This is a genomic window from Stenotrophomonas rhizophila (assembly GCF_020857975.1).
GTDB classification, from domain to species: domain Bacteria; phylum Pseudomonadota; class Gammaproteobacteria; order Xanthomonadales; family Xanthomonadaceae; genus Stenotrophomonas; species Stenotrophomonas rhizophila_C.
The window spans coordinates 169,505-227,175 of sequence record NZ_JACWUO010000006.1 but is presented as its reverse complement, the minus strand read 5'-3'; the positions used below and the strand labels follow the sequence as shown (position 1 = coordinate 227,175).

At 68.9% G+C, this 57,671-nt stretch carries 42 protein-coding genes and 1 riboswitch (2 of these 43 running past the window's edge); of the genes, 17 read left to right on the top strand and 25 right to left on the bottom strand.

Features of this window, described 5'->3' with window-relative positions; genetic code table 11:
* The 5 genes from IC535_RS08445 to hflK all read right to left on the bottom strand — a co-directional run.
* Nucleotides 1-582: the beginning of a methyl-accepting chemotaxis protein gene (locus IC535_RS08445; protein WP_228884214.1), read on the bottom strand. Its footprint begins 1,551 nt before the window's first position; 582 of the gene's 2,133 nt are visible here — the first part of the coding sequence; it begins with the start codon at nucleotides 580-582; its stop codon lies off the left edge, out of view.
* 245 nt (nucleotides 583-827) lie between these two features.
* Nucleotides 828-2,120, bottom strand: a complete 1,293-nt coding sequence (locus tag IC535_RS08440; RefSeq protein ID WP_228884213.1) for an adenylosuccinate synthase — start codon at nucleotides 2,118-2,120, stop codon at nucleotides 828-830.
* Nucleotides 2,121-2,402: 282 nt separating this feature from the next.
* Nucleotides 2,403-2,588, bottom strand: a complete 186-nt coding sequence (locus tag IC535_RS08435) for a DUF2065 domain-containing protein (RefSeq protein WP_228884212.1) — start codon at nucleotides 2,586-2,588, stop codon at nucleotides 2,403-2,405.
* A gap of 89 nt (nucleotides 2,589-2,677) precedes the next feature.
* Complete coding sequence (gene hflC, locus IC535_RS08430) at nucleotides 2,678-3,541, bottom strand: protease modulator HflC (protein ID WP_228884211.1); 864 nt, start codon at nucleotides 3,539-3,541, stop codon at nucleotides 2,678-2,680.
* Nucleotides 3,538-4,665 (bottom strand): FtsH protease activity modulator HflK, encoded by a 1,128-nt coding sequence (gene hflK, locus IC535_RS08425; protein WP_228884210.1) that lies wholly within the window; start codon nucleotides 4,663-4,665, stop codon nucleotides 3,538-3,540. Before hflK ends, hflC begins: the two co-directional genes overlap by 4 nt.
* A 150-nt stretch (nucleotides 4,666-4,815) precedes the next feature.
* Here hflK and IC535_RS08420 point away from each other — a divergent pair, with 150 nt between their 5' ends.
* Complete coding sequence (locus IC535_RS08420) at nucleotides 4,816-5,811, top strand: YhdH/YhfP family quinone oxidoreductase (protein ID WP_228884209.1); 996 nt, start codon at nucleotides 4,816-4,818, stop codon at nucleotides 5,809-5,811.
* A gap of 89 nt (nucleotides 5,812-5,900) precedes the next feature.
* Entirely contained in the window at nucleotides 5,901-6,284 is a 384-nt protein-coding gene (pilH, locus tag IC535_RS08415) for a twitching motility response regulator PilH (RefSeq protein ID WP_228884208.1), read from the top strand.
* A gap of 106 nt (nucleotides 6,285-6,390) precedes the next feature.
* On the opposite strand, the gene IC535_RS08410 is transcribed toward pilH, so the two are convergent.
* Entirely contained in the window at nucleotides 6,391-7,284 is an 894-nt protein-coding gene (locus tag IC535_RS08410) for a DnaJ C-terminal domain-containing protein (protein ID WP_228884207.1), read from the bottom strand.
* A 247-nt stretch (nucleotides 7,285-7,531) separates the two neighbouring features.
* On the opposite strand from IC535_RS08410, the gene IC535_RS08405 reads away from it, so the two are divergent.
* Both IC535_RS08405 and IC535_RS08400 read left to right on the top strand, forming a co-directional pair.
* Complete coding sequence (locus IC535_RS08405) at nucleotides 7,532-8,014, top strand: peroxiredoxin (protein ID WP_228884206.1); 483 nt, start codon at nucleotides 7,532-7,534, stop codon at nucleotides 8,012-8,014.
* A 45-nt stretch (nucleotides 8,015-8,059) separates the two neighbouring features.
* Nucleotides 8,060-8,656 (top strand): ferritin-like domain-containing protein, encoded by a 597-nt coding sequence (locus IC535_RS08400; protein ID WP_228884205.1) that lies wholly within the window; start codon nucleotides 8,060-8,062, stop codon nucleotides 8,654-8,656.
* A gap of 12 nt (nucleotides 8,657-8,668) precedes the next feature.
* Here IC535_RS08400 and pbpC read toward each other — a convergent pair whose 3' ends face one another.
* The 7 genes from pbpC to prpB all read right to left on the bottom strand — a co-directional run bounded on the left by pbpC (nucleotide 8,669) and on the right by prpB (nucleotide 23,667).
* Entirely contained in the window at nucleotides 8,669-11,044 is a 2,376-nt protein-coding gene (pbpC, locus tag IC535_RS08395; protein ID WP_228884204.1) for a penicillin-binding protein 1C, read from the bottom strand.
* Nucleotides 11,045-11,094: 50 nt separating this feature from the next.
* The gene (locus IC535_RS08390; RefSeq protein ID WP_228884203.1) at nucleotides 11,095-16,014 is read right to left on the bottom strand and encodes an alpha-2-macroglobulin family protein; all 4,920 of its coding nucleotides are present in this window, start codon (nucleotides 16,012-16,014) and stop codon (nucleotides 11,095-11,097) included.
* A 106-nt stretch (nucleotides 16,015-16,120) separates the two neighbouring features.
* A complete protein-coding gene (locus tag IC535_RS08385; protein ID WP_228884202.1) occupies nucleotides 16,121-17,575 on the bottom strand; it encodes a bifunctional 2-methylcitrate dehydratase/aconitate hydratase in 1,455 nt (484 codons plus the stop codon).
* 18 nt (nucleotides 17,576-17,593) lie between these two features.
* Nucleotides 17,594-18,778, bottom strand: a complete 1,185-nt coding sequence (gene prpF / locus IC535_RS08380) for a 2-methylaconitate cis-trans isomerase PrpF (RefSeq protein ID WP_228884201.1) — start codon at nucleotides 18,776-18,778, stop codon at nucleotides 17,594-17,596.
* A 58-nt stretch (nucleotides 18,779-18,836) separates the two neighbouring features.
* On the bottom strand, nucleotides 18,837-21,452 hold the full coding sequence (gene acnD / locus IC535_RS08375; protein WP_228884200.1) for a Fe/S-dependent 2-methylisocitrate dehydratase AcnD: 2,616 nt from the start codon (nucleotides 21,450-21,452) through the stop codon (nucleotides 18,837-18,839).
* A gap of 138 nt (nucleotides 21,453-21,590) precedes the next feature.
* Complete coding sequence (gene prpC, locus IC535_RS08370; protein ID WP_228884199.1) at nucleotides 21,591-22,748, bottom strand: bifunctional 2-methylcitrate synthase/citrate synthase; 1,158 nt, start codon at nucleotides 22,746-22,748, stop codon at nucleotides 21,591-21,593.
* Nucleotides 22,749-22,776: 28 nt separating this feature from the next.
* On the bottom strand, nucleotides 22,777-23,667 hold the full coding sequence (prpB, locus tag IC535_RS08365) for a methylisocitrate lyase (RefSeq protein ID WP_228884198.1): 891 nt from the start codon (nucleotides 23,665-23,667) through the stop codon (nucleotides 22,777-22,779).
* Between the two features lie 157 nt (nucleotides 23,668-23,824).
* On the opposite strand from prpB, the gene prpR reads away from it, so the two are divergent.
* On the top strand, nucleotides 23,825-25,435 hold the full coding sequence (gene prpR / locus IC535_RS08360) for a propionate catabolism operon regulatory protein PrpR (RefSeq protein ID WP_228884197.1): 1,611 nt from the start codon (nucleotides 23,825-23,827) through the stop codon (nucleotides 25,433-25,435).
* A gap of 193 nt (nucleotides 25,436-25,628) precedes the next feature.
* Here prpR and pdxH read toward each other — a convergent pair whose 3' ends face one another.
* Nucleotides 25,629-26,228 (bottom strand): pyridoxamine 5'-phosphate oxidase, encoded by a 600-nt coding sequence (gene pdxH / locus IC535_RS08355; protein ID WP_228884196.1) that lies wholly within the window; start codon nucleotides 26,226-26,228, stop codon nucleotides 25,629-25,631.
* Nucleotides 26,229-26,269: 41 nt separating this feature from the next.
* On the opposite strand from pdxH, the gene IC535_RS08350 reads away from it, so the two are divergent.
* A complete protein-coding gene (locus tag IC535_RS08350) occupies nucleotides 26,270-27,097 on the top strand; it encodes a kinase (protein ID WP_228884195.1) in 828 nt (275 codons plus the stop codon).
* Between the two features lie 20 nt (nucleotides 27,098-27,117).
* On the opposite strand, the gene IC535_RS08345 is transcribed toward IC535_RS08350, so the two are convergent.
* The gene (locus tag IC535_RS08345) at nucleotides 27,118-27,321 is read right to left on the bottom strand and encodes a dodecin family protein (protein ID WP_228884194.1); all 204 of its coding nucleotides are present in this window, start codon (nucleotides 27,319-27,321) and stop codon (nucleotides 27,118-27,120) included.
* Nucleotides 27,322-27,416: 95 nt separating this feature from the next.
* Here IC535_RS08345 and IC535_RS08340 point away from each other — a divergent pair, with 95 nt between their 5' ends.
* The 5 genes from IC535_RS08340 to mdtD all read left to right on the top strand — a co-directional run bounded on the left by IC535_RS08340 (nucleotide 27,417) and on the right by mdtD (nucleotide 32,090).
* Nucleotides 27,417-27,959, top strand: a complete 543-nt coding sequence (locus tag IC535_RS08340; RefSeq protein ID WP_228884193.1) for a shikimate kinase — start codon at nucleotides 27,417-27,419, stop codon at nucleotides 27,957-27,959.
* Nucleotides 27,956-29,065 (top strand): 3-dehydroquinate synthase, encoded by a 1,110-nt coding sequence (gene aroB / locus IC535_RS08335; protein WP_228884192.1) that lies wholly within the window; start codon nucleotides 27,956-27,958, stop codon nucleotides 29,063-29,065. Before IC535_RS08340 ends, aroB begins: the two co-directional genes overlap by 4 nt.
* 70 nt (nucleotides 29,066-29,135) lie before the next feature.
* Nucleotides 29,136-29,387: a WGR domain-containing protein gene (locus IC535_RS08330; RefSeq protein ID WP_228884191.1), complete on the top strand. Its 252-nt coding sequence runs from the start codon at nucleotides 29,136-29,138 to the stop codon at nucleotides 29,385-29,387.
* Nucleotides 29,388-29,450: 63 nt separating this feature from the next.
* Nucleotides 29,451-30,524 (top strand): uroporphyrinogen decarboxylase, encoded by a 1,074-nt coding sequence (hemE, locus tag IC535_RS08325; RefSeq protein ID WP_228884190.1) that lies wholly within the window; start codon nucleotides 29,451-29,453, stop codon nucleotides 30,522-30,524.
* Nucleotides 30,525-30,686: 162 nt separating this feature from the next.
* The gene (gene mdtD / locus IC535_RS08320) at nucleotides 30,687-32,090 is read left to right on the top strand and encodes a multidrug transporter subunit MdtD (protein ID WP_228884189.1); all 1,404 of its coding nucleotides are present in this window, start codon (nucleotides 30,687-30,689) and stop codon (nucleotides 32,088-32,090) included.
* A 63-nt stretch (nucleotides 32,091-32,153) separates the two neighbouring features.
* On the opposite strand, the gene IC535_RS08315 is transcribed toward mdtD, so the two are convergent.
* Together IC535_RS08315 and IC535_RS08310 are read right to left on the bottom strand one after the other, a co-directional pair.
* Nucleotides 32,154-35,672 carry a hybrid sensor histidine kinase/response regulator gene (locus tag IC535_RS08315; RefSeq protein WP_228884502.1) on the bottom strand — a complete coding sequence of 1,173 codons (3,519 nt, stop codon included), beginning with the start codon at nucleotides 35,670-35,672 and terminating at the stop codon, nucleotides 32,154-32,156.
* 293 nt (nucleotides 35,673-35,965) lie between these two features.
* A complete protein-coding gene (locus IC535_RS08310) occupies nucleotides 35,966-39,511 on the bottom strand; it encodes a hybrid sensor histidine kinase/response regulator (RefSeq protein ID WP_228884501.1) in 3,546 nt (1,181 codons plus the stop codon).
* 207 nt (nucleotides 39,512-39,718) lie between these two features.
* On the opposite strand from IC535_RS08310, the gene IC535_RS08305 reads away from it, so the two are divergent.
* The 3 genes from IC535_RS08305 to IC535_RS08295 are packed head-to-tail and all read left to right on the top strand — an operon-like array spanning nucleotide 39,719 to nucleotide 41,544.
* Nucleotides 39,719-40,405, top strand: coding sequence for a YceI family protein (locus tag IC535_RS08305; RefSeq protein ID WP_228884188.1), 687 nt, complete (start codon nucleotides 39,719-39,721; stop codon nucleotides 40,403-40,405).
* Nucleotides 40,402-40,974: a cytochrome b gene (locus IC535_RS08300; RefSeq protein ID WP_228884187.1), complete on the top strand. Its 573-nt coding sequence runs from the start codon at nucleotides 40,402-40,404 to the stop codon at nucleotides 40,972-40,974. Before IC535_RS08305 ends, IC535_RS08300 begins: the two co-directional genes overlap by 4 nt.
* Before the next feature lie 3 nt (nucleotides 40,975-40,977).
* Nucleotides 40,978-41,544 carry a YceI family protein gene (locus IC535_RS08295; protein WP_228884186.1) on the top strand — a complete coding sequence of 189 codons (567 nt, stop codon included), beginning with the start codon at nucleotides 40,978-40,980 and terminating at the stop codon, nucleotides 41,542-41,544.
* Between the two features lie 110 nt (nucleotides 41,545-41,654).
* On the opposite strand, the gene IC535_RS08290 is transcribed toward IC535_RS08295, so the two are convergent.
* The gene (locus IC535_RS08290) at nucleotides 41,655-41,873 is read right to left on the bottom strand and encodes a glutaredoxin family protein (RefSeq protein WP_228884500.1); all 219 of its coding nucleotides are present in this window, start codon (nucleotides 41,871-41,873) and stop codon (nucleotides 41,655-41,657) included.
* Between the two features lie 97 nt (nucleotides 41,874-41,970).
* On the opposite strand from IC535_RS08290, the gene IC535_RS08285 reads away from it, so the two are divergent.
* On the top strand, nucleotides 41,971-43,353 hold the full coding sequence (locus tag IC535_RS08285) for an L-serine ammonia-lyase (RefSeq protein WP_228884185.1): 1,383 nt from the start codon (nucleotides 41,971-41,973) through the stop codon (nucleotides 43,351-43,353).
* Nucleotides 43,354-43,392: 39 nt separating this feature from the next.
* Here the strand turns inward: IC535_RS08285 and IC535_RS08280 are convergent, their stop codons facing one another.
* The 7 genes from IC535_RS08280 to metX all read right to left on the bottom strand — a co-directional run bounded on the left by IC535_RS08280 (nucleotide 43,393) and on the right by metX (nucleotide 55,814).
* Nucleotides 43,393-45,219 (bottom strand): S8 family peptidase, encoded by a 1,827-nt coding sequence (locus tag IC535_RS08280; RefSeq protein WP_228884184.1) that lies wholly within the window; start codon nucleotides 45,217-45,219, stop codon nucleotides 43,393-43,395.
* Nucleotides 45,220-45,338: 119 nt separating this feature from the next.
* Nucleotides 45,339-51,215, bottom strand: coding sequence for an ESPR-type extended signal peptide-containing protein (locus tag IC535_RS08275; protein WP_228884183.1), 5,877 nt, complete (start codon nucleotides 51,213-51,215; stop codon nucleotides 45,339-45,341).
* A gap of 167 nt (nucleotides 51,216-51,382) precedes the next feature.
* Nucleotides 51,383-51,544, bottom strand: coding sequence for a hypothetical protein (locus IC535_RS08270; RefSeq protein WP_228884182.1), 162 nt, complete (start codon nucleotides 51,542-51,544; stop codon nucleotides 51,383-51,385).
* Between the two features lie 58 nt (nucleotides 51,545-51,602).
* The gene (locus IC535_RS08265) at nucleotides 51,603-52,289 is read right to left on the bottom strand and encodes a response regulator transcription factor (RefSeq protein WP_228884181.1); all 687 of its coding nucleotides are present in this window, start codon (nucleotides 52,287-52,289) and stop codon (nucleotides 51,603-51,605) included.
* A gap of 170 nt (nucleotides 52,290-52,459) precedes the next feature.
* On the bottom strand, nucleotides 52,460-53,545 hold the full coding sequence (locus IC535_RS08260) for a homoserine dehydrogenase (RefSeq protein WP_228884180.1): 1,086 nt from the start codon (nucleotides 53,543-53,545) through the stop codon (nucleotides 52,460-52,462).
* Nucleotides 53,542-54,786, bottom strand: coding sequence for an O-succinylhomoserine (thiol)-lyase (locus tag IC535_RS08255; protein WP_228884179.1), 1,245 nt, complete (start codon nucleotides 54,784-54,786; stop codon nucleotides 53,542-53,544). The genes IC535_RS08260 and IC535_RS08255 overlap by 4 nt, the downstream gene beginning before the upstream one ends.
* On the bottom strand, nucleotides 54,783-55,814 hold the full coding sequence (metX, locus tag IC535_RS08250) for a homoserine O-succinyltransferase MetX (protein WP_228884178.1): 1,032 nt from the start codon (nucleotides 55,812-55,814) through the stop codon (nucleotides 54,783-54,785). The genes IC535_RS08255 and metX overlap by 4 nt, the downstream gene beginning before the upstream one ends.
* Before the next feature lie 77 nt (nucleotides 55,815-55,891).
* A riboswitch (SAM riboswitch) is annotated at nucleotides 55,892-56,012 on the bottom strand.
* A gap of 269 nt (nucleotides 56,013-56,281) precedes the next feature.
* Between metX and IC535_RS08245 the strand changes: the two genes are divergently transcribed.
* Together IC535_RS08245 and IC535_RS08240 are read left to right on the top strand one after the other, a co-directional pair.
* Nucleotides 56,282-57,199 (top strand): M23 family metallopeptidase, encoded by a 918-nt coding sequence (locus tag IC535_RS08245; RefSeq protein WP_228884177.1) that lies wholly within the window; start codon nucleotides 56,282-56,284, stop codon nucleotides 57,197-57,199.
* A gap of 48 nt (nucleotides 57,200-57,247) precedes the next feature.
* A protein-coding gene (locus IC535_RS08240) for a peptide chain release factor 3 (RefSeq protein ID WP_228884176.1) crosses the window boundary here: on the top strand, nucleotides 57,248-57,671 show its 5' end (the start). Its footprint extends 1,181 nt past the window's final position; only the first 424 of its 1,605 coding nucleotides appear in the window; its start codon is at nucleotides 57,248-57,250; its stop codon lies beyond the right edge, outside the window.

Genomic DNA, 57,671 nt, shown 5'->3' with positions numbered 1-57,671 from the left:
CACCAGCAACTGCAGCAGGGTGCGCTCGCCCAGCACGATCGCCTCGGCGGCCGCCTCGCGGCTTTCCTTCTCTTCATAGGCCACGCCGTCGGCGAGCGCCTTGTTCCAGCCATTGGCCGCTTCCTGCACCGGGCCCAGGGTCAGGGCGACCGCCGCGGGGAAATCGCCCTGCTGCATCAGGTCGCTGGTCTGCTTGTTCAACGGCCGCGCGGCGGCGCGCCGGGCGGCGATCGCCGCACCGATCTGCTTGCCTTCGGCATCGCCGGGCAGCGCCTGGTAGGCGTTCCAGCTGGCCTCGTAACGCTTGACCAGGGCGGCGATGCGGGCCTCGTCGGCCTCACGTTCCTGGCCCTGGCGGATCAGCATTTCGCGACGCACCACCATCATCTGGTTGTTGGCATCGAGCATCTCCGAGAGCAGCCGCACCTTGGCCACGCCCACCTCGACCACCTCCTGCATCGCCCGCTTCTGCACCGCGCTGCCGGTGGCGCCGGTGGCGACCACGGCGGCGACCAGCAGCAACAACAGGCCAAAGCCCATACCTAGACGCCAGACGACTCTGACATTCCTCAAAAAATCCATAACTACATCCAAAACGTGGGGTGACGTTGTTATCGGCCATCCCCCGCGCCGCTTGATCGCCACGGCGGCACGTACCCCGCTCCGTTCAGCAATGTGCAAAGTGGCGGCAACGGATACCCACTTTGGATAGGTTTGTACCCGGAGTGGGTATCTGGCCGCGCGCAACGAAAAAGCCCCGCTTTGGCGGGGCTCCTTCATGCATCAGCGTATCGCCGTTGCGGCTGCCGGGCGGCGCCCGGCACCGCTCAGGCGAACGGATCCTGCAGCACCATGGTGTGGTCGCGGTCCGGGCCGGTGGAGACGATGCTGACCGGGCAGCCGGCCAGTTCTTCCAGCGCGCGCAGGTAGGCGCGGGCGGCCGGCGGCAGGTCGTCCCAGTTGGTGATGCCGTGGGTGTTCTCGGTCCAGCCCGGGAACTCCAGGTACACCGGGGTGCACTCTTCCCAGCCCTGCGCGTCCAGCGGCGCGTACTCGGTGCGCTTGCCGCGGTATTCGTAGGCGATGCAGACCTTCAGCTTTTCCATGCCGTCGAGCACGTCCAGCTTGGTGATGCACAGGCCGCTGATGCCGTTGATGGCCACCGCGCGCTTGAGCGCGACGATGTCCATCCAGCCGCAGCGACGCGGGCGGCCGGTGGAGGCGCCGTACTCGGCACCGCGGTCGCGGATGCCCTGGCCGATTTCGTCGTCCAGCTCGGTCGGGAACGGGCCGCCGCCGACGCGGGTGGCGTAGGCCTTGGCGATGCCCAGCACGTAGTCGATCGCATCGGCGCCGACGCCGGCACCGGCCAGCGCGCCGCCGACGGTGGTGTTGGAGCTGGTGACGTACGGGTAGGTGCCGTGGTCGATATCCAGCAGCGCGCCCTGGGCGCCTTCGAACAGCACCCGCTTACCCTGCTTGCGCAGGTCGTGCAGGATGCCGGCCACGTCGGACTTCATCGGCTCGACGTATTCGCCGAAGGCCAGTGCTTCGTCGTAGGTCTTCTGGAAGTCGACCGCGTCGGTCTTCAGATAGTTGGTCAGCACGAAGTTGTGGTAGTCCAGCGCGGTACGCAGCAGTTCTTCCAGCTGCGCCGGGTAATGCAGGTCGGCGATGCGGATGCCGCGGCGCGCCACCTTGTCTTCATATGCCGGGCCGATGCCACGGCCGGTGGTGCCGATCGCCTTGCCACCGGCAGCGCGTTCGCGCGCCTGGTCCAGGGCGATGTGGTAGGGCATGATCAGCGGCGCGGCCGGGGAGATCTTCAGGCGCGAACGCACTTCCACGCCGGAGGTTTCCAGCTCGGCGATTTCCTTCTGCAGCGCAGCCGGGGAGATCACCACGCCATTGCCGATCAGGCACAGCGCGTCGGCGCGCAGGATGCCCGACGGGATCAGGTGCAGCACGGTCTTCTTGCCATTGATGACAAGGGTGTGGCCGGCATTGTGGCCGCCCTGGAAACGCACGACGGCACCGATTTCCTCGGTGAGCAGATCGACGATCTTGCCCTTGCCTTCATCGCCCCACTGGGCACCAAGCACTACGACAGACTGACCCATGACGGGCTCCTCAAGATGTTGCGGCCATCGGGGCCGCGGACGGGTAGACCGTGGCGGGGCTGGCCAGCGCGGTGATGGCGGCTCCAAACGGGGAGCGGCCGGCGATGGAAGGCCCAGACACGGAAAAAGCCGAACGGGGAGGCCCGTCCGGCTTTTGTGCATTATCCGGGTTTCCGGGGTCCGGTGCCACCCTCCCGGCCAGTGGCTTCATGGACCGGTCAGGGCCGGCCGATGATGGGCGGTAGTGCCGGCCGCTGGCCGGCTCCCCGGATTGTCTGGAGCCTAGTGCTTGAGCCACCACAGGGTGGTCAGCCCGGCCAGCAGGATCACCCCGCCCCAGGTACGCAGGGTGACGCTGCGCAGCATCAGCAGTTGTTCGGCCATACGCTTCCAGGCCAGCGGCGCGGCGAACAGGAACAGGCCTTCGAGCACGGCAACCAGGCACAGCGCCGAGAACAGATCTTTCATGGACAGGCTTCCGGAAAAGCACGGGGCCCGGCTGTTGGCCGGGCCCCGTGGTGTCAGGATCGAGCAGGCTCGACCCCGGCGGTGACGACTCAGCGATCGTTCTTGAGGTACTGCAGGAACGGGTCGTTCTTGTCGAGCACGATCACGCCGTTGCCGTCGGTCATGGAGCTGCGGTAGGCCTCCAGGCTGCGGTAGAAGGCGTAGAACGACGGGTCGGCCGAGCCGGCCTTGCCGTAGATGCGGGCCGCTTCGGCATCGCCGGCGCCACGCAGCTGCTGGGCGTCGCGCTCGGCCTGGGCCACCAGCACGGTGCTGTCGCGGTCGGCCTGGGCACGGATGGTCAGCGACTGCTCCTCACCCTCGGCGCGCAGCTTGGCGGCCTCCTGCTTGCGCTGGGCGCGCATGCGCTCGTACACATCGTTGATCACCTGGCTGTCGGTGGGCAGGTCGATCTGCTTGATGCGCAGGTCGACGATCTCCATGCCCAGTTCCTTGACCGCCTTGTTGATGCCGGTCAACTGGTTGGCGATCAGTTCGCTGCGGTCGCCCGACACCAGCTGCTGCAGGGTGCGCGAGTTGATCTGGTTGCGCAGCGAGTCGGTGATGATCGGCGCCAGGCGGGCGTTGGCCAGGGTCGCATCGCCGCCGGTGGCGCGGTAGTAGCTGCGCACGTCGGAGATCCGGCCGATGGCGAAGAAGTCCACGCTGACGTCCTTCTGCTCGGCGGTGAAGTAGCGCGCCGGCGCGGTGTCCAGCACCTGGAAACGGCGGTCGAACACGCGCACCGATTCCACCAGCGGCACCTTGAAGTGCAGGCCCGGCTTGATGTCGGCACGGACCACCTTGCCCAGGTTCAACACCATCGCGGTCTGGTCCTCACGGACCACGTACACCGAACCCAACAGGGCCAGCAGGGCGGCCACCGCCAACCCGATCCACAGTGAATTCTTCATCGGCTGGCTCCTTCACGACCGGTCGGTCGGGTGGTCGGGCGCTCGACGTTGCGCACGCCGTCGACCGGGGTGCTGGCCGGCAGCGAGGGCAGCATCACTTCAGGGGTGACCGCCGGGGCGGCAGTGCCGGCGGCGCCGGCGCGGGCATCGCCGGGCATCGGCACATAGATCAGCTGGCGGCCATCGCCGCCGATGATCTTGCGGTTCTGCGACAGCACCTGTTCCACCGTTTCCAGCCACAGCCGCTTGCGGGTGACTTCCGGGGCATCCTTGTACTGCACCTGCAGCAGGCTGAAGCGTTCGGCATCACCCTGCGCCTTGGACACCACCGCCTGCTTGTAGCCTTCGGCGGTGGTGCGCGCACGCGAGGCCTGGCCGCGCGCTTCGGGCACGACCTTGGCCGCGTAGGCCTGGGCTTCGTTGATCAGGCGTTCCTTGACCTGCTGGGCACCGTTGACCTCGTCGAAGGCCGGCTTCACCTCTTCCGGCGGGCGCGCGTCGGGCAGGGTCAAGCCGGTCACGACCAGGCCGGTCTGATAGGCCTTCAGCGAGGCCTGCAGGCGCTCTTCGGCGACCACGGCCAGCGGGCCGCGGTTGTTCAGCACGGCATTGAGATCGGCACGGCCGACCTGCTCGCGCACCGCGCTCTGTGCCGACTGCTCCAGCACCTGGTCGGCCGAGACCGAGCCGAACAGGTACTTCTGCGGATCGGCGATGCGGTACTGCACGTTGACCGAGACGTTGACGATGTTCTCGTCGCGGGTCAGCACCGGTACCTGGCTGCTGAACGTCTTGATCTGGGTGGCGTTGACCTTGGTCACCGACTCGATCGGCCAGGGCAGCTTGAAGTTCGGGCCGGGGCCCAGGATCCGCGAGAACTGGCCGAAGCGCAGCACCACGCCGCGCTGCTGTTCGCCGATCAGCTGGAAGCTGGAGAACAGCACCAGCAAGACCACCGCGACCGCCACCCAACGCAGGATGCCGCCATCGAACAAATCCTTCAGAGGGCCGGGCAAACCGCCCCAGCCGCCGCCACTGCCGCCACCGCGGGGACCAAACGGCCCTCGTCGATTCTCGTCGGGGCCTTGTCCGCCCTTGTTGCCGCCGGGTGTATTCCAGGCCATGCACGCTCCATCAGAGGTAGGGTTGCCTGCGGGTCATTCCGCACCGTCAACCGTTGAATCCTGCTCGATTCTACTAGATGGGGCAGTTCGGCAGGATTGGAAGGGGGGATCGGGCGTATCGTGTCGTTTTCCTCCCCGTCAGGCATCTTCATGGCTATTCCCGACCGGTTCAACGCCTTCCGCATCCACCACGACGACGGCGGCCACCGCAGCGGGCTGGAACCGATCGGGCTGGACCAGCTCAGCCCCGGGCAGGTGGTGATCCGGGCGCAGTGGTCCTCGGTGAACTACAAGGACGCCCTGGCCGGGACCGGCAGCGGCCGGATCCTGCGCCGCTTCCCGCTGGTCGGCGGCATCGACGTGGCCGGCACCGTGGTGGCCTCCACCGACCCGGCCTTCGGCGAGGGCGATGCGGTGCTGGCCACCGGCTGCGGGCTCAGCGAGACGGTGGATGGCGGCTACAGCCAGTACGTGCGGCTGGATGCGGGCGCGGTGATCGCCCAGCCGGCCGGGCTGGACGCCCGCGAGGCGATGATCCTGGGCACGGCCGGCTTCACCGCCGCACTGGCCCTGCTGCGCCTGCTCGACAACCGGCTGACCCCGGCGCATGGCCCGCTGGCGGTGACCGGGGCCACCGGCGGGGTCGGCTCGCTGGCGGTGGATATCTTCAGCCGCGCCGGTTTCCAGGTGCATGCGATCAGCGGCAAGGCCGACCAGGCCGACTTCCTGCGCGGGTTGGGCGCCAGCGAAGTCCTGCCGCGGGAGGCGCTGGCCACCGGCAAGCCGATCGCGTCGGCCCGCTTCGGCGGCGGCCTGGACAATGCCGGCGGCCCGATGCTGGCCAGCCTGCTGGCGCAGACCGTGCCCTACGGCAGCGTGGTCAGCGCCGGCCTGGCCGCCAGCCCGGCACTGGACATGACGGTGATGCCGTTCATCATCCGCGGCGTGTCGTTGCTGGGTGTGTCGTCTTCGTCCGCACCACGCGCGCTGCGCGAGCTGGTCTGGGAAAAACTGGGCGGGCCCTGGAAGCCGCGCCACCTGGACGCGATCTGCACGCGTGAAGTCGGCCTGGACGGACTGTCCGCAGTATTTGAACAGATGCTCGGCGGCGCCTCGCTGGGCCGCACGGTGGTGCGAATCGACTGAGCGTCGCAGGCAGGCGACGGACGGCAGCGCGGGCGCTTCCCGCCCATGCGAGCGCGGCACTACACTGCGGGCATCACTCGGGGAACAACATGGCACGCATTCTGATCGTCGACGATTCACCGTCGCAGCTGCTGGGGATACAGCGCATCGTCGAGAAGCTGGGGCACCAGATCCTGACCGCCACCGATGGCGCGGCCGGGGTCGAAGCGGCCAGGGCCCAGCTGCCCGACCTGGTGCTGATGGATGTGGTGATGCCCAACCTCAACGGCTTCCAGGCCACCCGCACGCTGGCCCGTGATGCGGCCACCAAGCATATTCCGGTGATCCTGGTGACCACCAAGGACCAGGACACCGACCGCATGTGGGGCATGCGCCAGGGCGCCAAGGCCTACATCACCAAGCCGTTTTCCGAAGACGAGCTGTCCGAAGTGCTGGAGCGGGTGTTCAGCAGCCAGGAACCGCCGGCGGCGTAGATGCCGACCGTCGGTCGGCATGCGGTAGGTACCGACCGTTGGTCGGTACATCGATTGACCGTTGGTCGGTACGTCGGTTGATCCGTTGGCCGGTACGCCGATCGAATCAGACCTTCTCGCCGAACGCCTTGGCCAGCGCCTTGTAGGCCTTCTTCTGCGCCTCTTCGGTAGGCGCCGGGGCGACGATCTCCAGCTCGATGATCTGGTCGCCATCGGGATTGCCCGGCAGGCCACGGCCACGCAGGCGCAGCTTGCGCCCGGCATCGGATTCGGCCGGCACCTTCAGTTCCACCGCCCCGCCCAGGGTCGGCACGCTGATGCTGGTACCCAGCGCGGCCTGCCACGGGGTGACCTGCAGGGTGTACAGGATGTTGCGGCCGTCCACCTCGAACTGCGGGTGCTCGGCATATTCCACTTCCAGCAGCAGGTTGCCGCCACCGGTGCCCTGCCCGGCCAGCCGGATCACCTGGCCGGGGCGGATGCCCTTGGGCACGCGCACGTCCAGCTGCTTGCCGTTGACGTTGATGCGCAGGCTGTCGCCCTGGTGGGCGGCCTCCAGCGGCACCGACAATTTGGCGCGGGTATCGCGGGTGGGCTGCGGGCCCTGGCTGGCGCCGCCGAAGCCGCTGGCGCGCCCGGCACCGCCACGCTGGCGGGCGAACAGGCTTTCGAAGAAATCGCTGAAGCCACTGCCACCGGCACCGCCGCCAAACACTTCTTCATAGTCGAAGCCCTGCCCACCGCCGTAGTTCGGCGGGGCATGGAATTCTTCGCCCGGGCGGTAGCCCTGGGCCTTGAGCTGGTCGTAGGCGGCGCGTTTCTGCGGATCGCGCAGGGCCTCATAGGCTTCATTGACGGCCTTGAACTTGTCCTCCGCACCGGCCTCCTTGCTGACGTCGGGGTGGTACTTGCGCGCCAGCCGGCGGTAGGCGGTCTTGATTTCCGCATCGCCCGCAGTCGGTTCCACCCCGAGCGTGGCGTAATAATCCTTGAATTCCATCGATACACCTCGAATAAGTTCGGTCGCCCGCGCCGGCGGGCACCGTCGGCGCAATTCTAGCCGCTGGCGGGCGCATTGCCGTGACGCCGGCCGAATGATCCTGCGCAATGCAGCGGCCATGCGGCCTGGCTACGCTGGCCCGGCCGGCCTTTCCCAGCCGTGAGATGGGCATTGACCGGCGCTTTTCAACATTTTGACGCCATCCTCCCATCCGGCTTACTAGCCTGAGCATGTCAAAGGAGTCCACATGAGCATCCACGTCGGCGACCGCATCCCCGAAGTCACCCTCAAGCGCATCGGCCAGGGCATCGAGACCCTGGACACGCTTGCCCTGTTCGACGGCCGCCGCGCGGTGCTGTTCGCCGTGCCCGGTGCCTTCACTCCCACCTGCTCGGCCCAGCACCTGCCCGGCTATGTGCAGCACTTCGCCGATTTCCGCCAGCGCGGCATCGACGTGTTCTGCATGGCGGTCAACGATCCGTTCGTGATGAAGGCCTGGGGCGAAAGCCAGCACGTGCCCGACGGGCTGCAGATGCTGTCCGACGGCAACGGCGAGCTCACCCGCGCGCTGGGGCTGGAGATGGATGCCAGCAGCTCGGGCATGGGCCTGCGCAGCCGCCGCTTCGCGCTGTACGTCGATAACGGCGTGGTGCGCCAGACCTTCATCGAGGAACCGGGCCAGTTCGAGGTGTCTTCGGCCGAGTACGTGCTGGCGCACCTGCCCAGCTAGACCCACGCAACGAATCCACGCACCAAAAAAGGAAACCGGCCAGCCATGTCGACGCCAGCCAAGCAGACCCCGCCCAGCCATCCCGCTGCCGCCGCCAGCGGCGGCCACCCGCCGGGCATCAGCGACACCGCCAGCCTGCGCGCCCGCGCGCGCCGCAATATCGAAGACGGCGCGATCACCGACAGCTACGGCGCCGATCGCGAAGCGGTGATCAGGCTGCTCAACGCTGCGCTGGCCACCGAGTATGTGTGCGTGCTGCGCTACTACCGCCATTACTTCATGGCCAAGGGCATGCTCGCCGATGCGGTCAAGGCCGAGTTCCTCGAACACGCCCAGCAGGAACAGGCCCACGCCGGCAAGCTGGCCGAACGCATCGTCCAGCTCGGCGGCGAACCGGACCTCAACCCCGATACGCTGACCGCGCGTTCGCACGCCGAGTACAAGGAAGGCGCGGACCTGCGCGACATGGTCCGCGAGAACCTGATCGCCGAGCGCATCGCCATCGACAGCTACCGCGAAATGATCAACTTCGTCGGCGACAAGGACACCACCACCAAGCGCATCCTGGAAGAGATCCTGGCCCAGGAAGAGGAACACGCCGACGAATTCGCCGACCTGCTGGACGGCTGGATCGGGGAATAACGCTGGCGTACATCACCGCAATATACGGAACCGCACCTGCGTCCAGGCACCATCGGCGGCCAATGCGGTCAAAGTGTGCTCGCCGACTTCGTCGAAATCGCGCTGGAACAACCGCGCCCCTTCGGTCCGCGCGATCCAGCGCCCGTCCAGCAGCCAGTCCACGCTGTGCTCGTTGCCCAGCGCCCGCAACTGCAGGCGCACACCATGCTCGGCATTGGGCGCGCGCGCCAGCGTGGCGCGGTCGTTGAGCCCTTCGATATGCAGACTGCCGCCACTGTCGCGGCCATCGTCGCTGCAATCGGGCGACAACGCCGGCAGCTGCGCCGCGCGCCGCTGCGCCAGCGGCAACCATGGCGACACCAGCGCCGGCCAGCGGGCGATTTCGCGCACCTGGGTCTCATGCGGCAGCCGGCAATCCGGCGACAGCCGCAGGCCGGTGCGCGCGTCCACGTTGAAACGCTGGCGGCCGGGCTGCCACAGCCGCGCGTCGCGCTCGGCGAAGGTGGGCGGCACCACGCCATCCAGCACGAAGGCCTCCAGGCGCCGTTGGCACAGCGCCGGCTCGGTGTGCGCGGCCAGTTCGCCGGTGGGCCAGCAGACGTCTTCGCGGGTCACGCTGGGCGGCATCGGCGCGCCACTGGCATCGCCGCCCTGCCGCGGCAGGCTGTCGACCACCTCGAACATCAGCGGCAGCGCGGTGACCGCCCCGTACTGCCCCGGCAACGGGGTGCCGTCCGGCCGCCCCACCCACACGCCCACGGTGTAGTGGCGGGTACTGCCGATCGCCCAGGCGTCGCGGTAGCCGTAGCTGGTGCCGGTTTTCCAGGCCACCCGCGGGCGGCCGGTAACGTCGAAGGTGCCGCTGCCGTAACCGGGCCGCGGGTTGGCCTCCAGCACTTCACGGGTGATCCACGCCGCGCCCGGCGACATCAGCCGGCGCTCGATCACCGCATCGTCGGCGGTGTAGCGCACGCGCCCGGCGATGCCGTTGCGGTTGAGCGCGGCGAACGCACCGACCAGGTCTTCCAGCCGTGCGCCGGTGCCACCGAGGATCAGCGACAGGTTCGGCGCGCTGCCGCGCGGGAAGCGCAGGTTGATGCCGGCATGCGAAAGACGCGCGGCGAACCGCGCCGAACCGACCCGGTCGAGCAGGTCCACCGCCGGCACGTTCAACGACAGCCGCAACGCGGTGGCCGAACTGACCGGGCCGTTGAAGGCGGCATCGAAGTTGCCCGGGCGGTAGCCGCCGAAACTCTGCGGCGCATCCACCATCAGGCTCTCCGAATGGATCAGCCCATCATCCAGCGCCATGCCATACAGGAACGGCTTGAGGGTGGAACCGGGCGAGCGCCAGGCCTGCACCATGTCCACGTGGCCGAGCCGCTGCTTGTCGCCGAAGGCCACCGAACCGACATAGGCGCGCGCCTCCAGCGTGCGGTTGTCCAGCACCAGCAACGCCGCCGAAGTCCGCTCGGGCAGCTGCGAAAAATACGAGGACACGCGCTCTTCCAGGGTGCGCTGCAGGCCGATGTCCAGCGTGCTTTCGATCCGCGCCGCACGCGGCTGCGCCGAGCGCAGGCGCTGGGCCAGCAGCGCGGCATGCAGCGGCGGCTGCAGCGCGCGGGTCACCACCGCTTCGATGCGCGCATCGTCGACCTCCTCGCGCGACCACACGCCCAGTTCGGCCATGCGCGCGAGCACCTTGTCGCGCGCCCGTTGCGCCGCCTCGGGATGGCGGTCCGGGCGCAACCGGCTGGGCGCCTGCGGCAGCACCGCCAGCAGCGCCGCCTCGGCCTGCGACAGCCGCGCGGCCGGCTTGCCCAGGTAGGCCCAGCTGGCCGCTTCCACGCCTTCGATGGTGCCGCCGTAAGGCGCCCGCTCCAGGTACAACGCCAGGATCTGCGCCTTGCTCAGGTGCACTTCCAGCTGTACCGCACGCAGCAACTGCTTGGCCTTGCCCCACGGCGTGCGCGTATGCGGGTCGAGGATGCGCGCCACCTGCATGGTCAGGGTGGAGCCGCCGGACACGATGCGGCCCTCCAGCAGCCATTGCCGGCCGGCACGCAGCAGCGCCCACGGGTTGACCCCGGGATGCCGCCAGAACCAGCGGTCCTCGTAGTTCAGCAACGCCTGCAGGTACAGCGGCGACACGCTGTCGGCCGAGGCCGGGTAGCGCCACACCCCGTCGCCATCGGCAAACGCGCGCAGCGGGGTGCCGTCGCGGGCCACCACCAGCGTGCTGGTATCGCGCTGCCGGGGCAGTGGCGGCGGGAACGCCAGGTCCAGCACCAGCAGCAGCGCCAACAGTGCCGCGCTGCCCCAGCGCAGCAGCGGCCACAGCCAGCGCCGTGCCAGCGGCGTCAGGCGTTTGCGAAGGAAGGACGTCATCGGTTACCGGACTGCGCGGGCCACCACCTTGGCGATGGCCCGCACCAGGTTCAGGGCTGGACCACGGTCATCGTGGTCGGGTTGCTGCGCCCCACCCCACGCAGGTCGGGACGGTACATGTCCTCCACCAGCGGCGGCGGCACCGTGTAGGTGCCCGGGGTGACCGCACGCACCAGGTAGAACACCTTGGCGGTACTGCCCTTGGACAACTTCAGCGCGGCCACATAGCGGTCGTCGCGGAACTCCTCGTGGCGCACCGTCGCCGCATCGCCACGGTCGTTGACGCTCAGGCCGTCCACCACCACGTCGGCCCACTGCTTGGCATCGCCCAGGTTGAAGTTCTCGATCTCCAGGCCGGCCGGCAGCAGGTCGGTCAGCAGCGCATCGGGCATGTCCAGGCCGGCAGTGATGCTGACCCGCACGATCAATGCCTCGCCTTCCTTCAGCGCACGCGGCGTCCACGGCTTGCCGTCGGTGGTGTACCAGGTGCGTTCCACGCCCAGGGTGCGGTTGTCCGGCTCGGGCGCGGTGCGCGGGATGCCGGCCACTTCCAGGCTGGCGAACATCGGCGGCTCGCCCTGCGGGGTGAAGCGCACGCCCTTGGCCAGGGCGGCGTAGTCGAAGCTGCGCCCGAACATGCGGCGCGCGGCGATCGCCTCGACCTGGCCGCCCACCGCCAGCTCGCCGGAAACCAGCTTCTTCTGGTTGGCCGCCAGCGCCTTGCCCAGCCGCGCGATGGCGACCTGTTCCTGCGTGCTCAGCCACATCCAGCCGCTGCTGCGGCGGGCTTCCAGGTTGCGGCCCAGCTCGACCGCACGGGCATCGTAGGCCGGCTTGGACAGCTTGCGCTCGTGCAGCAGCGCGATCATCAGCGCGTCATCGCGCACCGCGCTGCCGTAATCGCCGAAGTACTGCGGGCGGGCGTCGCTGCTCTTGGCGAAGCCGGCGGCAATGGCCGCATCGCCACGCTTGTGGTCGCCCTGCAGCGACAGCGCGATGCCCAGGTGCACCAGCGGCAGCCCGGTCAGCGCCTTGCCGCGCTCGTTGTCGTACAGCGCGCGCAGCGTGCCCAGCGGGGCGCGGTTGACCCGGGCCAGCACATAGCCGGCATAGGCCTGGTTGGCGAACTTGAGGTTCTCGCGGCGGTCCTCGCCGTAGAACTGGTTGCCGCCGGACAACAGGTCCTCGCTCAGGCGGTTGAGCGCCTTCTGCAGCACGTTGTCGGGCACGGCGAAACCGCCGTCCTTGGCATCGAGCAGGAACTCGGCGATGTACGGGGTCAGCCACGGATTGACGTAGCCGTCGTCGCCCCACATCGAGAAGTTGCCGTTGGCCACCTGCATCGAGGCCAGCCGGCCGAAGGCGCCCTCCATGCGCTCGCGGCGGGCCTTGGCATCCAGGCCGTCGGCACCGAGCATGGCCGAGGTGGCCTCGTCCAGCATCAGCGCGGCATAGCCCTTGCTGGTGGTCTGCTCGGCACAGCCGTAGGGGTACTTCAGCGCACCGTTGAGCGCACTGGCAAACGGAATCGGCGGCAGTGCACTGACCAGCAGCCGCGCGGTCACCGAATCGTCCATCAGGCCATCGGCCAGGCCGGTGCCCATCTCCACCGCCGCCAGCGGGTCCAGTGTGCGGGTCTGCGCGCGCAGCACCTGCGGCCAGGCCGCACGTACCGGCAGGTCGTAGCGGCGGTCCACCTTGAAGCCGTTGCCGTCCACCCGCACCCGCACCTTGGCCACGGTATAGCCTTCGCGCGCGCTCAGCGGGAAGCTCAACGTGCTCTTGGCGTCGGCCTTGAGCTGCAGGGTGCGGGTCGGTTCGCCCAGGGTCAGCGGGCCGATGCCATCGACCTGCACCTTGAACTCGCCCGGCTTGCCGGTGAAGTTCTGCACGTCCAGGGTGACCGTGCTGCGGTCGCCCGGCGCCAGTACCCGCGGCATGCTCGCTTCGGCCAGGATCGGCGCGCGCACCACCGTTTCCATGTCGCGCTTGCCGTACTGGTCATCGGCGTAGACCAGCGCGGAGATGCGCAGGGTGCCGTTGAAATCGGGCACCTTCAGCGCGATCCGGGCAATGCCCTTGGCATCGAGTTTGACCGGGCCGGAGAACAGGTCCACGGTCTGCACCCGCGCGGTCGGGCGCTTGGCCTGCGGCATCGCCGCCAGCGCCATGTCGCCGCCGAACTTGAGCTTGCCGCTGCTGCCGTCGAAGCTCTCGATCACCCGGCTGTAGATGTCATAGGCATCCACGCCCAGGCGCCGCTGCGCGAAGAAGTGGCCGGCCGCATCGGGGACCGGGAAGCGGGTGATGTTGAGAATGCCCACGTCCACCGCCGACACGGTCACGTGCGCCAGCTTGCCGGCCAGCTGCGGGGCGCTGACGGCCACCGGCAGGGTCTGCTCCGGGCGCATCTGCTTGGGCGCCGACAGGCCCACGGCCACTACCCGCGCCTTGCGCTCCATCGGCACGTGCACCACGCCGACCGCGCGGGCCGGGGTGATCTTGCTCGGCGCGCTGCCACCGCGGAACACCAGCGCGGTGATGTAGACATCGTGGCGTTCCCATTCGGCGGTGACCGGGATGTCGAAGCTGCTGCCCGGCTTGGCGTCGATCTCCTGCACATACAGCATCTTGTCGCTTTCCACCATCAGGATGCCCTTGCCGGCATGCGGAGGGGTGACGGTGACGCGGACCTTGTCGCCGGCCTTGTAGCCGGTCTTGTCCAGGCCCAGCTTGATCTTGTCCGGGCGCGCATCCAGGCCGCGGTTGTCGTCGTTCCAGCTCCAGCCGGCGCGGAACGGATAGCGGCTGGTCAGCCCGGTGGCCGGGTCGAACACATCCAGCCGGTATTCGCCCCACTCCACCGGGAAGTCGACCGCGACCGCGGCGTTACCGGCATCGATGGTGCGGCTGTCCTTGTTCTCGAAGCGGCGGGTGAAGTCGTAGTCCCAGCGGTTCTCGTTGAAGGTCCAGTGGTAGTCGCGCAGCTCGCGCACCAGGGTGGCCTTCAGGCCCTTGGCCGGCTGCGGCTTGCCGGCCGCGTCCACCCGCATCAGCTCGAAGCGCGCGTTGCCGTTGGCATCTGCACCGTCGTCGGGGTTGAACAACGGGCGCACGCCGACCAGCACCGGCGCCGGCCACATCACCCGCTTCAGGGTGCGGGTGACGGTGCGGCCACCGGTCTCATAGACGCTGCCGGATACCACCACCGCCACCGGCGCGGTGGCCTTGACCTCGGCCGGCAGTTCCACGTCCTGACGCAGCTTGCCGTCGGCCGGGAACTGCGTGTCGATCACATCGCGCGCCTGGCGCGGCAGTTCGATGGTGGGGTCGCCGAAGAAGTAGCCCGGCAACGTTTCCACCGGGGACTGTTCGGCGGCCACGGTCAGCCGCGCGGTGAAGCGGTTGCCATCGGCCGGCGCGCCGTACAGGTAGGCCGCATCGGCGATCAGCTTGAGCGGCTGGCCCGGCTTGAGGGTCTTCTGCGCGCTGTCCAGGTCCAGCTTCATGCGCTCGGGCAGGAATTCCTCGATGCGCAGGGTCATGCCCTGGATGGCTTCCTTGCTGGCCGGATCGGTGCGGAACTCCACCTGCCAGCGCCCGGTCGGCGCCTCGACCGGGATGTTCTGCTCGAAGCTGAAATAGCCCTGCTCGCCCGGCTGCAGGCGGGTCTCGCGGAAGGTCTTGCCGTCGGGCTGCTTCAGGCGCAGGAACACCGGCTGGGCCTTGACCGGCTTGCCGTCGTTGTCGCGCAGCAGCGCGGAAATGCGCACGGTTTCGCCGGGGCGGTACAGGTCGCGGCCGGACCAGGCGAACACGTCGAACCAGGCATTGTCGCGCCCGGCCACGGCGAACTCGCTCAGGTCCAGCGCCGGCTGGTTGAACGGCAGCATCGAGGTATCCCCGCCGCTGCTGGCGATCAGCACGTGGCCGGCATCCAGGGTGTAGTTGAGCAGCGCGTTGCCGTTGCCGTCGGTGCTGCCCTTGAGCACCACCTCGCCCTTGCCGTCGAGGATGCGCAGGTCGATCTTCTTCAGCGCCGCCCCGCTCTGCAGCGAGGCGGTATGGACGAACAGCTTGTCCTTGTAGGCACGGGTATGCAGGCCGATGTCGCTGACGGTGAAGAAGGCGGTATCGAACTCGCTCTCGAACGAACCGCTGCGCTTCATCACCGCAAAGTACAGGCCCGGCTCCTGCAGTTCCTTGATGTCCTGGGTGGGCAGGTAGGTCAGCACGCGTTCGTTCTGCTTGCCGCCCAGCACGAAGCGGTTGACGTAGACCGGCTCGGCCAGCTTCGACATCGGGGTCTTGTCGTCGTACTCGCTGTCCAGCTCCCAGCTGCCGCGGCGGCCGCCGCGCTGGTACTGGCTGAAGAAGTTCGGCAGTTCCTTCTCGCGCACGCGCAGGAACTCCACGTCCACTTCCTGCACGTTGACCGACACCACCGGCAGGCCACGGCTGTCCTTGGCCGGCAAAACGCTGCCCTGCGAGGCGAAGCCGGCCACCGGCTTGAGCTCGCCGCTGAACACCTTCTGGCGCAGTTCCTTGCCCAGGCGGCTGCCATCGGCGGCCAGCAGGTGCGGCGAGACGATCAGGGTGAATTCCTTGGCCGCCTCCACGAACGGATAGCGCAGGGTCTTGCCGTCGTCGGACAGGGTCCAGCTGCTGTCCTCGGTGCCGACCTTCTCGGCGAAGCGGACCAGCGTGTCGAAGTCCTGGGTGCCGACCAGCGGGCGCGAGAACTCCAGCGCCAGCGACAGGCCGTCGCTCTTCTGGTCGGGGAAGGCCCGCACCAGGGTGAACTCGGTGACCGCCTCGGCCTTGGCCGCGATCGGCGCACCGGACGGGGTCGGCAGCTGGCCGCTGTCGTTGCGCTTGCAACCGCCGATGCCGATGGCCAGCCCGGCCACCAGCGCCAGGCCTGCGATTCCCTTCCAGCTCCACTGCCCGACCCGACTGCGGCTAGCCATGACGTCACTCCTTGAACAAGGCGGCCAGTATACGGCCAGCCGTCAAGGGGTTGACGGCCCGTCCGGCGGCGTTGATCGCGCCGACAGGCCGGGCAGCGCCCCGGCGCTAGGCTACGTACAACTCCACATATTCATGCACCGGCATCGCCTCCAGTACCACCGGGTCCAGCGAGGCGTCCAGGATGCGGCGCTGCTGGCGGGTCGGGAAGGTGGCGGCCAGGTGGGCGCGGAACTTGTCCTCCAGCAGCGGGATGCCCTCGGCGCGACGGCGGGCGTGGCCGAGCGGGTACTCGACGGTCTCTTCCAGGGTGCTGCCATCGTTGAACACCACCGCCAGCGCGTTGGCGATGCTGCGCTTGCCCGGGTCCAGGTAGTCGGCGGTGAAGCGCGGTTCCTCGACGCAGGTGATCTTCGCGCGCAGCGCGTCGATGCGCGGATCGGCGGCCACGTCGTCTTCGTAGTCCTCGGCGACCAGCCGGCCGAAGATCAGCGCGATGGCCAGCATGTACTGCACGCAGTGGTCGCGGTCGGCCGGGTTATGCAGCGGGCCGGACTTGTCGATGATGCGCAGGCAGGCCTGCTGGGTATGCAGGGTGATCTGCGCGATGTCCTCGCTGCGCCTGCCGGCCGCACGCATGCGCGCATGCACCTGCATCGCCGCTTCCACTGCGGTCTGGCCATGGAACTCGGCCGGGTAGCTGATCTTGAACAGTACGTTCTCCATCACATAGCTGCCATACGGGCGCTGGAAGCGGAACGGCCGGCCGCCGAAGCAGACGTCGTAGAAACCCCAGGTCGGCGCGGTCAGCGCGCTGGGGTAGCCCATCTCGCCGGCAGCAGCCATCAGCGCCAGGCGCACCGCGCGGCTGGTGGCGTCGCCGGCGGCCCAGCTCTTGCGCGAGCCGGTATTGGGCGCATGCCGGTAGGTACGTAGTGCCTGGCCGTCGACCCAGGCCAGCGAGACCGCGTTGAGCATGCGTTCGCGGTCCAGCCCGAGCAGGTGCGCCACCACGGCGGTGGAGGCGACCTTGACCAGCACCACGTGGTCCAGCCCGACCCGGTTGAACGCATTTTCCAGCGCCAGGCAGCCCTGGATTTCATGCGCCTTGACCATCGCGGCCAATACGTCGCGCATGGTCAGCGGTGGCCGCCGCAGCGCTTCGGCGTTGCGGCTGAGCCAGTCGGCGGTGGCCAGGATGCCGCCGAGGTTGTCTGAGGGATGGCCCCACTCGGCGGCCAGCCAGGTGTCGTTGAAGTCCAGCCAGCGCACCATCGCGCCGATGTTGAAGGCGGCCTGCACCGGGTCCAGCTCGAAGCTGGTGCCCGGCACGCGCGCGCCGTTGACCACCCGGGTACCAGGCACCAACGGGCCCAGCAGCTTGCTGCAGGCCGGGAACGCCAGCGCGGCCAGGCCGCAGCCCAGGGTGTCGATCAGGCAGTGGCGGGCGGTGGTGAACGCCAGCGGCGAGGCCACTGGGTAATCGCGCACGTAGTCGACGATGTCGGTCATGACCGCATCCCACGGCGGCCGTTGCTGCACGTTGCTGTCGTGACCGGACATCCGGACCTCCTGGTGGGCTTACAAGGTTTCGGCAGGCACCCGCACCGCCCCGTCCATCAGCACCCGGGCGCTGCGGCTCATGATGGCCCGGGTGACTGTCCACTGGCCGTCAACGAGGCCGGCCTGCGCACCCACGCGCAGCGTGCCGGAGGGGTGGCCGAAGGTCACCGCCTCGCGCTGCCCGCCGCCGGCGGCCAGGTTGACCAGCGTGCCTGGAATCGCCGCGGCGGTACCGATGGCCACCGCGGCGGTGCCCATCATGGCGTGGTGCAGCTTGCCCATCGACAGCGCGCGGGCATGCAGGTCGATGTCGCCGGCGGCGATCTGCCTGCCGCTGGAAGACACGTAGTCCTGCGCCGGCGCCACGAAGGCGACCTTGGGGGTGTGCTGGCGGCCGGCGGCCTGCTCGATGCTGTCGATCAGGCCCATGCGTACCGCGCCATGCGCGCGGATCGCCTCGAAGCGGGCCAGCGCCGCCTTGTCCTCGTTGATCGCCGGCTGCAGCTCGGTGCCGGTATAGCCCAGGTCGGCGGCGTTGAGGAAAATGGTCGGGATGCCGGCGGTGATCATGGTCACCTGGAAACTGCCCACGCCGGGCACCTCCAGCGTATCGACCAGGTTGCCGGTCGGGAACATCGCCCCGCCCGGGCCGTCATCGGACGGGTCGAGGAATTCCAGCTGGATCTCGGCCGCGGGGAAGGTGACCCCGTCCAGTTCGAAATCGCCGGTTTCCTGCACCTGCCCGTCGACGATCGGCACGTGGGCCAGGATGGTCTTGCCGATGTTGGCCTGCCAGATCCGCACCGTGCAGGTGCCGTTGCGCGGCACGCGGGCCGGATCGATGAAGCCGTTGCTGATCGCGAACGGGCCCACCGCGGTACTGAGATTGCCGCAGTTGCCGCTCCAGTCCACGAACGCGGTCTCGATGGCGACCTGGCCGTACAGATAATCCACGTCATGCTCGGGCACCGACGCGGCGGAAATGATCACGCACTTGCTGGTGCTGGAGGTGGCCCCGCCCATGCCGTCGGTGTGCTTGGCATACGGGTCGGGCGAGCCGATCACCCGCATCAGCAGCGCGTCGCGCGCCGGGCCGGGGCGCTGTGCGGCGGCCGGCAGGTCCTGCAGGCGGAAGAACACGCCCTTGCTGGTGCCGCCACGCAGGTAGGTGGCGGGAATGCGGAGCTGGGGAAGAAACGCCATGTCATCTGTCCTGGGAGGAAGACGGCCCGTTGCCGGGCCGTCAGGTTGCAACGCTGGGTCACGCCGCCTGCGAGGCTTCCAGGAAATCCTGGGCAAACCGCTGCAGCACGCCGCCGGCTTCGTAGATGGACGCCTCCTCGGCGGTGTCCAGGCGGCAGGTGACCGGCACCCGCAGCTGTTCACCGTTGCGGCGGTGGATCACCAGGGTCAGCTCGGCGCGCGGCACGCGCTCGCCGAGCACGTCGAAGGTTTCGGTGCCGTCGATGCCCAGGGTCTTGCGGGTGACGCCGTCCTTGAACTCCAGCGGCAGCACGCCCATGCCGATCAGGTTGGTGCGGTGGATGCGCTCGAAGCCTTCGGCCGCGATCGCCTCCACGCCGGCCAGGCGCACGCCCTTGGCGGCCCAGTCGCGCGAGCTGCCCTGGCCGTAGTCGGCACCGGCAATGATGATCAGCGGCTGCTTGCGCGCCATGTAGGTTTCGATCGCCTCCCACATGCGGGTGACCTGCCCTTCGGGCTCCACGCGCGCCAGCGAACCCTGCTTGACCTGGCCGTCGACCACGGCCATTTCGTTGATCAGCTTGGGGTTGGCGAAGGTGGCGCGCTGCGCGGTGAGGTGGTCGCCGCGGTGGGTGGCATAGGAATTGAAGTCTTCCTCGGGCAGGCCCATCTTCGCCAGGTACTCACCGGCCGCACTGCCGGCCAGGATCGCGTTGGACGGGGACAGGTGGTCGGTAGTGATGTTGTCGCCCAGCACCGCCAGCGGCCGCATGCCGCTGAGCGAACGCTCGCCGGCCAGCGCGCCTTCCCAGTACGGCGGGCGGCGGATATAGGTGCTCTGCCCGCGCCACGCGTACAGCGGGCTGATCGGCGCGCCATGTTCGACCTTGAAGGTGAACATTGGTTCGTAGACCTGGCGGAACTGCTCGGGCTTGACGCAGGCCTTGACCACCGCGTCGATCTCGGCGTCGCTGGGCCACAGGTCCTTCAGGGTGATCGGGCTGCCGTCGGCGGCATGGCCGAGCGCGTCCTTTTCGATGTCAAAGCGCACCGTACCGGCGATGGCGTAGGCCACCACCAGCGGCGGCGAGGCCAGGAAGGCCTGCTTGGCATACGGATGGATGCGGCCGTCGAAGTTGCGGTTGCCCGACAGCACCGCAGTGGCGTAGAGGTCGCGGTCGATCACTTCCTGCTGGATCGCCGGGTCCAGCGCGCCGCTCATGCCGTTGCAGGTGGTGCAGGCGAAGCCGACGATGCCAAAGCCCATCTGCTCCAGCTCGCCAAGCAGGCCGGCTTCCTCCAGGTACAGCTGCACCGCCTTGGAACCCGGCGCCAGCGAGCTTTTCACCCACGGCTTGCGGGTCAGCCCGGCGCGGTTGGCGTTGCGCGCCAGCAAGGCCGCGGAAATCACATTGCGCGGGTTGCTGGTATTGGTGCAGCTGGTGATGGCGGCGATGATCACCGCGCCATCGGGCATCAGGCCCTGGGCCTGTTCCAGCTTGCCCGAGGCCAGCTTGGCCTGGTCGGCGATGCCGCGTGCGGCCAGCTCGCTGGTAGCCACCCGCTTGTGCGGGTTGGACGGGCCGGCCATGTTGCGCACCACGCTGGACAGGTCGAACTGCAGCACGCGTTCGTACTGCACGTTGGCCAGGTCGTCCGCCCACAGGCCGGTGGCCCTGGCATAGGTTTCCACCAGCTGCACCTGGGCCTCCTCGCGGCCGGTCAGGCGCAGGTAGTCCAGGGTCTGCTGGTCGATGGAGAACATCGCCGCGGTGGCGCCGAACTCGGGGGTCATGTTGGAAATGGTGGCGCGGTCGCCGATGGTCAGCGCGGTGGCGCCTTCGCCGAAGAACTCGATCCAGGCACCGACCACGCGCTGGGCGCGCAGGAACTCGGTCAGGGCCAGCACGATGTCGGTGCAGGTGATGCCCGGCTGCGGGCGGCCGCTGAGCTGCACGCCGATGATGTCGGGCAGGCGCATCCACGAGGCGCGGCCAAGCATCACGCTTTCCGCTTCCAGGCCGCCCACGCCGATGGCGATCACGCCCAGCGCATCCACGTGCGGGGTATGGCTGTCGGTGCCCACGCAGGTATCGGGGAAGGCCACCCCGTCGCGCACCTGGATCACCGGCGACATCTTCTCCAGATTGATCTGGTGCATGATGCCGTTGCCCGGCGGGATCACATCGACGTTCTTGAACGCCTTCTTGGTCCAGTTGATGAAGTGGAAGCGGTCTTCATTGCGGCGGTCTTCGACGGCGCGGTTCTTCTCGAACGCAGCCCGGTCGAAGCCGGGGTATTCCACCGCCAGCGAGTGGTCCACGATCAGCTGGGTGGGCACCACCGGGTTGATCTGGGCCGGGTCGCCACCGGCATCGGCGATCGCATCGCGCAGGCCGGCCAAGTCCACCAGCGCGGTCTGGCCGAGGATGTCATGGCACACCACGCGGGCCGGGAACCAGGGGAAATCCAGGTCCTGGCGGCGCTCGATCAGCTGCCGCAGCGAGGCCTCCAGGGCAGCAGGGTCGCAACGGCGCACCAGGTTCTCGGCCAGCACGCGCGAGGTGTACGGCAGCGTGGCATAGGCGCCGGGCTGGATCGCGTCGACGGCGGCGCGGGTGTCGAAATAGTCCAGCGAGGTGCCGGGAAGGTTCTTGCGGTACTCAGTATTCATGGCTGGCGATAGCTGCTTGTTGGCGGGCCGGGGCGTCGTGACACCGGCGAAAGAAGAGCTGCGACGCCGCAGCGGAGACGGGCCGGCCTGGCCAGCCCGCTCCGCAACGCACCCGTTGCCGGGTGCGGTACGTCCATATCAGGTGCGCTGGTCGATCGGCACGAAGGCCTGGTCTTCCGGCCCGGTGTAGTTGGCGCTGGGGCGGATGATCTTGCCGTCGATGCGCTGTTCGATGATGTGCGCGCTCCAGCCGGAGGTGCGTGCGATCACGAACAGCGGGGTGAACATCGCCGTCGGCACGCCCATCATGTGGTAGCTCACCGCGCTGAACCAGTCCAGGTTCGGGAACATCTTCTTGACGTCCCACATCACCGTTTCCAGGCGCTCGGCGATGTCGAACATCTTGACGTTCTGCTGCTCGGCCGACAGCTCGCGCGCCACTTCCTTGATCACGTTGTTGCGCGGATCGCTGACCGTATATACCGGGTGGCCGAAGCCGATCACCACTTCCTTGCGTTCCACCCGCGCCTTGATGTCGGCCTCGGCATCGTCGGGGCTGTCGTAACGCTTCTGCACTTCGAAGGCCACTTCATTGGCGCCACCGTGCTTGGGGCCGCGCAGCGCGCCGATGCCGCCGGTGATGCAGCTGTACATGTCGCTGCCGGTGCCGGCGATGACCCGGCAGGCGAAGGTCGAGGCGTTGAACTCGTGTTCGGCGTACAGGATCAGCGAGGTGTGCATCGCCTTCACCCACGAGTCCTGCGGCTTCTCGCCGTGCAGCAGGTGCAGGAAGTGGCCACCGATGGAGTCATCGTCGGTTTCCACGTCGATCGCGCGGCCGTTGTGGCTCCAGTGGTACCAGTACAGCAGCATCGAGCCCAGGCAGGCCATCAGCTTGTCGGCGATATCGCGCGCGCCGGGATGGTTGTGGTCGTCCTTCTCCGGCGACACGCAGCCCAGCACCGACACGCCGGTGCGCATCACATCCATCGGGTGCGCCGACGGCGGCAGCTCTTCCAGCGCGGCCTTGACCGCCGCCGGGATGCCGCGCAGCGACTTCAGCTTGGTCTTGTAGGCCACCAGCTCGGCGCGGGTGGGCAGCTTGCCGTGCACCAGCAGGTGGGCGATTTCCTCGAACTCGCTGGTGTTGGCCAGGTCCAGGATGTCATAGCCGCGGTAGTGCAGGTCGTTGCCGCTGCGGCCGACGGTGCACAGCGCGGTGTTGCCGGCGGCGGTGCCCGACAGGGCGACGGATTTCTTCGGCTTGAAGCCGGGTGCAGTAGTGGTTTCGCTCATGATCCCTCCGGAAAACAATGGTGCGGCGTTACTTCTTGGCGGCGAACAGCGCGTCGAGCTGCTGCTCGAAGGCGTGGTAGCCGATACGGTCGTAGAGTTCCTCGCGCGTCTGCATCGCCTCGACCACATTCCGCTGGTGGCCGTCGCGGCGAATGGTCTCATACACGTTCTCGGCGGCCTTGTTGGCCGCGCGGAACGCCGACAGCGGGAACAGCTGGATGGCGACCCCGGCCGAGGCCAGTTCGTCGCGGGTGAACAACGGGGTCTTGCCGAACTCGGTGATGTTGGCCAGCACCGGCACCTTCACCGCATCGACGAAGCGGCGGTAGGTCTCCAGATCGTAGGCGGCCTCGGCGAAGATGCCATCGGCACCAGCCTCGACGCAGGCGATGGCGCGTTCGATCGCCGCGTCCACGCCATCGACCTGGATGGCATCGGTGCGCGCGATCAGGAAGAAGTCCGGATCGGTCTTCGCATCGGCGGCGGCCTTGACCCGGTCCACCATCTCACCCTGCGACACGATCTCCTTGCCCGGGCGGTGACCGCAGCGCTTGGCGCCGACCTGGTCTTCGATATGGCAGGCGGCCGCGCCGGCCTTGATCAGCGACTTCACCGTACGCGCGATGTTGAACGCGCTCGGACCGAAACCGGTGTCGATGTCCACCATCAGCGGCAGGTCGCATACATCGGTGATCCGGCGCACGTCGATCAGCACGTCTTCCAGGGTGTTGATGCCCAGGTCGGGCAGGCCCAGCGAGCCGGCCGCCACGCCGCCGCCGGACAGGTAGATGGCGCGGTAGCCGGCGCGCTGGGCCAGCAGGGCGTGGTTGGCATTGATCGCGCCGATCACCTGCAACGGCGATTCGGCGGCGAGCGCGGCGCGGAAGCGGGCGCCGGCGGAAGAAACTTGGGTGCTCATGCGGCATTCCATCGTGGTTGACCGGGTGACGGGCGCAAGGGCCGTGCCAACTGGCAAGTGTCTGATTCCATTGAGACAGCCCGGTGGCAACGGCGTTTCACCCTGAAACATTGAAACATCTGTAACATGGATGGAACTGAAACATTGAAACATCGCCATGTCGATCAGCCTGCCCCGCCATCGCCCCCGCCTGCCCGACCCGGACCCCGGCAGCCTGCCGGTGATCTGGACGGTGAGCGTGTCGCGCCTGACCGGCCTGCTCGGCGATGTGATCCCCGAGTTCGACCGCCGCGCCCGGATCGTGCCGATCAACCTGGGCTTCGAGGAAGCGGTGGACGTGATCGGCCAGCGCCTGCGCCGCGAGCACTGCGATGTGGTGATCGCCGGCGGCTCCAACGCCGCCTACCTGCGCAGCCGGCTGGAAGTACCGCTGGTGCCGATCCAGGCCAACGGCTTCGACCTGATGGAAGCGCTGGCGCGCGCGCGCCGGATCGCACCGCGGATCGGGCTGGTCACCCACGCCACCGACGTGCCCACCTTCGGCAGCTTCCAGCACAGCTTCGGGCTGGACATCGAGCACCGCCGCTTCGTCACCCGCGAGGATGCGCGCGACTGCATCGCCGACCTGCGCGCCAACGGCATCGAGGTGATCGTCGGCACCGGCATGGCGATCGACCATGCCGAACAGGTCGGCCTGCCCGGGGTGCTGCTGTACTCGGCCGATTCAGTGCGGCAGGCGTTCGAACACGCGCTGGAGCTGACCCAGACCCTGGCCCGCTCCGGCGCGCCATCGCCCCGTCGGCACGCGCCGGCCAGGCGCCGCGAGGCCGACCACGCCCTGCTCGGCGACAGCGCGGCGATGCAGCAGCTGCGCGCGCAGATCGCGCTGTATGCCCCGCACCAGAGCACCGTGCTGGTCACCGGCGCCACCGGCACCGGCAAGGAACTGGTGGCGCGGCAACTGCATGCCGCCAGCGGCCGCCGTGGTCGTTTCATCGCACTGAACTGCGGGGCGATCAGCGAGTCGCTGCTGGAAGCCGAACTGTTCGGCTACAACGAAGGCGCCTTCACCGGCGCCCGCCGTGGTGGCCGGGTCGGCCTGGTCGAGGCCGCCGAGGGCGGCACCCTGTTCCTGGATGAAATCGGCGAACTGCCGCTGCCGCTGCAGACCCGGCTGCTGCGCGTGCTGGAAGAGCGCGAAGTGCTGCGGGTCGGCGCCACCGAACCGACCCCGGTGGATGTGCGGGTGGTGGCCGCCACCCTGCAGACGCTGGAAACCCTGGTGGACGCGCAACGCTTCCGGCGCGACCTGTATTACCGGCTGGCCGCGCTGCGGATCGACCTGCCGACCCTGCACGAACACCGCCAGGACATCCCGCTGCTGGTCGCGCATTTCTTCCGGCTGCTTGGCACGATGGACTCCCCACTCAGCGCCGAAGCGCTGCAGCGACTGTGCGATTACGCCTGGCCGGGCAATGTGCGCGAGCTGCGCAACCTGGTCGACCGGCTGCGCATCCATTGGCCTGCCGGGCAGGGCGCGCTGTCGCTGGCGCAGATGCTGGCCTGGTTGCCCGAACTGCACGGCCAGCCCCGTCCACCCGGCGCGGCAGGCACCGCGTTGCCGGCGGCCGTTAGCGCACGCCCGGCGGCGGCCGACCTGCAGCAGTTGCTGGCCGACTGCGGCGGCAACCGCGAACAGGCCGCCGCGCAGCTGGGCATATCGCGCACCACGCTGTGGCGTTGGTTGCGCGAGGCCGCCGCCGCGTAGCGAAGACCCCCACGCCGGCGCGGAAAGCATCCACGCACGGCGTGGATCTACGTCCGGTGGGTAGAACGCCTTGGATTCGAGGCCGGGATGGCGTAGATCCACGCCATGCATGGATGCCTTGGGATGTGGATGCCTTGGAATGATGTAGATCCACGCCATGCGTGGATGCCGCGCGCAGCGCGGCCGGCCACCGTTACGGGAACAACAACCGCTTGCTCCACTGTCCGTCCGCACCAGCCTCATAACACCAGCGTTCGTGCAGGCGGAACTGCGCGCCATACCAGAACTCGATGCGCGCCGGCACCACCCGCAGCCCGCTCCAGCCTTCCGGACGCGGCACGTCCTGGCCCTGGAAACGCTGCTCCACCTCGGCCACGCGCGCATCGAACTGCTCGCGCGATGCCAGCGTCTGCGACTGCAGCGATGCCCACGCGCCGATCTGGCTCATGCGCGGGCGCGAGGCGAAGTAGGCGTCGGCCTCGGCATCGCTGACCGGCTCCACGCGGCCTTCGATGCGCACCTGGATGCCCGCTTCGCGCAGGCTGCGCCACAGGAACAGCAGCGCGGCATGCGGATTGGCCTGCAGTTCGCGGCCCTTGTGGCTGTCCAGGTGGGTGTAGAACACAAAGCCACGCGCATCGAATGCCTTCAACAGCACTGTCCGCGCGGACGGCTGGCGGTTCTGGCCGGCGGTGGCCACCGTCATCGCATTGGGTTCGACTTCGTTGCTGGCCTTGGCCTCTTCGAACAGCCCGGCAAAGATGGACAACGCTTCGGCATACAGATCGGTCATGGTTGGTTTCTTGCCACACGGTTTGGGTCTATTGTCGCTGCATGCCCGCACCTGCGTACATGCCCCCGAGCAAAGGTTTTCCGGACGCGCTGGTCGCCCAAGCGCTGGACGACGCACTGGGCTGCACCGCCACCACCCCAGTATTGGCGATCAGCGGCCTGCAGGGCAGTGGCAAATCGACGCTGGCCGCCCAGGTGGTCGCACTGGCGGAAAAGCGCGGCCTGCGCGCGGCCATGCTCTCCATCGATGATGTCTATCTCACCCGCGCCCAGCGCCAACGCCTGGCCCGGCAGGTGCATCCGCTGCTGCTGACCCGCGGGCCGCCGGGTACCCACGACCTGGCGCTGGCCCACGCCACCCTGGACGCGGTCGCGGCCGGCGGCCCGGCCACCCTGCCCCGCTTCGACAAACTCGCCGACGAGCGCCTGCCCCAGGGCGACTGGCCGCGCATCGACGGCCCGCTCGGCCTGCTGGTGTTCGAAGGCTGGTTCCTGGGCACCCCGGCCCAGGCCGAGGCCGAGCTGGAGCCCCCGCTCAATGCGCTGGAACGCGAGGCCGACGCCGATGGGCGCTGGCGGCGGTACTGCAACCAGGCCCTGGCCGAACACTACCCGGCGCTGTGGCAACGCTGCCACCGCCTGTGGTTCCTGCAGCCGCCGGATTTTTCGGTGGTCCCGCGCTGGCGCTGGCAACAGGAGCAGCACCTGCAGGCCGCCCAGCCCGGGCGCAGCGGCATGAGCCGGGCCCAGCTGGAGCGTTTCGTGCAGTACTACGAACGGGTCAGCCGCCAGGCCCTGCGCACCCTGCCGGCGCGGGCCGACCGGGTGATCGCGCTGGATGCGCAGCGGCAGATCATCGCCCGGCACTGACGCCGGGCGACGCGCCGGCCTCAGCTGACCAGGAAGGTCACCCGCAGGTTGACCCGCCACTCCTTGACGTTGCCGTCGCCATCGGTGGTGACCTTGGTTTCATTGATCCAGGCGCCCTGGATGCCCTTGACCGTTTCGGACACTTTCTTCAGCCCGCTGCGCACCGCATCCTCCACGCTGGTGGTGGAAGAGGCGTTGATCTCGATGATTTTGGCCACTGACATGGGTCGCTCCGGCTGTGCGCGGAACATTCCGCGCCGCCCCATGATGGGCGCCGGTACGTAAAGGCGACGACACGGAGGTGTTAGCATCGCCGGTAATGAATCCCGCTCCGAACCTCGTCCTGATCGGCCCGATGGGCGCCGGCAAAACCTGCATCGGGCGCCGCCTGGCCGAGCGCTTCACGCTGGACTTCGTCGATGCCGACCAGGCCATCGTCGACGCCACCGGGGCCAGCATCCCGGCGATCTTCGAGCACGCCGGCGAAGCCGGCTTCCGCCAGCACGAACGCCAGGTGCTGCAGGCGCTGCTGGCCGGCCGCAACCAACTGGTGTCCACAGGGGGGGGCGCGGTGCTGGACCCCGACAACCGCGCGGCCATCGCCGAACGCGGCTTTGTGGTCTACCTGCGGGTCAGCGTGGCCGCCCAACTGGACCGGCTGGCCCGCGACCGCACCCGCCCGCTGTTGCAGCGCCCGGACCGCGAGGACGTGCTGCACGCGATGGCCGCGTTGCGCGACCCGCTGTACCGCGGGCTGGCCGACCTCACCCTGGACACCGACCTCTACACGCCCGCCGAGGCCACCGCGCAGCTGGTGCTGCGCCTGGCCGCGCAATGGCAGCGACAGGACCCCACCGCATGACCCCCGCCCCCCGTACCGTCGCCGTCGGCGGCGACACCCCCTACACCATCCATATCGGCACCGGCCTGCTGGCCGATGGCGCGCTGCTGGCCAGGCATGTCCGCGGCCGCCACGTGCTGCTGCTCAGTGACTCGCAGGTGGCCCCGCTGTACCTGGCCGGGGTCAAGGCCGCACTGCTGGCCGCACGCCCGGACCTGCTGATCGGGGAACTGGTGCTGCCGGCCGGCGAAGCCTCCAAGACCCTGGCCAACTTCGGCGCGGCGATCAGCGCCCTGGCCGCGCTCGGCGCCACCCGCGATGCCTGCGTGCTGGCCCTGGGCGGCGGCGTGGCCGGCGACCTGGCCGGGTTTGCCGCAGCATGCTGGATGCGCGGGGTGGACGTGGTGCAGCTGCCGACTTCGCTGCTGGCGATGGTCGATTCCTCGGTGGGCGGCAAGACCGCAGTGGACATCCCCGAAGGCAAGAACCTGGTCGGCGCCTTCCATCCGCCGCGCGCGGTGATCGCCGACACCGCCGCGCTGCGCACCCTGCCGCCGCGCGAACTGCGCGCCGGGCTGGCCGAAGTCATCAAGTACGGCGCCATCGGCGACCCGCTGTTCTTCCAGTGGCTGCAGGCCGAACACGCCGCGCTGCTGGCCGGCGACGACACCGCGCTGGCCCAGGCGATCGCGCGCAGCTGCGAGTACAAGGCCGACATCGTCGCGCGCGATCCACTGGAAAAGGGCGAGCGCGCCCTGCTCAACCTGGGCCACACCTTCGGCCACGCGATCGAGACCGAACAGGGCTACGGCGCGCCCGGCAACGACAACCTCAACCACGGCGAAGCGGTGGCGGTGGGCATGGTGCTGGCCGCGCGCCTGTCGGCCCGGCTGGGCATGAGCAGCGACGCAGACACCGAGCAGCTGCGCGCGCTGCTGCTGCGCTACCAGCTGCCGGTGGCCATTCCGGCCGGGCTGGCGGCCCAGGCCCTGCTGGGGCGCATGCGGCTGGACAAGAAGAACCTCGCCGGCCGCCTGCGCCTGGTGCTATGGCGTGGCATCGGCCATGCCGAAGTGGTGGCCGATGTCGACGAAGCCGAGGTACTGCAGGTGCTTGCCGCCGGCTGAGCCTGCGACGTTGCGCCGCACCCGCCCGACGCCAGCGGTCAGCTCTGGCGTTCGCGGCTACAATCGGGGCATGCGCGTCTTCCTGCAGCAACCTGCCCGCGGTGCCGATCCGGCCCGTTACCTCCAGCTCACCCTGCAACCGGACCTGTTCGGCGGCTGGGAGCTGTTGCACGAGTCCGGCCCGCTCGGCGGGCGCGGCAAGCTGCGGCGCGAACTTTACCTGCAGCAGGACCAGGCCCAGGCCGAGTTCGACAAAGCCCGCGATGCGCACCTCCATCGCGGCTACGCCATCACCTATGCCAGCGGCGACACGCCGCCCTGAGCGGCCCGCGCGCCGCCCGATTCCCCTTCGGCCCTGCGCCACCAGATTCCAAGGAAGCGTCCCGTGACCAGCCCCTCCCGCCATGACCGCCTGCTGCGCGCCCTGCGCCGCGAACCGGTGGACTGCACCCCCGTCTGGCTGATGCGCCAGGCCGGTCGCTACCTGCCCGAATACCGCGCCACCCGGGCCAAGGCCGGCAGCTTCCTGGCCATGGCCAAGACCCCGGACATCGCCTGCGAAGTCACCCTGCAGCCGCTGCGCCGCTTCGACCTGGATGCGGCGATCCTGTTCTCGGACATCCTCACCATCCCCGACGCGATGGGCCTGGAGCTGTACTTCGTCGATGGCGAAGGCCCCAAGTTCCGCCACCCGGTGCGCGATGCCGCCGCGATCGCCAGGCTGGCCGTGCCGGACATGGAAACCGAACTGCGCTACGTGATGGATGCGGTGCGGGTGATCCGCCGGGAACTGGACGGCAAGGTGCCGCTGATCGGCTTCTCCGGCAGCCCGTGGACCTTGGCCTGCTACATGGTCGAAGGCGGCGGCAGCAAGGACTTCGCCCGGATCAAGGCGATGGCCCTGAACGAACCGGCCGCGCTGCACCAGCTGCTGTCGGTGGTCACCGATGCGGTCATCGCCTACCTGGCCGCGCAGCGCGCCGCCGGCGCGCAGGTACTGCAGGTGTTCGACACCTGGGGCGGCGTGCTCAGCCCGTCGATGTACCGCGAATTCTCGCTGCGCTACCTGGCCCGCATCGCGCAGGAACTCGAACGCGGCCAGGGCGACCAGCGCACCCCGCTGATCCTGTTCGGCAAGGGCACCGGCCTGCACCTGGGCGCACTGGCCGACACCGGCGCCGACGCGCTCGGCGTGGACTGGACCCTGGACCTGGCCGACGCGCTGGCCCGCACCGGCGGCCGCGTCGCCCTGCAGGGCAACCTCGACCCGACCACCCTGTACGGCAACCCCGAGGCGATCGAACGCGCCGCCGGCCGGGTGCTGGACAACTACGCCCAAGGCAATGGCGGCTCGCGCGAGGGCCATGTGTTCAACCTGGGGCATGGCATGTCGCCGGACATGAATCCCGAGCATGTCGGTGTGCTGGTGGACGCCGTGCACCGGTTGAGCCGGCGCTGATTCGCTGCCGGGCGCAGGACAGCCGGGCAGAGCCCGGCGCTACGTGGTTGCGTGTTCCGATCGTTGCCGCGCCGCGCGCGGCCAGCCGAGCATGGCTCGGCTCTACCATTTCTTGATCCCACATCGGCGATCATGGGCGCCTCGTTGACGCAGGTACCCACGATGACCGCCAGCAGCTACGCCTCGATCCGGCCCCTGTTGTGGCTGGTGTCGCTGGCGATCTTCATGCAGATGCTGGATTCGACCATCGTCAACACCGCCCTGCCGGCCATGGCCCGCAGCCTCGGTGAAAGCCCGCTGCAGATGCAGTCGGTGGTGTTCAGTTACGCCCTGGCGGTGGCCACCTTCATCCCCGCCTCCGGCTGGATCGCCGACCGCTACGGCACCCGGCGCACCTTCCTGGTCGCCATCGTCCTGTTCACCCTCGGCTCGCTCGCCTGCGCGCTGGCCCAGACCCTGCACCAGCTGGTCGGCGCGCGCGTGCTGCAGGGCATCGGTGGCGCCATGCTGCTGCCGGTCGGCCGCCTGGCGGTGATGCGCTCGGTTTCCCGCGAAGAATTCCTGCGCGCCATGAGCTTCATCGCCATCCCGGCGCTGATCGGCCCGCTGATCGGTCCTACCCTCGGCGGCTGGCTGGTCGAAGTGGCCTCCTGGCACTGGGTGTTCCTGATCAACCTGCCGATCGGCATCCTGGGTTACCTGGCGGCCATGAAAATCATGCCCGACCACTACGCCGAACACCGCACCCGCTTCGACATCGCCGGCTATCTCATGCTCGCCTTCGGCATGGTGGTGCTCTCCCTGGCGCTGGACGGCATCTCCGGCATGGCCACCCCGCACGCACTGGTGATGCTGATGACCGTTGCCGGCCTGGCCGCCCTGGTCGGCTACTGGCTGCATGCGGCCAACTCCACCGCCCCGCTGTTCTCGCTGGCGCTGTTCCACGTGCCCAGCTACCGCATCGGCATCCTCGGCAACCTGTTCTCGCGCATCGGCAGCAGTGCCATGCCCCTGCTCATCCCGCTGCTGCTGCAGATCGGCATGGGCATGAGCCCGATGAAGGCCGGCCTGTTGATGATCCCCGTCGCCGCCGCCGGCATGCTCTCCAAGCGCTATGCGGTCAAGCTGGTCGAACACTTCGGTTACCGGCGCGTGCTGATGGTCAACACCGTGCTGGTCGGCCTGGCCATGGCCAGTTTCATCTTCATGAGCCCCGGCCAGCCCATGTGGGTACGGGTGGTCCAACTGGCGCTGTTCGGCGCGGTCAATTCGCTGCAGTTCACCGTCATGAACACCGTTACCCTGCGCGACCTGGACCGCGATTTCGCCAGTTCCGGCAACAGCCTGCTGTCGATGGTGATGATGCTGGCCACCGGCTTCGGCGCCGCCGCGGCCGGCAGCCTGCTGGCCGCCTTCGGCCAGCTCGACGCCCTGCATGGCGCCACCGCCGCGCTGCATGCCACCTTCGTCTGCGTCGGTGCGATCACCCTGACCTCCACCGTGATTTTCTGGCAGCTGCCCGACACCCGCCCCTCCCCGCGCGAGGTCGAAGAGGTCGCCGAGTAGCATCGGACCGTTGGCCCGATGAGCGCTCAACGCACCAGCGGCCAACGCACCAACGGTGCGTTGCTACCCGCGCAGCGCGCGCGCGATCGCCGCCACCAGCAGGTCGCCGGTCACCGGCTTGCGCAGGAAGCCATTGAAACCGGCCTGGCTCACCTGCTCCTCGATGCCCGGGTCGGTCCGCGCGGTGACCGCCACCAGCGGCATATCGTAGCCCTGGTTGCGCAGGTGCCCGGCCAGCTCAAGCCCGCCCAACCCCGGCAGGTCCAGGTCCAGCAGCACCACATCGAACGGCGCCGCGCTCACCTCGCGCAGCGCCGCCAACGCATGCTCGGCATGCACCATCTGGTGCCCGCGCGCGCCGAGCAGGCCGGTGATCACGCTGGCCACGGTCAGATCATCCTCGACCAGCAGAATGCGCAGCGGTGGCAGCGCCACGCCATCCACCGCCACCACCTTACCCTCGGCCGTCGCCGCCGCCTGCAACGGCAGCGGCAGGGACACGCTGAAGCGCGTGCCCACGCCCAGTTGGCTCTCCACCCCGATCTGGCCCTGCATCGCCAGCGCCAGTTCACGGCAGATCGCCAGCCCCAGCCCGCTGCCGCCGTACTGGGCCGCCGTGCGCGCCCCATCGGCCTGTTCGAAGCGGCGGAACAGACGCTGCTGCTGGTCGCTGCCGATGCCCGGCCCGGTATCGGACACCTCGAAATACAGGCCGCCCTCGGCCGACAGCGCGGCCACCTTCAAACGCACCTCGCCGTGGGTGGTGAACTTGACCGCATTGCCGAGCAGGTTGAGCAGGATCTGCCGCACCCGCACCGCATCGCCAACGCTGCAGGTGCCCGGCGGCAGCGAATTTTCCACCACGAAGCGCAGCTGCTTCTGCTCGGCCAGTGCCGCCATCAGCGTGCACACATCGTCGAGCAGGCTCTGCAGATGGAACGGCTGCGCCTGCAGCTGCAGCTTCCCCGATTCGATCCGGGCCAGGTCCAGCGCGTCGTTGACCAGGTGCAGCAGATGCTCGCCGGCGTGCCGGATCGATTCGGTCCAACCGCGCTGGCGCGCATCCAGCGGCGAGCCCAGCAACAACTCGCTCATGCCCAGCACCCCGGTCATCGGTGTGCGCACTTCATGGCCCAGGTTGGCCAGGAAACGGGTCTTGGCCGCCGACGCCTGCTCGGCCAGTTCCTGCTTCTGCAGCGCCAGCTGGTAGGCGTGCCGGCGCTGCAGCCGGCGCCGGTACAACCAGGCGAACAGGCTCATCAGCAACAACGCCATCGAGGTCAGCACCAGCAGCCCGGACAGGCTGCGCCACCACGGCGGCTGCACCCGGAACTCCAGTGCCTGCACCCGCGACCACACCTGGTCGGCCGAACGCGCCTGTACTTCCAGCCGGTAGCGGCCCGGCGGCAGGCGCGAGAACACGCGCTCGCCGGCCGGGCCCACCTCGACCCAATCCGGGTCGTAGCCGGCCAACCGGTAGCGGTAGCTGTTGGAGGACGAATCGGCGAACGACAGCAGCCGCGCCACGATGCGCAGGTCGCGGTCGGCATCGGCGATTTCCAGCGGCGCCAGGTGGGTCAGGTCGGCCACCCGGTCGCCCCGGCGTACCTCCACCCGCTCGATCACCAGCGGCGCGCGCCGGTTGGACGGCTTGACCAGGCGCGGGTCGAGCACCACCACCCCGGCCGGCGTACCGCCGACGATACGACCACTGACGGTGCGGGTCAGCGTGCGGCGGCGGAACTCCTGGCTGGGCAGGCCGTCGTGCACTCCATACAGGCGCACATTGCCCAGTTGTGGATCGGCCCGGATCAGGCCGCGCGCGGTGGCCGCCCACACCACCCCCTGCGCATCGACCACCAGCCCGGTCGCCGACACATCCGGATAGCCCGAACCGGCGCCGATCACCGCCTGCAGGGTCAACCGCCCGCCCTTCCAGTGGTACCGGCTCAGCCGGCCTTCCTCGGACAGCCACACGGTGCCGTCGTCGGCCACAGCCAGCGCATGCACGGTGGTGGTCGGCGCACCGGGCACCGGCTCGAAGCGCGAACGCGCCGGCACCCACTGCAGCAGGCCCTGCGCGGTGGCCGCCCACAGGTGGTCCTGTACCCCGCACTGGATGTCCAGCGCCAGCTGGCCGGCGGCCAAGCCGGCGTGGCCGACCGCCACCCGGTGCAGCACGCGGCCTTCCAGGTCGCGCTGCTGCAACCCGGTCGAGGCGGCGCTCCACACGCGCCCGCCATCGCACAGCGCCAGCGATTCGATCTGCCCGTCCATCGCCGCGTCCACCGCCGCATCGCGGCCCCAGCGGCGCAGCGTGGCGTCGTTGGGGTCGTAGCGCAGCAGCGCATCGGCCGAACCTATCCAGACCCGGCCGTGCGGGTCTTCCAGCACCGATTGCAGCCATTGGTTGCCATCCACCCAGGTGCGGTGCTGGGTGATGGCGCCACTGACCGGGTCGAACTTGTCCAGCGCCCCGTGCGTCCCCACCGCCCACACCCCGCCATCGGCGGCGGCAGCCATGCCCAGCACATAGGCATTGCGCAGCGAGGACGGGTCATCCTCCAGCCGCGACAGCACCGAGAACTGCCACCAGCGCGGCAACAGGTGCCACAGCCCGCCATTGGTGCTGGCCAGCCAGATGCCGCCTTCGCGGTCTTCATAGGCACCGGTCCAGTTCGGCCGCACCTGGCCGCGGGCCACCGCGCTGTACAGCGGCACCTGCTGGAACTGGTTGTCGTAGGCGCGGCCCAGGCCCGAACGGGTATCCAGCCAGTAGCCGCCCTGCTCGTCGCGCAGCATCATGCCCAGGATCTGGTCGCCGGCCGATACCTTCCACGGCGCCGGTTCGTAACGGCCGTCCGGGCGGCGCACCACCACCCCGGCGTTGGTGCTGATCCACAGGCTGCCATCGAGTTCGGCGGTCAGGCCGTTGATCAGCGCCTCGGGCAGATAGGCATTGGGCACGCGCTCGAAATCGCTTCCGGTCCAGCGCGCCAGCCCGGCCTTGGTGCCCACCCACAGGCTGCCATCGCGGGTGGTGGCCAGGTGGGTGACCGATGCGGCCGGCAGGCTGCGGGGGTTGCCGTGCTCGGGCATGAAACGGGTCACCTTGCCGTCGCGGTCCAGCCGGTGCAGGCCGCCTTCATAGGTGCCGAACCACAGCGTGCCGTCGGCGGTGGAGGTGATGCTCCAGATGGTGTTGCTGCCGATGGTGGGATGGCTGCTGCGGTCGAAGAAACGCATCTCGCGGCGGTCGGCCGACATCATCACCAACCCGGCATTCTCGGTGCCGATCCACAACTGGTTGCGCGCATCTACGTGCACGCTCCAGACATGGTTGTCGCGCAGGCCGTCCTCGGCGCGCCAGATCCGGTAGTTGCGCCCGTCGTAGCGGGCCAGGCCGTCGTTGGTGGCGATCCACAGGTAGCCGTAGCCGTCCTCGGCCATGCGGTTGACCGTATTGGACGGCAGCCCGTCGAACACGGTCAGCTGGCGCGGCGTTGGTGGCACCGGCTGGGCTACCGCCAGAACCGGCCACAGCCAGGCCATCACAAGCAGCAGGCAACGCAGAGGCACCAGCAAAGGGATCTCCCGAATCGGTCCGAGGATGCACACCAGGGACGGCAGCCGCAACGACGCCGGCCGCCTGGCGGTCCCGGGCCAGGCCTGCATGGTAAACGGTCTGCCAGTGTCCCTGCGCATGCCGATCCTCCTCCGTCCCTCCTCGCCCTGGCCGCATCTGCGCGGACGGCAACGGCAGGACGGCAGCCGCGCGGTCATTCCGGGGCGACATCGCCGCTTGGTCAATCAGGTTCTTGATCGATAAGCGCCCATCGACACACGCGATCAATCCCCACGTCGATCCAGTGCCCTCATCCTTCCGGTTGGCGACCGGCGCGGGCCTGTGCGATCGCATCGACCAGCATGTCGCCGGTCACCGGTTTGCGCAGGAAGCCATCGAAGCCGCCATCGAGCACCTGGCGTTCGGCATAGGCATCCGAGCGCGCGGTGACCGCGATCAGCGGCAGTTCGTAGCCCATCGTGCGCAGCTGCCCGGCGATGGCAATGCCATCCAGGGCCGGCAGGTCCAGGTCGAGCAGGCCGACGTCGAAGGCACCGGCGGCCATCTCCGACAGCGCGGCCAGGCCGTGCGGCACATGCACCACCTGGTGGCCGCGCGCGCGCAGCAGGCCGGCGATCACATCGGCCACGGTCGCATCGTCCTCCACCAGCAGGATACGCAACGGCGGCAACTGGATCTGCGCGGCATCCTGGCTGTCGCTGGCCGGGCGGCTGCGGCCCAGCGTCCACGGCAACGGCAGTTGCACGCTGAAGCGCGCGCCCTGCCCGGGGCGGCTGTCGATGCCGATGCTGCCGCCCATCGCCACCGCCAGCTCCTGGCAGATCGCCAGGCCCAGACCGCTGCCGCCATAGCGCGAGGCCGTGCGCGGGCCATCGGCCTGCTCGAACCGGTGGAACAGGCGCTGCTGCTGTTCGGCATTGATGCCCGGGCCGGTGTCGGAGACCTCGAAGACAACCCCCAGGTCACCCTCCAGCAGTTCAACGCCCAGCCCGACATGGCCGCGCTCGGTGAACTTGATCGCGTTGCCGAGCAGGTTCATCAGGATCTGGCGCACGCGCATTTCATCGCCGCTGAGCTGCACCGGCCCAGGCAGGGTGAAGCTGCGTTCGAAGGCCAGCCCGCGGTGGTGGGCCATCGGCTCCATCAGCGTCTGCACCTGGGCCAGCATCGACATCAGGTCGAACGGGCGGATATCCAGCTCCAGCCGCCCCGCTTCGATCCGCGCCAGGTCCAGCGCGTCGTTGACCAGCCGCAGCAGATGGGTGCCGGCATGCTGGATCGAGGCCGCGTAACCGCGCTGGGTCTCATCCAGCGGCGTGGCCAGCAGCAACTCGCTCATGCCCAGCACCCCGGTCATCGGCGTGCGTACTTCATGGCCCAGCGTGGCCAGGAAGCGGCTCTTGGCCTGCGAAGCCTGTTCGGCGATCTGCTGCTTGTGCAGGGTCAGCTGCCACTGCTGGCGGCGGCGCAGGCGCGCGCGCGCCACCACCACCAGCACCGCGACCAGCAGGCCCCACAACAGCAGGTAGGCCAGGATCGCGCCGCCGCTGCGCCACCACGGCGGCTGCACCTGCACGCTGAGCGTGCGCGAGGGCGTCCACGGACCCTGCGGGGTGGCGGCCTGCACATCGATGACGTATTGCCCGGGCGGCAACCTGGACAGCAGGCGTTCGCCGTTGGCGCCCTGCATCACCCAGTTCTGGTCGTAACCGGAAACCCGGTAGCGATAGCGGTTGCCCTGCGGATTGGCGAAGGACAGCAGGCGCGCGGCGATGATCAGGTCGCGGTCCTGCGGGCCCAGCACGATCGGCGCATCGACCGGCAGCGACTGCTGGCCCTGCGCATCGTCGCGGCGCACCTGCACGTTGTCGATCACCAGCTGCGAGGGCGGCAGCGGCAGGTCCGGCGCGTCCGGGTCGAAGCCGACCAGGCCGGTGGCGGTCACCGCCAGCACCTGGCCGTTGCCGGCGCGCACCGGCGGGCGGCCGCTGAATTCCACGTCCGGCAGGCCATCGCGTTCGCCGTAGACGCGCAGCCGGCGTTCGCGCCCATGCCAGCACACCAGGCCGCGTGGCGTGGTCGCCCATACCTGGCCATGGCGGCCGACCACCAGCCCGCCCATCGACACCGCCGGCAAGCCCTGGGCGGCGCCCACGCGTTCGCGCAGGGTCATGCTCAGGCCGTCCCAGCGGTAGCGTTCCAGCGCACCGTGGCGCGCCAGCCACAGTTCGTCCGGCCCGGTCCAGGTGATGTCGTAGATGCTGCCGCGCGAAATCCCCGGCACCTGCTCGAAGCGGCCGGCGTTCCAGCGCAGCAGGCCCATGTCGCCCATCACCCACAACTGGCCGCGCGGATCGAACAGCATCTGTTCGACCGGGTTCTCGGTCAGCCCGCGTCCATCATCGTTGCGGATGGTGTCCAGCACCGTGCCGTCGGCGGCGCGGCGCTGGATGCCAAAGCTCATGATCGACAGCCACAGATCGCCGTTGGGCGCCTGCCGGATCAGGTCGATGCGCTGGCGCACGTCCGCGCCGCCGCCGATCTTCCATTCGCGCAGCTGGCCGGTGCGCGGCTGGTACAGGCCCAGGCGGCCGGCACGGCCGATCCACAACGCGCCGTCGGCGCGCGGCAGCACCGACCAGCTGGCGCCTACGCCCAGCTGTTTTTCATCGGCGAGCTGGCGCAGCCGGCCGGCGCCGTCGAGCTGGTAGATGCCGTGCGCGCCGGCGATGTAGAAATCATTGCCGGCCGCCGCCACGCCGAGCAGGTAGACGCTGTCCAACGGCTTGCCATCCAGCTGGTACCAGGTGGAGAAGCGTTTCCAGTCCGGCGGCAGATAAGCCAGGCCCTGGGTCAGCATCGCCACCCACAGCCCGCCTTCGTGGTCCTGCAGCATGTCCAGCACGCCGCTGCGTGCGGTCAAGAAACCGCTGCCGGCGTCGCCGGCCAGCAACATCGCGTTGCGCGCATCGCCACGGTACAGGCCATCGGCGGTGCCCAGCCAGTAGCCGCCATTGCGGTCATGCATCACCGTGGCCGCACGCACATCGGCGCTCAAGGTCCACGGCGCGGGATGCGCGCTGTCGTCGGTGCCGATCCGGAACAGGCCGCCCTCGGTACCGGCCCAGACCGTCCCGTCCGGTTCGCGGGTCAGGCGGAACACGGCCTTGCCGCCGAGCACGGCCGGCGCGATGCGGGTGAAATAGCGGCCATCCCAGCGTGCCACGCCACTGCCGGTACCCACCCAGACCCGGCCCTGCGGATCGGACAGCATGGCGTAGATGGTGCCGTCGGGCAGGCTGCGCGGATCGGCCGGATCGGCCTGGTAGCGGACCAGGCTGCCATCTTCCCCGCGCCGGCAGATGCCATGCCGGTTGGTGCCGATCCACAACGACTTGGCCGCATAGGCCAGCGCCCAGAACTGGCCTTCGCAGCGTGCGTTGAGCTCGGGAAAGCGTTCAAACCGAGCCCGCCCCGGGCCGAGCATGGCCAGGCCGACGCCGTTGCTGCCCACCCAGACCCGGTCCAGCGGGTCGACCAGCAGGGTTTCCACTTCATTGCCGGGCAGCGAACCGGGATCGGCCGGGTCGTGCCGCCAGACCCGCAGGCCGACGCCATCGACCCGGGCCAGGCCGTCATCGGTGGCGGCCCAGACATAGCCCTGGCGGTCCTGGGCCAGCGCCAGCACCATCCGCGACGGCATGCCTTCGGCCGCACCGAGACGGCGCATGCGTGGCGTCTCTGCCGATGTCCCTGCGGCCCACGACGCTGACGGTACCAGGCACAACGCCAGTACCAGCAGCACGATGCCTGCGCGCCAGCCACGCGTGCTCATCGCCATCCATATCTCCCTGTAGACGGCAATTGTCCCACAGCAGCGCAGGCCCGCACGGCTGGAACAGGCTGTTGCCGACACGCACGAGCGCATAGGCATGGCCCCCGGTGCCATTGCCGGCCGCACCACGATCTGTTGCAGCCATGGCCCTGCCAGCCCGCACCGTGCTGTGCGTATGATCGGACCTGACCCCGATGGAGCCCGGCCGTGACCCCGCGCCTGACCCTTGCCCTGCTGCTGTGCACCGCGCCCTGGCCAGCCTTGGCCGCCCCCGATACCTATCGGCTCGACCCGGTCCACACCCGGGTACAGTTCGCGGTCGAACACGCCGGCTTCTCGCATGCGCTGGGCACCGTGTCCGGCAGCGAGGGCGTACTGGTATTCGATCCGCAGGACTGGCCGGCGGCCAGCTTGAATGTGCGCGTGCCGATCCAGCGCCTGGACCTGGGCGACGAGGCCTGGAACAAGGCCACCCTGGCGCGCAACCTGCTCGACGCCGGGCGCTACCCCGAGGCACGCTTCGTCTCGACCCGGGTCGAGCCGGTGGATGCCAATCACGCCAATGTCATCGGCCAGCTGACCCTGCGTGGGGTCACCCGCGAAATCACCCTGGCGGTCACCCTCAATGCGCTCAAGCGCCATCCGATGCCGCCGTTCCGCCGCACCGCCGGGTTCTCGGCCACCGCCACGCTCAGCCGCAGCGCATTCGGCGTGGACGCCTGGCCGTCGATGATCGGCGATGCGGTGCAGCTGCGGATCGAGGCCGAAGCGGTGCGCGACCGCAATGCCGCCGATCCGCCCGAGGCGCCGCCGGTCGATGCCCCGGGAACTCCCGTGCCGCCGGCAGACTCCCATTCCCCATCGCCACAGCCGGTCCAGGAGACCACGCCATGACCGCCAAGAACACCGCCACCCGCTGGGGGGGCGTCAGCCAGACCCTGCACTGGCTGATCGCCGTACTGATCCTGGCACTGGGCATCGTCGGCCTGACCATGGGCGAGTTCCCCAAGACCCCGAAGTACTTCTGGATCTACACGATGCACAAGTCGATCGGCATCACCGTGCTGGCGCTGGTGGCGTTGCGGCTGGGCTGGCGCCTGTATGCCGGCGCGCCCGCACCGGTGCCCGGCACGCCGGGCTGGCAGGAACGCATCGCCGCAGCCACGCACTGGCTGTTGTATGCGCTGATGTTCGCCCTGCCGCTGTCGGGCTGGCTGTACGATTCGGCCAGCGGGCTGCGGCCGTTCCGCTGGTTCGGCCTGGTCGATGTCCCCAAGCTCAGCGCGCCCGATGCGCGCGCCAGCCAGATCTCCCACGCCATCCACGAATGGGGCTTCTGGCTGCTCATTGCGGTGGTGCTGGCCCACGCCGGCGCTGCGCTTTACCACCATTTTTACCAACGCGATGCCACCCTTGCGCGCATGCTCCCGCAACGCTGGCTTGCCTCCCCCCAGAAGGATTGACCGATGAACATCAAGCTCACCTCCCCCGCGGCCGTCGCCGCCGCCCTGGCCGGGCTGCTGGCCGCCGCCCCGGTGCTGGCCGCCGACTACGTGCAGGCGCCCGGCTCGATCCTGGTGTTTGCCACCAAGTACGACGGCGAGGTGTTCACCGGCACCTTCCCCGGCTTTGATACCAAACTCAGTTTCGACCCGGCCAAGCTGGACGGCTCCAGGCTGGAAGTGACCATTCCGCTGGCCGGCGCCAAGAGCGGCAACAACGACCGCGATTCGACCCTGCAGGGCGCGGACTTCTTCAACGTCGGCAAGTTCGCCCAAGCCAAATACAGCGCCAGCAAGTTCCGTTCGCTGGGCAACAACCAGTACGCCGCCGACGGCACCCTGGAACTGCGCGGGGTGAGCAAGCCGGTCACCCTGACCTTCACCTGGACCCCGGGCGCGCAACCGGTGCTCAGCGGCAAGGCCACGGTCAAGCGCCTGGACTTCGGCGTGGGCGGCGGCGACTGGGCCGACACCAAGACCATCCCGAACGAAACGGCGATCAGCACCAAAGTGGTCCTGAAAGCGAAATAACCCGGCACCGGCTGCCGGATCTGCCGGGATCGGGCACCGCGCCATCCGACCATGGGTCGGATCTACCCCGGGTAGGTCCGACCCATGGTCGGACGAACACGGCGACGGCGCTAGCCGCACCAGGCCTTCACGCCCGCCACATCGAACGGCCAGTCCAGCTCCCGCCCCTGCGCATCGCGCAGGACTGGCACGCGCTGGCCATAACGGGCCTCCAGGGCCGCGTCGTCGTCGATGAACACACTGTCCAGCCCGGCCACCCGGGCCTGGGCCAGTACCGCCAGAGCCTGGTCGCACAACTGGCAGTCATCACGCTGGAACAAGGTAAACACCGGCCCACCCGCCTTGGGAAATGTTGCGCCGCAGTCAAGGTCGGCGCCTGCGACAGCATAGAATAGCGCTCCATCCGATACCCGCAGTTTGGCAATCATGGCTGTCAGCACGTTCGACGTTTTCAAGATCGGCATTGGCCCGAGCTCCTCGCACACCGTGGGACCGATGAAGGCCGCCGAACGCTTCGTGCACCGCTGGCTGCTGGACCCGGGCCGGCTGCAGGACGTGGTGCGCATCCGCGCCGACGTGTATGGCTCGCTGGCCCTGACCGGGCGCGGGCATGGCACCGACAAGGCGGTGCTGCTGGGCCTGGAAGGCCAGCGCCCGAACCTGATCGACCCGGACATCATCCCCGAGACGCTCGAACGCATCCGCTCCAGCAAGCGCCTGCGGCTGATGGGCCAGCACGAGATCGTCTTCGACGAGAAGCGCGACCTGGGCCTTAACAAACGGCAGAAACTGCCCTACCACACCAACGGCATGCGCTTCACCGCCTACGATGCCGACGACCAGGTGATCGCCACGCGCGACTACTACTCGGTCGGCGGCGGCTTCGTGGTCAACCAGGACGATGCCGCCGACGACCGCATCGTGCCCGATGAAACCCCGCTGCCCTACCCGTTCAAGAGCGGCGATGAACTGCTGGCGCAGACCGCGCGCAGCGGGCTGAGCATCGCCCAGCTGATGTTCGAAAACGAGAAGTGCTGGCGCAGCGAAGACGAGATCCGCGAACAGCTGCGCGAAATCTGGAGCGCGATGCAGGCCTGCGTGGAACGCGGCATCCGCCAGGAAGGCACCCTGCCCGGCGGCCTGCACGTCTCGCGCCGCGCCCCGGCGCTGTACCGCGAACTGTCCTCCAAGCCCGAAGCGGCGATGCGCGACCCGCTGACCACGCTGGACTGGGTCAACCTGTACGCCCTGGCGGTCAATGAAGAAAACGCCGCCGGCGGCCGGGTGGTGACCGCCCCGACCAATGGCGCGGCCGGCGTGCTGCCCTCGGTACTGCACTACTTCGACCGTTTCTGCCCCGGCGCCAACGAACAGCGCGTGTTCGATTTCCTGCTGACCTCGGCGGCGATCGGCATCCTGTACAAGGAAAACGCCTCCATTTCCGGCGCCGAGGTTGGCTGCCAGGGCGAAGTGGGCGTGGCCTGCTCGATGGCCGCCGGCGGCCTGGTCGCCGCGCTGGGCGGCAGCCCCAGCCAGATCGAGAACGCCGCCGAGATCGGCATGGAGCACAACCTCGGCCTGACCTGTGATCCGATCGGCGGGCTGGTGCAGATTCCGTGCATCGAACGCAATGCGATGGGCGCGGTCAAGGCGATCAATGCCTCGCGCATGGCCATGCGTGGCGACGGCAAGCACAAGGTATCGCTGGACAAGGTGATCAAGACCATGCGCGATACCGGCCGCGACATGCAGGACAAGTACAAGGAAACCAGCCGCGGCGGGCTGGCGGTAAACGTCATCGAGTGCTGAAGGCCGGGGCGGCGGTGCGCCGCCCCGGCCTGGTTGTGCTTACTGCTGCACGCCAAGTACGCTCACCCCGCTGAAGCCCTGCTCACCCACCAGGCGCAGGTACCAGGTGCCGGCGGTGGGCAGGTTGACCACGATGGCCTCGCTGTTGCCCGGCTTGACCGACTTGCGCTGGTGCTTTTCCAGGCTCGGCTTCTCGCCGAAGGATGCATACAGCGAGACGTCGCCCACGCCGCCGAAGCTGCGCAGCTGCAGGCTCCTGCCACCGGAGGGTACCTCGATCTGGTACAGCCGGCTCTCGCCCGCGCCGCCGGTCTGACCAGTGAGCACCTTGCCACTGACCAGCACCGTAGCCGGATCTTCAACGATATCCTCCATAGCCGCCTTCACCGCCGCACCGGCATCAAGGATGCCCGCGCCCATCGGCGTGGTCGGCGACGGCGCCAGCAGGAACGGCTGGGCGGTGCTGCGCAGCAGCTGGGTGACCTGCGCCGGGGTCAGCGGAGCGCGGCCGGCACCAACCGCAGCGGCCTGCATCAGCGCCACCACGCCGGCCACATGCGGACTGGCCTGCGAGGTACCGATCATGCCGATCAACGCATTGTCGTTGGTTGCCACGGTGGTCCCGGAATCGCCCAGGGACCATATCCAGCGATCGACCGGATCGTTGCCGGCGCTGGCATTGCCGCCCGGTGCCGACAGGGTCACGCCCAACCCATAGTTGGAGAAGTACGAACGACCGCCATTGACCCCGCTGGCACCGACCGTGACCACGCCGTTGCAGCTGGCCGGCGAGAAGTTCTTGACGTCGGCGCTGCTGTTGCCTGCGGCGACCACCACCGCCACGCCGCGCGAGATCGCGAAGTCGATCGCCTCCTGGGTTGCCGAATCCTCCTTGCAGGCACCGGATCCACCCAGGCTCATGTTGATCACTTCCGCCGGGGTCGCATTGTCCGGCACCCCATCGACATGCCCGCCGGCCGCCCAGACGATGGCATCGGCGATGTCCGAGGTGAGGCCACCGCAGTGGCCGAGCACGCGCACCGGCTGCAGCTTGGCCTGGTAGGCGACCCCGGCGATATCCACACCGTTGTTGCCGACAGCCGCCACCGTACCGGCCACATGCGTACCGTGCCAGGAACTGTCACTGTTGCCGCCGCACCATGGCATGCTGGCATCGGTCCAGTCGCCTGCATCGGTGGCGTCGGCATCGCGGCCATCGCCGTCACCGGCGATATCCGGCTCGTCGTTACTCTGCCCGTACCAGCCGATCATGTCGTAGCCCGGCACGATGTTTGCCGCCAGATCGCGATGCGGCAGATAGCCGGTATCCAGCACTGCCACGATCACCCCGTCGCCCTGGCTGTGGTCCCAGGCCGCCGCTGCGGCGATGCCCGCGCCGGGCTGGGTCAGGTCCCACTGGCGGGTCGGCAGTTCCGGGTCGTTGGGCAAGCTGTCCAGGCGCTGCTTGAGCGTGTCCAGCTGTGCGTACTGCAGGTCCGGATCGCGGCGCAGTTCGGCCAGCAGCGCGTCGGCCTCGGTCGCCTGCAGCCCGCGTGAGGCACGCACCAGCCGCGCACCGGTGGCGGTACCACGCAGCACGGTGAACCGCAGCGGTGCGACGGTAGCTGCCGGCGACGCGGAGCGGCTCAACGCGGCAGCGGCCTGCAGCCGGTCAAGCAGATATGCATCGCCCTTCGCCAGGCGCGTGCCCGCCTTGTACTTGACGATCAGCTGCTGCGGCGCGAAGGCGGTGGCGGCATCGGCCGGCAACGGCTTGCGCAGCATCGGCGGCGCCGCGTTGGCCAGCGGTACGGCCAGGCCGATCGCAACGGCGGCCGAACAGAGCGTGCGGAGTTTGTTCTTCAAGATAATGCTCCCAACTTGGGTCACAACAGGAAAGGCCGCTTTGGCCGCCACCCGCGCAGGGCGGCGACCCGTCCACGGCAAGGCCACCGCCGGCCACATGCGGCCGGCGGTGCGGGTACTTACAGATCGATGCCGAAACCGATGCCGGCCGAACTCTCGCTGCCACTGAACGACCCGCCCAGACTAAAGCTGGCGCGTTCGCCGATCTGCTTGGAATAGCCGATCGACAAAGCCTTCTCGCTGCCCTGGAAACCGGCACCGACGCCGACTCGTCCGCGCTCGCTGCGGCTGTTGGCGGCATTGAGGGCCATGCTCATCATCGCCGAGTTCATCGCCCCCATCTTGTCGATGCGCTTGTCCTGGTTCTTCAGGCGGTTATCGACGTCATCGCGCAGCGCATCGAACTTGTCGTCCATCATGTCGAACTTCTTGTCGGTGTAGGACTTGGCCGAATCCAGGGTCCTGTCGGCGGTTTCGTCGGTGTAGGTCTTGGACGCGTTGTAGGTGTCCTGGTCGTAGGTGCCATTGCCCGAGCCGCCGGCGGGACCGTTGTCCGGTGCCTGGTCGCTGCCGTTGTCGGCGATCGGATCGACCGGCTTGTCTTTGCTGCCATCACCGCTGCCGGTGTTGCCCGGGCCCTTGCCATCCTCGACATTACTGAGGCGGTCATCCAGGTTGTTCACCGCATCGTCCAGCGCATCCAGCGCACCGCCGACATTGCCGTAGGTGCCGCCCTGGATCTGGTACTGCGGGCCGATGATCTTGCCATCGCTGCCCAGGTACGCCCCGCCGCCCAGCGCGGTGACCGCGCCCTGCAGCTGCTCCACGTTGGTCGCTTCGTCGAGCGCGGTACCGGCCTTGAGGTTGGCGATCTTGGTGCCCTTCTCGCCTTCCAGGCTGATCCTGTCCTTGCGATCGGGGTTGTCGTACTTCACCGCCGACTTGGCCAGTTCCTCCATGTCACCACCGACATCGGCGATGGCCCGGTCCATCTGGCCCTTGTTGACCGCATCGGTGGCTTCGGTACCGGCGGCGACATTGGTGATCTGGCGTTCGTCGCCGGCGCGGCCCACCGATACCGAGTTGTCACGGTCGGCCAGCGAATTGGCGCCCAATGCAGCCGCATTGCCGGCGGTTACCTGCGAGTACGCGCCTACCGCCACCGCCTGGTCGGTCCAGGTGGTGGCGCCAACGCCCAGTGCGACCGAGCCTTTACCGCCGGCGTAGGTCGGACGCAGGTTGCCGGCGTCATCGGCGCCCAGGCCGCCGATGGCGATGCCCTGGTTGTCGGCGACATAACTGCCTGTGCCCATCGCGATGCCCTGCCCGGCGCCTTTGGCCACCGTGGCACTCAGGCCCAGCGCAATGGCACCGGCCGCATCGGCACCCACCGAAGCGCCCATGCCCATCGCCACGGAGCCACCGGAGTCCTTGCCGACCCCTGGAGTGGCATCGGCCCACATCCCGACCTTATCGCCAGTGTTGATCGCCGTGGAACCATCGGACTCGGCCTTGGAGGCGTAGCCCAGCGCGACCGCGTTGGTGCCCAAGGCCTGCGCGTTGGTGCCCATCGCCACAGCGTCCCAGCCGCTGGCGACACTGCCATAGCCCACCGCCACCGAGGTTTCGCCCAATGCGGTGGCGCCGTTGCCAAGCGCGGTGCTGCCTTCGCCGCCGGCATAGCTGTCGCTGCCAACAGCGGTACTGCGGTCGCCGCCGGCCATCGCCTGGTGGCCCAACGCCACCGAAGCGTCGCCACCGGCATACGCGTTGGTGCCGACCGCCGCGGCGTTGTCACCGCTGGCCAGCGCATCATCGCTGCCGTCGTCGGCGCCGTTCACCGACAGATAGTGGCTGGCCTCGGCCGCGCCATCGGCCACCGCCTTCAACTGCGCCAGGTTGACCGCATCGGTGTCCTCGGTACCGGCCGCCACGTTGGTGATCTGGCGTTCGTTGCCGAAGCTGCCCACCGACACGCTGTTGGAGCGGTCGGCAATCGAGTCCGCGCCCAGCGCGACAGCGTTGTCAGCATCCTTCTTGACCCAGGCATCCTTACCGATCGCAACGCTGCTTTCGCTGCCGACCCAGGCATACTTGCCGATGGCCACGGCGTTATCCGCGCCAGTAAACACACCGTTGCCGATACCGATGCTGCTGTCGCCGTGGGCCTGGGCAAAGTCACCGATGGCGATGGCGTAGTCATCGAAGGCCAGCGCCAGATCGCCGATGGCGACCGAACTGAGCCCATCAGCCCAGGCACTGCGCCCCATCGCGACCGACGCCTCGCCGACCGCCAGCGCACCGCCTACCGCCACAGAATCATTGCCATGGGCCAATGCGCCGGCACCGAAGGCACTGCTGCCGGTACCGCTGGAAATCGCGCCCAGTCCGACCGCCGTGGAGTGATCGCCCTTGGAGTTGCTGCCCTCGCCGATGGCGATGCTGGATTGCCCGCGGGCCAGCGCGTCCTTGCCGATCGCCATGCTGTTGTCGGCCGTGGCCAGCGCCGAACTGCCCAGCGCCAGGCTGTCATTGCCCTGCGATTGCGCGTTGCGGCCCCCGGCCAGGCTGCCCTCGCCGGTGGCCAGGCTGCCCTCGCCCAGTGCCGTGCTGCCATCGGCCAACGCCACCGCACCACTGCCCAAGGCCGAAGCACCTACGCCGGCGGCATAACTGCCGCTGCCCAGTGCGGTGCTGTAGTCACCGTCGGCCACCGCATTGTGGCCCAGCGCCATCGCATCCGCGCCGGAAGCGAAAGCATCGCTGCCGATCGCCGCTGCATGGTCACCGATCACCATTGAGTCCTGGCCGATGGCAATGCCACCTTCACCGGTCGCACGTGCATTTTCGCCCAATGCCACCGCGCCATCGCCGAGTGCCCAGGCCTTGTAACCGATGGCCGACGCTGCCTGGCCCAGCGCACCGCTACTGGTACCCAGCGCGATGCCATTCTCATCGAAGACCTGCGCGCGCCCACCGATGGCCAGCCCACCGGCGCGGGCGGCCGTACTGAACGCGCCGATGGCCATGCTGTGGTTGCCGTAGGCCTTGCTGTTGGAGCCCATCGCCACCGCGTCGTGGCCTTCGGCATAGGCGCTGTCACCGAAAGCACTGCTGCCGTGACCAACCGCATACGCGTTCGGCCCCACCGCGCTGGCACGCTCACCACTGGCGTGCGCATCATCGCTGCCATCGCCGCGGCCATTGACGGACAGATAGTGGCTGGCATCAGCAGCGCCTTCGGCCACTTCTTTCAGCTGAGCCAGGTTGACCGCATCGGTGTCAGCGGTGCCGGCGGCCAGGTGGGTGATCTGGCGCTCGCTGCCTTCACTTCCCACCGAAACACTGTTGTCGCGATCGGCGACCGAGCCGGCCCCCAGCGCCACGCTGTTGTCGGCCAGTGCGTGCGCATCGTCGCCCAGCGCCAGCGCATCCTCACCGGTGGCCAGCGACTGCGCACCGAGCGCAACGCTGCCCTCGGCAGCGGCCCAGGCGTTTTCGCCCAGCGCGATGGCCTGGTCGGCTTCGGCCCAGGACTGATTGCCCAGAGCCAGCGAACCGGCACCGTTGGCCACGGCCTGGCGCCCCAGCGCGGCCGCATTGTTGCCGTTGGCCGTCGCGTCTTCGCCGATCGCCACCGAGGCGTCGCCGATGGCGCTGGCCCCGGCACCGAGCGCACTGCTGCCCGCGCCCTTGGCCTGGCTCCCTTCGCCCAGGGCCGTGGCCGAGACACCGCTGGCCTGTGCCGTGTTGCCCACCGCGGTTGCACCGGCACCACTGGCCACCGCATCGGTGCCCAGCGCCGCGCTGTGCCTGCCGCTGGCCCGGCTGTCGGCGCCCAGTGCCACCGCACCTTCAGCAGAGGCCGAACTGCGGCTGCCGATGGCGCTGGCATCGTCGTGCGACGCGCTGGCATGGTCGCCCAGCGCCAATGCCGCTTCGTTCAGCGCGCTGGCGCCATCGCCGATGGCCACGCTGCTGTCGCCGTCGGCATTGGCATCGCTGCCCAGCGCCGTGGACGCCTCGCCGCGGGCGCGGCTGTCGTTGCCCATCGCCACGCTGTCGTCGCCTTCGGCCCTGGCACGGCGACCGAACGCGCTGCTGTTGTCGCCGTCGGCCCTGGCGCCGGGTCCCACCGCGCTGCCGTTGCGACCGGCTGCCTGCGCATCGTCGCTGCCATCGTTGGCGCCATTGACGGCCAGGTAGCGGGTCGCCTCGCCGACGTCGGCGGCAACTTCCTTCAACTGGGCCAGGTTGACCGCATCGGTGTCTTCGGTGCCCGCGGCCAGGTTGGTGATCTGGCGATCCTGCGCCGGGTGGTAGTTGCCATAGTCATCGGTCCAGCCCTCGGCGCTGCCAACCGATACGGTATTGGCGCGGTCGCCGGTACTGGACCCTTGGCCCAGCGCTACGCTGTTGTCGGAACTGGCCAGGCTGTGCGAGCCCAACGCGGTGCTGTTGTCGCCCATCGCCCAGGCGTTGGAACCCAGCGCGCTGCTGTTATCGCCCTTGGCATAGCTGTTGAATCCGACCGCAGTGGCTTCAGCGCCGCGCGCCCAGCTCTCGCGGCCGACCGCGGTGCCATCAATGTTGGCCTGGGCATTGTTGCCCAGCGCCACCCCGCCCACGGCCGCCTTGGCCTGTACCCCGACTGCCAGCGCCGCGTCGTCGGCGATACTGCCCTGGCCGACGGCGGTGGCGACGTTGCCCGCGACGGTCTCGGTGCCCAGTGCGGTGGAGAAGAAGCCGTTGGCCCGCGCGTAGGCGCCCACCGCTACGGCCTTCCAGTCCAGGGCTTTCGCCGAACTGCCCAATGCCGTACTGCCCAACCCGCTGGCGTTGGCATTGCCGCCGACTGCAGTGGTCAGCGCCTGGTCTGCGCGCGCACGCCCACCGAGCGCTACGGCGCCCACGCCTGAGGCTGCACTGTCGGTACCAATGGCCACGGCATCGCGGTTCTGGCTGTGTGCGCGGGCACCGATGGCCACATTGCCATCACCCTCGGCGCGTGCATCTGGCCCAAGCGCGGTGCTGTCGCGGCCTGTGGCCAGCGCGTCGTCGCTGCCATCGCCGGCACCGTTGACCGACAGATAGTGGCCGGCGTCACCCACCTGATCGGCCACGCGCTGCAACTGCTGCAGGTTCACCGCGTCGTTTGCCTGCGTGCCGTCAGCCACACCGGTAATCTGGCGGGTGGTGCCATACAACTCGTTGCCCACCGACACCGTGTCATCGCGCAGCGCACGCGAGTCCGAACCCAGCGCCACCGAATTGCTGCCATCGGCCTTGGCACGTGTGCCGAGCGCGCTGGCGTTGTCACCGACGGTCTGCGCACCGGCGCCGACCGCAGTGCTGTTGCGGCCCCAGGCCGCAGTAGTTTCTGCAATGCAGAACTGACCATCGCAAGCCGGGATGCCACCAATGGCAATCGAACTGGCGCCATCGGCGCGGCTGTCGCGGCCCATGGCAATGCTGTGGCTACCGCTGGCATAGGCCTCCGAACCCAGTGCCATCGCATGCATGGCGCTCGCCCGCGCGCCGACGCCATAGGCGTTGGAACCCAGCTCTTCGGCGCGGGCACCGGTACCCAGCGCGGTCGCCAGCCGGCCACTGGCCTGCGATTCGGCGCCCAGCGCGGTACTGCCATCACCGCTGGCCATGCTGTAGGCCCCTACCGCAGTGGCAACGTCGCCATCGGCGCGCGCGCCCTGGCCCAGCGCCAATGCGTCACGACCCAGCACGGCAGCGTCCCCGGCGTTCACCGGCAGTGCCACGCCACGCTGCTGGCCGCAGCCCTGCGCATCTTCCACGCAGAGCGGGTCTTCGCTGTCCTCACTGGCCGATGCCCACGCCGGCATCAACAAGGCACTGGCCAGCAGACACACCATGGCGCCGCCGCTACGACCACCGGCACGACCACAACCACGGGCGAGCTCGGAGGCGACCACCAGCTGCTGCAAGACACGATTCCAGACACGACGAAAGATCTTGTTCATGAAGTTCCCTGCACTGCGGATTATTCAGGCAACAGGACGCCCATCGACCGTCCGCAGGCGTATCTGCCAGCGTGTCGCTGCGGGTCTTGTTGAATGGCTGCCGGTGCGCTGGGGAGAGAAGTTTTCTGCACCGGCCGTGAACAACCTAGGCGGCTGAACAAACGCTGTCACGCACGCACTCTCACCGTATTTTCATCGCGCATCACCGACTTCTCACCGCCCGCGTTGGCAATGCAATCCGCGCGCGATGCGCCGCCGCGGTAGATGCTGCTGGAAGGCAGCGCGATGGCAGGCGAGAACGCGCGGATCGGGCGGGTAGTGGAACGCACGGAGGTGAATGGGTGCACGACCCCGTATGCCATCACTGCACTGCAAGTTCAGCGCGGGTCAGGCAATGAATACGTAACCCTCGCCGTGTACCGAAGTCAGTGGCAGTGGCAGGCCGCAACCGTTGGCGACCTTGCGTCGCAAGCGGTGGATCATCGAGTCCAGGCGGTGGGTATCGAACTCGAACACGTCGTCGGTCAGCGTGGAGATCAGTTCTTCACGCAACACCACCTCGCCGGTGGCGGCGATCAGTCGTTGCAGCAGCGGCCGCTCGCTGCGGGTCAGGTTGACCCCGCAGCCCAGCGGCGACAACAGCCGCCAACCGCCCGCGTCCAGCCGCCAACCGCCATCAGGCACCGCCTCGGCGGCCGGCTGCCGACCCTCCCGCAGGCGCCGGGCCAGGCTGTGCAGGGTGGCCGCCAGCAGACTGATGTCGACCGGCTTGGCCAGGTAGGCATCGGCCCCGCTGCTCAGCCCGCGCATCTGGTCGGTAACGCTGGCGCGACCGGTCAGCATCAACAGGCCCAGCGGTGGGTAGCGCCGGCGCAGCGACTGCACCAACTCGAATCCATCGGCATCCGGCAGACCGGCATCGATCACCGCGATGTCCACCGGCTGCTGTTGCAGACACGCGAGCAGTTCTGCGGCGCTCGCCAGTCCGTCCACCGCGAAACCATGGTCGCGCAGTCGCGGCAACAGCACGCAGTCGCGCAACACCCGGTCATCTTCCAGTACGACGATCTTCACTGCGGTGTGCGGGCTATCGATCACTCTCGGCAGGCAACTGAATCCGGGGCACCTCGATGGTAGCCGGGCTTGCCGCGCAGGTCTTTCGATAAATGTGCAAATTGCAGGAAACGATTGCAGCGGCCGGCGATACGCCAGCGTAGGGTGGCAGCGGCGCCACCGGCACCTGCTCAGTCTGTCGGTCGCGTCCGCACGATCGCCAACACGTCATCCAGCAACGCCGCTGCGGTGACCCCGGCACCCGCGCCGGGCCCCTGGATCAGCAGCGGTTGCGCGTGATAGCGGTCGCTGTGGATGGCCACCCGGTTGTCGGTCTGCGCACCGCCGGCCAGCGGATGGTCCAGCGGCAGGATGCGCAACCCTACCGACGCGCCCTCGTGATCGAAACCGCCTACGAAACGCAGGCACGCACCCTGCGCCTGCGCCTGTTGCCAATGCCGTTGCAGCGGAGCGTCGAGCAGCGTCAGCTGTGCCAGCGCCTCGCCCGGCAGAAGCGTCGCCAGCGCCGCCGGCACCAGCGAGTCCACCTGCACCTGTTCGGCACGCAGCGCGATACCACTGGCGCGCGCCAGGATCAGCAGCTTGCGGCGTACATCTTCACCGGACAGGTCCACGCGCGGATCCGGCTCGGTATAGCCGGCATCGGCCGCTTCGCGCACCCACGCGGAAAACGGGCGCCGGCCATCGTAGTGATGGAACAGCCACGCCAACGACCCGGACAGCACGCCTTCCACGCGGTGGATGCGGTCGCCGCCGGCGGCCAGCGCGCGCAGGCTGCTCAGCAGCGGCAGCCCGGCACCGACGGTGGCGCTGTCGCCGTAGTGCGCCGCGCCGCCGTGGCCGCTGTCGGCGATCGCCTGTGCGCGCGCCAGCTGCGCCCCACGCCCCAGCTTGTTGGCGGTGACCACGTGCACGCCGCGTGCCAGCCATTGTTCATGCCAGTTGGCAACCTCGTCGCTGGCGGTCGCATCGACCACCACGTCGCCGCGCTGCAGGCCTTCGACCTCGGCCCATGGCTGCAGCGCCGGTACCCCGCGCGCGGCCAGGTTGGCCTGCTGCAGCTCGTGCTCCGGCGCCTGTTCGCAGGCGCGCGCGGTGCGTGAATTGGCCAGCCACGAGAACGCCGGCAATACCAGGCCGCGCGCCTGCAGTGCCTGGTAGCGCTGCACGAACGCGGTGCCGACGGTGCCGGTACCCAGCAGCGCCAGCCGCCGCCCGCCCGCTGCAACCGGGTGCAGGTTCAGTACCGCGCTCATGCATCCACCTGTTTGCGCAACGCCGCTCTGGCCTGCAGGTCGATCACCGCCTGCGCACGCTCCAGCCCGGCCTGCAGGTCGGCCACCAGGTCTTCGGCCGCCTCGATGCCCACCGACAGGCGCAGCAGGCCCTCGCCGATGCCGGCGTGCGCGCGCGCCTGGGGCGTCATCGCCGCATGGGTCATGGTCGCCGGGTGCGCGACCAGGCTCTCCACCCCGCCCAGCGACTCGGCCAGGGTGAAGCAGCGCAGCCCATCGACAAACGCCCGCACCGCCGCGTGAGGGTCATCGCCCGGACACGAGGCCAGCTCGAAGGACAGCATCGCGCCGAAGCCGTCCTGCTGACGCGCGGCAATCGCATGGCCGGGATGGTCGGCCAGGCCCGGGTAGTAGACCTTGGCCACCGCGTCGCTGCCGGCCAGCAGCTCGACCACCTCGGCGGTGTTTTCCTGATGCGCACGCAGGCGCGCGCCGAGCGTGCGCAAGCCGCGCAGGGTCAGGAACGCATCGAACGGCGAACCGGTCAGGCCCAGCGCGTTGGCCCACCACACCAGCTGCTCGTGCACGGCTGGATCGCGCGCGATCACCGCACCGCCGACCACGTCGCTGTGGCCGTTGATGTACTTGGTGGTCGAATGCAGCACCACGTCGGCGCCAAAGGCTATCGGCTGCTGCAGGGCCGGCGACAGGAAGGTGTTGTCCACCACCACCCTGGCCCCGGCCTTGTGCGCGGCGTCGATCACAAAGCGCAGGTCGGTGATGCGCAGCAGCGGGTTGGACGGGGTTTCGATCAGCACCAGGGTGGGCGACTGCGCCAGCGCATCGGCCAGCGAACGCGGATCGGTCAGGTCGGCGGTGATCAGGCTGAAATGGCCCTTGTTGGCCAGCGCGTTGAACAGGCGCCAGCTGCCGCCGTAGGCATCGTGCGGCACCACCAGGGTATCGCCGGGCTGCAGCAGCGCGTTGAGCACCAGGTTGATCGCGCCCATGCCGGTGGAGGTGATCACCCCGCCGGCCCCGCCTTCCAGTTCGGCCAGGGCTTCACCGAGCAGGTCGCGGGTCGGGTTGCCGCTGCGGGTGTAGTCGTACTGGCGCTTGTTGCCAAAGCCATCGAAGCTGAAGTTCGACGACAGCACGATCGGCGGGGTCACCGCGCCGTGGGCGGTATCGCGGTCGATGCCGGCACGCACGGCGGCGGTGACGCGGCTACAGGACGGTGCGTTGCCAGTGGACAGACTCATGCGGTTTCTCCCGGGGAATGGATGGCGTTGGCGAGGATCGCGTCGATGCGATCGGTTTCTTTCAGGAAGGCGTCGTGGCCGTAGGGCGAGCGCAGCACGCGCAGGCTGCCGCGCGGGCCAAGTCCCTCGACCAGGCCGACGCAGTCGGCCAGCGGCACCAGGCGGTCGCCTTCAACGGCCACCACCACAGTGGGGACCTGGATGGCGGTGGGATCGACGCGGTGCAGGTCGATCGATTCGGACAGGCGCAGGTAGGCGTCCACCGGGGTGCGCGCCACGTACTGCGCGCCGGCGGCGTCCAGATAGTCCTCGGCAGCCACGCGCACGCGGCCATTGACCAGCTCCGGGGCGGTGTCGAAGCGGTCGCCGAACTCCTCCGGGGTGCGGTAGCTGAGCATGGCGAACTGGCGGGCCAGCGCCAGCCCGTGGCTTTCGGCGCACTGCAGCTGGCCCAATGCGACCGCGCGGCGCTGCAGCGCGCGCCAGGCGGCGGCATAGGGATGCGGGCGGTGCGCGCCGCTGACCGCCACCAGCTTGCGCAGCCGCTGCCGATGGCGCACTGCGAACTGCTGGCCGACCAGCGCGCCGTAGGAGTAACCAACAAAGCAGTGCAGCTGGCCGATGCCCAGATGGTCGAGCAGCAGCGCCAGCGCATCGGCCTGGTCGGCGGTATCGATCGGCAGGTCCAGCGCACCGTCGGCGCCGATGAAATCGAACGCGAGAATGCGCAGGGCGGTCGGATCCAGGCTGCGCCCGGGCGCGACCAGGCCTTCGGCCCAGCCCTTCTCGGGGAAGTCGGCATTGGCCGCCACGTGGCGGTGCGCGGAGATGCCGCCGGCCAGTACGACCACCGGCGCGTCGCTGCGGCCCACCAGCTCATAGCGCAGGCGCACCGGCCGCGGCCCGCCATGGCGCATCGACAGCACCGCGGCGATATCGCCGCGCACGGCGTGCAAGCCGGTATCGAGCGGGACGCTGATCGGTGCGAAGGCGTCGGTGGCAACAGCGGCGGCAGTAGCGAAACCCATGGCGGTATCCAGAGAAGGAGTCGGCCATCGAGCTTTCGCGGAGCTCGCGTTCGAGGTGCACGCACGGTGCACGGTTCGAACCATCTTTCGGAAGACCACAACGGTCTCCGCAGGATTTGGCACCTACGCAGGTCGCTTGCGCACCTGCGGGCTGCCCCGGCTTCAAAGGGCCTGTCCCTCTGCCGGTCTCGATGGTGAGGCTACGATGCCAGCCCCTTCCGGGGATGTCAATCCCTTCATCCGGATGAAGCGATATGGCTTTTTCTTATCAGTGGCCGGTCGGCGAGCGGGCTATCAGTAGTAGCGCAGCCCCGGCTCGTCCGATTGCCGCCGGTAGCCGTGGTCACCGCTCATGCGGCAGCTTCGTTCAGCGCCGTGAGGCAGCGATGAATCCAGCCGGGCATGCGGGTCTTCCCCCACCCCGCCCGCTTGCGTACAGTCGCGCCCACCTGTCCCGGATCCCGCCCATGCGCCGTGCCCTGCTGGCCACCCTGCTGCTGTGCCCCCTGGCGATCGCGGCCGCGGCGGCGCCGAACGGGGCTGGCTGGCGCAGCGGCTGGGGCATCGCCCAGCCATCGGCGGCCACGCCGCAGGACGCCGACAGCGGCCCGATCGCCTCGGTCGCGCTGGAAGGCGCCGGCCACCGCTGGCAGGTGCGGGTGGACAACCACCTGGCCGGCCCGGTGCAGGTTGGCCTGCGCCAGCCTCCTGGCGCGGCCCCCCTGCCCGGCTTGCCGCTGCGCAGCGTGCTGGCCGGCGCCTCCAGCGTGGTGGTGGCCCGCCTGCAGCTGCCCGACGGCGTGCCGCGGCTGGACCTGCTGCTGGATGCCGTACCCGGCGACCCGGCCGCACAGCCCCAGGACGTGGCCTACCGGCTGCCCTTCGACGCCGCCCGCCTCCGGGTCAGCCAGGCCCCGCAGGGCCGTTTCAGCCATACCGACGCGGAAAACCGCGATGCGGTCGATTTCGCCCTGCCCGAGGGCACCCCGGTGCTGGCCGCCCGCGCCGGCCGGGTGATGCAGGTGCAGGGCCGCTTCCACGGCAACGGCGGAAGCGCGCCGGGCGACCGCGAACGGGCCAACTTCATCCGCATCCTGCACCCGGACGGCAGCATGGCCGTCTACGCCCACCTGCAGCCCAGCGGGCTGCGCGTGCGCAGCGGGCAACGGGTCCAGGCCGGCCAACCGATCGGGCTGTCCGGCAATACCGGCTACAGCACCGCCCCGCACCTGCACTTCGTGGTCCAGGTCAATGCCGGCATGCAATTGCGCTCGATTCCGGTGCGGATCGTGGCGCCCCGGGGCGAGCTGCGCTTTGCCCGCGAGGCCCCCAGCGATGGCCAGGCCGCCCCGTACCGACCCGCCAGTGGCGGCAGCCCGCTATAATCGGGGGCTTATCTCTTTGAAAAGCGCCCCGGGCGGGCGCGTCCTGCCATGTCCGAAGTCGCTACCGAAGCCGCGCGCCGCCGCACCTTCGCCATCATTTCCCATCCTGACGCCGGCAAGACCACGCTGACCGAAAAGCTGCTGCTGTTCGGCGGCGCGATCCAGATGGCCGGTTCGGTCAAGGGCCGCAAGGCGGCGCGCCATGCGACCTCCGACTGGATGGCGCTGGAAAAGGAGCGCGGGATCTCGGTCACCTCCTCGGTGATGCAGTTCCCCTATGAAGGCAAGATCGTCAACCTGCTCGACACCCCCGGCCACGCCGACTTCGGCGAGGACACCTACCGGGTGCTGACCGCGGTGGATTCGGCGCTGATGGTGATCGACGTGGCCAAGGGCGTGGAAGAGCGCACCATCAAACTGATGGAAGTGTGCCGCCTGCGCGACACCCCGATCATGACCTTCATCAACAAGC

Coding starts and splice junctions, on each gene's coding strand:
- IC535_RS08440 (WP_228884213.1), bottom strand. CDS start 2,120: ATGGGTCAGTCTGTCGTAGTGCTTGGTGCCCAGTGGGGCGATGAAGGC.
- IC535_RS08435 (WP_228884212.1), bottom strand. CDS start 2,588: ATGAAAGATCTGTTCTCGGCGCTGTGCCTGGTTGCCGTGCTCGAAGGC.
- hflC (WP_228884211.1), bottom strand. CDS start 3,541: ATGAAGAATTCACTGTGGATCGGGTTGGCGGTGGCCGCCCTGCTGGCC.
- hflK (WP_228884210.1), bottom strand. CDS start 4,665: ATGGCCTGGAATACACCCGGCGGCAACAAGGGCGGACAAGGCCCCGAC.
- IC535_RS08420 (WP_228884209.1), top strand. CDS start 4,816: ATGGCTATTCCCGACCGGTTCAACGCCTTCCGCATCCACCACGACGAC.
- pilH (WP_228884208.1), top strand. CDS start 5,901: ATGGCACGCATTCTGATCGTCGACGATTCACCGTCGCAGCTGCTGGGG.
- IC535_RS08410 (WP_228884207.1), bottom strand. CDS start 7,284: ATGGAATTCAAGGATTATTACGCCACGCTCGGGGTGGAACCGACTGCG.
- IC535_RS08405 (WP_228884206.1), top strand. CDS start 7,532: ATGAGCATCCACGTCGGCGACCGCATCCCCGAAGTCACCCTCAAGCGC.
- IC535_RS08400 (WP_228884205.1), top strand. CDS start 8,060: ATGTCGACGCCAGCCAAGCAGACCCCGCCCAGCCATCCCGCTGCCGCC.
- pbpC (WP_228884204.1), bottom strand. CDS start 11,044: ATGACGTCCTTCCTTCGCAAACGCCTGACGCCGCTGGCACGGCGCTGG.
- IC535_RS08390 (WP_228884203.1), bottom strand. CDS start 16,014: ATGGCTAGCCGCAGTCGGGTCGGGCAGTGGAGCTGGAAGGGAATCGCA.
- IC535_RS08385 (WP_228884202.1), bottom strand. CDS start 17,575: ATGTCCGGTCACGACAGCAACGTGCAGCAACGGCCGCCGTGGGATGCG.
- prpF (WP_228884201.1), bottom strand. CDS start 18,778: ATGGCGTTTCTTCCCCAGCTCCGCATTCCCGCCACCTACCTGCGTGGC.
- acnD (WP_228884200.1), bottom strand. CDS start 21,452: ATGAATACTGAGTACCGCAAGAACCTTCCCGGCACCTCGCTGGACTAT.
- prpC (WP_228884199.1), bottom strand. CDS start 22,748: ATGAGCGAAACCACTACTGCACCCGGCTTCAAGCCGAAGAAATCCGTC.
- prpB (WP_228884198.1), bottom strand. CDS start 23,667: ATGAGCACCCAAGTTTCTTCCGCCGGCGCCCGCTTCCGCGCCGCGCTC.
- prpR (WP_228884197.1), top strand. CDS start 23,825: ATGTCGATCAGCCTGCCCCGCCATCGCCCCCGCCTGCCCGACCCGGAC.
- pdxH (WP_228884196.1), bottom strand. CDS start 26,228: ATGACCGATCTGTATGCCGAAGCGTTGTCCATCTTTGCCGGGCTGTTC.
- IC535_RS08350 (WP_228884195.1), top strand. CDS start 26,270: ATGCCCGCACCTGCGTACATGCCCCCGAGCAAAGGTTTTCCGGACGCG.
- IC535_RS08345 (WP_228884194.1), bottom strand. CDS start 27,321: ATGTCAGTGGCCAAAATCATCGAGATCAACGCCTCTTCCACCACCAGC.
- IC535_RS08340 (WP_228884193.1), top strand. CDS start 27,417: ATGAATCCCGCTCCGAACCTCGTCCTGATCGGCCCGATGGGCGCCGGC.
- aroB (WP_228884192.1), top strand. CDS start 27,956: ATGACCCCCGCCCCCCGTACCGTCGCCGTCGGCGGCGACACCCCCTAC.
- IC535_RS08330 (WP_228884191.1), top strand. CDS start 29,136: ATGCGCGTCTTCCTGCAGCAACCTGCCCGCGGTGCCGATCCGGCCCGT.
- mdtD (WP_228884189.1), top strand. CDS start 30,687: ATGACCGCCAGCAGCTACGCCTCGATCCGGCCCCTGTTGTGGCTGGTG.
- IC535_RS08310 (WP_228884501.1), bottom strand. CDS start 39,511: ATGAGCACGCGTGGCTGGCGCGCAGGCATCGTGCTGCTGGTACTGGCG.
- IC535_RS08300 (WP_228884187.1), top strand. CDS start 40,402: ATGACCGCCAAGAACACCGCCACCCGCTGGGGGGGCGTCAGCCAGACC.
- IC535_RS08295 (WP_228884186.1), top strand. CDS start 40,978: ATGAACATCAAGCTCACCTCCCCCGCGGCCGTCGCCGCCGCCCTGGCC.
- IC535_RS08285 (WP_228884185.1), top strand. CDS start 41,971: ATGGCTGTCAGCACGTTCGACGTTTTCAAGATCGGCATTGGCCCGAGC.
- IC535_RS08275 (WP_228884183.1), bottom strand. CDS start 51,215: ATGAACAAGATCTTTCGTCGTGTCTGGAATCGTGTCTTGCAGCAGCTG.
- IC535_RS08260 (WP_228884180.1), bottom strand. CDS start 53,545: ATGAGCGCGGTACTGAACCTGCACCCGGTTGCAGCGGGCGGGCGGCGG.
- IC535_RS08255 (WP_228884179.1), bottom strand. CDS start 54,786: ATGAGTCTGTCCACTGGCAACGCACCGTCCTGTAGCCGCGTCACCGCC.
- metX (WP_228884178.1), bottom strand. CDS start 55,814: ATGGGTTTCGCTACTGCCGCCGCTGTTGCCACCGACGCCTTCGCACCG.
- IC535_RS08245 (WP_228884177.1), top strand. CDS start 56,282: ATGCGCCGTGCCCTGCTGGCCACCCTGCTGCTGTGCCCCCTGGCGATC.